We start from the raw sequence: 57671 nt of genomic DNA, 5'->3' as shown, positions 1-57671 counted from the left end.
GATCCGCGATACAAACCACTTGGTTATGAAACCAGGAGGTTATGAGCGGTGGGCACCGAACTGCTGGACGCGACGTTCGCGGCGCTGGCCGATCCGACCCGGCGGGCCATCCTCGCCCGGCTCGCCAGAGGTGCGGCGACCGTGACGGAGCTGGCAGAGCCCTTCGCGATGAGCCAGCCGGCCATCTCCAAGCACCTCAAGGTGCTGGAACGCGCTGGCCTGGTCAGCCGCGGGCGGGACGCCCAGCGCCGGCCGTGCCGACTGGAGGCCCGACCGCTGCGGGAGGCGACGGCCTGGCTCGCCAATTACCGCGACTACTGGGCGGAGAGTTACCAGCGCCTCGATGCCCTGCTCGACGAACTCCAGGCCGTCGAGGAAACCGCCGCCGAGCACCGGCACGCCCAACCGGACGGGACCGACGGATGACGGGCGTCGACGACCCGGTCGTCGTGCACACCCCCGGCGACCGGGAGATCGTGCTGAGTCGGCTGTTCGACGCGCCGGCACACCTGGTGTTCGCCGCCTTCACCCAGCCCACACTGCTGGTTCGGTGGTACGGCGCGCGCGGCTGGCGGCTGGCGGAGTGCGACGTCGACCTGCGGGTCGGCGGGCGGTGGCGGTTCGTGTCACTGGGCCCGCAAGGGGCCCGGATGGTCCAGGCTGGGGTCTACCGGCAGATCGAGCCACCGCACCGGCTGGTCTGCACCGAACTCTTCGACGACCAGTCCTACCCGGGCGAGACGCTGGTCAGCCACGCGTTCACCGAGCTGGCCGGACGGACGACCGTCACCACCACGCTGCGCTACGCCACCCCCGAGGGACGGGACACCGTGCTGCGCTACCCGATGGCCCGAGGCGTCGGGCAGAGCTTCACGCGGCTCGCCGACCTGCTGCGCCTGACAACGACGATGCGAGGAGAGACACCGTGAACTGGACGTTGGAAGTGGTGGTCGTGCCGGTCTCCGATGTGGACCGGGCGAAGACGTTCTACGCCGACCGGCTCGGCTTCGCCGTCGACCACGACACGGTGATCGGCGACGACGTGCGAATCGTCCAGCTGACCCCGCCCGGCTCCGGCTGCTCCGTCGTGATCGGCAAGGGCGCCGTCCCGGACATGCCGCCGGGTTCCCTCAAGGGCCTGCAACTGGTGGTGCCCGACCTGGAGCGGGCCCGCACCGAGCTGGTCGAACGGGGTGTGGAAGTCAGCGAGATCCAGGTGTTGGGCGCCAACCCGAGCCCCACGCCGCACCCGCTGGACAACGTCGGCTTCGTCTTCTTCACCGACCCCGACGGCAACGCCTGGGCCATCCAGCAGATCTCCAGCCGCGCCTGATCCGCCGCACGCCCGCGCTCGCCCGCCAGCCCTGGTTAACAAGGGGCCCTTCCTCTACCGGAGGCGTTAAGAAGGTGCAATTCCTTACAAGCGGCGGGGGCCGGTGTCCGGGCGGGCGGCCACGCCGCCGACCTGCACCTGCGCGTGCAGGACCGAGATGCCGTCCGGGCGGGCGAGCACCGGGTTGAGGGTCAGCGACCGCACCCGGGGCTGCTCGTCGGCGAGCTGACCGACCCGCAGCAGCAGATCCGCCAGGGCCGCCCGGTCGACCGGGGCGGCGCCCCGGTGCCCGCGCAGCAGCGGCGCCGCCCGCGGCTCGTCGACCAGCTCGGCGGCGTCCCGGTCGGTCAACGGCACCGCACGCCAGGCCCGGTCGCCGAGCAACTCGGTGGCGACGCCGCCCAGACCGAAGCCGACAACCGGCCCGAACGCCGGATCCTCCACCAGCTCCACCACGCAGGCCACGCCGGGCGCAACCATCGGCTGCACCAGGACGTCCGCGCCGAAGACGGCCGCCAACTCGGCGTACGCCCGGCCGACCGCCGGCTCGTCGGGCAGGTCCAGCCGGACCGCGCCGAGGTCGAGCCGGTGCCGCAGCCCCGGCGCGGCAGCCTTGAGCGCCACCGGGAAGCCCAACCGCACCGCCGCGTCGACCGCGCCGTCGACCGAGTCGACCGGCACCGACGCCACGACGTCGACGCCGTACGCGGCCAGCAGCGCGATCGGGTCGGTGGCGTCGGCGCGCAGCGCGGCCGGTGCGGCAGCCCGGTCGATCCGGGGCAGCTCGGGTGCCACCCCGGGCTGCCGGCGCAGCCACTCGGCGTACCGGTGCACCCGGGCGAGGGCACGCACCGCCTCCTCCACGCCGCCGTACGCCGGCACCCCCGCCGGCAGCCGGCCGACCAGGACGGTCGCCACGGTCGGCTTGCCCAACGCGAGCACCGCCGGCAGCGCGGCGGTGACGTCGGCGTCCACACCGGTCAGCTGGCCGGGCAGCGGCGGGGCGAAGACGACCACCAGGGCGTCCACCCGGTCGTCGCCGGCCGTCTCGGCCAGCGCGGTCGCGAACTCGGCAGCGCCGGCGTGCGGCCCGACGTCGCGGGGGTACCCGTCGACGACGGTGAGGCCGTGCCCGGCGCAGGCGCTGGCGGCCAGGCCGGTGAGTGCCGAGGAGTTGCCGACCACGCCGACCCGGCCACCGGCGGGCAGCGGCTGGTTGGCCAGCAGCACCCCCACGTCGAGCAGCTCCGGCACCGTGTCCACCCGGATCACCCCGGACTGGGCGAAGAGCGCGGCCACGGCCACCTCGTCCGGGCCGGCGGTGTCGCCCACCCCGACCGGGCGGGCCGGCGAGGCGAGCGCCACGACCGGTTTGGCCCGGCCGATCCGCCGGGCCAGCCGGGCGAACTTACGCGGATTGCCGAACGTCTCCAGGTACAACATGATCACGTCGGTGGCGGGGTCGTCCTGCCAGTACTGCAGCAGGTCGTTGCCGGACACGTCCGCCCGGTTGCCGGCCGAGACGAAGCTGGACAGCCCCAGGCCGCGCCGGTCAGCCTCGGCGAGCAACGCCACCCCGAACGCGCCGGACTGGCTGAAGATGCCGACCCGTCCGGCCGGCGGCAGCGCCGGGGCGAGGGTGGCGTTGAGGCGTACCGCCGGGTCGGTGTTGGCCACGCCGAGACAGTTCGGGCCGACCACCCGCATCCCGGCGGCGTGCGCCGCCCGGACCAGAGCCCGCTGCGCCGCCGCGCCCTCGGCGCCGGCCTCGGCGAAGCCGGCGGAGATGACCACCAGGCCGTGCACCCCGGCGACCGCGGCGTCGGCCACCACCGCGGTCGCCGCCTCCGGCGGCACCGCCACCACCGCCAGGTCCACCGGCACCCCGGCCTCGACCGCCGACGGGTACGCGGGCAGCCCCGCCACGGTCGACGCACTCAGGTGCACCGGCACCACCGCGCCGGTGAAGCCGCCGTCGCGCAGGTGCCCGAGCACCGCCGCGCCGACGCCCTGGCCGGTCGCGCTCGCACCGTAGACGGCGATGCCGCGCGGGGCGAGCAGCCGGGCGATCGAGCGGGCCTCGGTACGGTGCTCCCGGCCGCGCTGCACCTCCAGCGTGGCCTCGGTGGGCGCGATCGGGAAGTTGAGGTGCACCACCCCGTCGGCGAACTCGCGCTGGACCTGGTAACCGAAATCGGCGAAGACCCGCAGCATCTGCCCGTTGGCCGGCAGCACCTCGGCGACGAAGCTCATGATGCCGTTGCGCCGTGCGGCGTCGGCCAGGTGCTCCATCAGCACCGAGCCGATGCCCCGGCCCTGGTGGGCGTCCTCCACCACGAAGGCGACCTCCGCCTCCGGGGCCTGCGGGCCCAGTCGTTCGTAGCGGCCGACCGCGACGATCCGGTCGCCGGCCAGCACCACAAACGCCTCCCGATCGTGGTGGTCGACCGTGACGAAGCGGATCAGATCCCGCTCGGGGATGCGCGGGTACGGCGAGAAGTAGCGCAGGTAGCGGGTGCGTTCGGAGAACCGGCCGTGCATCGCCACGACGGCCGGCGCGTCATCCGGCCTGATTGGTCGCAACTGGACGGTGCTGCCGTCGCTGAGCAGCACGTCCACCGGCTGGTCCACGGTGGTCACCGGCGCGGTCCTCCCCCGGGCCCGGCTCAGTCCCGCGGATCGTACGGGTCGAGCCCGAGCAGCGGGAAGACCGTCTTGCGGGTGGCCGCGATCGCCCGGTCCACCGCGTTCGGCTCGCCGGTCGGCTGCCACGGCTCGTACGACGGGTCCGCGTCGTCGGTCATCCGCAGCGGCACCTCCCGGCCCGGACCACGGGCGGCGGCCAGTGCCCGCCAGGCCGGCGGAGTGAGCGTGGCCGGGTCGAGCGGGTCAGCGGTGGCCACTGCCAGCAGGTGGCTCCAGGCCCGGGGCACCACCTCGACCAACGCGTACCCGCCGCCGCCGGTGGCGACCCAGCGGCCGTCGCACAACTCGTCGGCGAGCGCCCGCAGCGCGACGTAGGTGGCTCGCTGCCCATCCACCGTGAGGTTCAGGTCGGCGAGCGGATCCAGCCGGTGCCCGTCGGCGCCGCACTGGCTGACCAGCACCTGCGGCCGGAACGCACGCAGCACCGACGGCACGATCGCATGGAACGCCCGCTGCCAGCCGGTGTCGTTGACGCCGGGCGGCAGGGGCATGTTGACCGCGGTGCCCTGCGCGCCCGGCCCACCCGTCTCGTCCGGGAAACCGGTGCCCGGGAAGAGCGCGAGCGGGGTCTCGTGCACGCTGACCGTGAGCACCCGAGGGTCGTCCCAGAACATCTGCTGCACCCCGTCGCCGTGGTGCACGTCCACATCCACGTACGCGATCCGCTCGGCGCCCAGGTCGAGCAGGCGGGCGATGGCCACCGCCGGGTCGTTGTAGACGCAGAAACCGGAGGCTCGGGCGGGCATCGCGTGGTGCAGGCCACCGGCCACGCTCACCGCCCGCCGCGCCTCACCGCGCCAGACCGCCTCCGCGGCGGCCACCGTGGCGCCGGCGACCAGCGCGCTGGACTCGTGCATCCCGTCGAAGACCGGGTTGTCGGAGGTGCCCAGCCCGTACCCGGCGAAGAGCGGGTCGCGCGGCGCGGCGCGCACCGCGGCCAGGTAGGCCGGGTGGTGCACCCGGGTGAGCAGGGCGTCGTCGGCGGGCTCCGGCTTGACCAGGCGGACCCCGGGGCGGTCCAGGATGCCCAGCTCACGGGCGAGCGCGACGGTCAGCTCCACCCGGACGGGGTCGAGCGGATGGTCACCCATGTCGTAGGCGAGCAGCGACTCGTCCCACACCACCACAGTGTCGTCGGACATGAGCCCATCGTCGCACGAGGACCGTCGCCGGCCCACCACACGCGCTGCTCAGGGGCCGGGTGTCGGCCCGGAGGCAACCGGCCGGGTCGGGTCGGCCACCCAGTTGCTCCACGATCCGACGTAGAGCGCCGCGTCCGGTCGGCCCGCCAGGTGCAGCGCGAGCACGGCCTGCGCGGCGGTCACCCCGGAGCCGCAGTACGCCCCCACCGACCGCGCCCCGGTCACCCCGGCGGCGGCGAACCGCTCGCGCAGCACGTCGGCGGCCGGGAAACGCCCGTCCGGGTCGACGTACTCTCCGGCGGGCAGGTTCGCCGCGCCCGGGACGTGCCCGGCGACCGGATCGATCGGCTCGACCTCACCCCGGTAGCGGGGCGCGGCCCGCACGTCGAGCAGTACGGCGTCGTCCGCGGCCGCCAGCGCGGCGGCCTGCCCGGCGTCGAGCACCGGAAGATCGCCGGGGCGCACCTCGACGTCGCCGGGGGCCGGGGTGGGCTTCGCGGTGGAGACGGGTCGACCGGCGGCGACCCAGGCCGGGTAGCCACCGTGCAGCACGCGGACGGGGCGGTGCCCGGCCCAGCGCAGCATCCACCAGGCCCGGGCGGCGGCCAGCCCGTCGCCGCCGTCGTACACCACCACGGGGTGACCGGCCCGGACGCCGGCGGCCCGCAGCGCGGCCTGCAACGCGGCCGGGTCGGGCAGCGGGTGCCGGCCGCCCGCACCGGGCGGCCCGCAGAGCGCGGTGTCCAGGTCGACGAAGACCGCGCCGGGCAGGTGACCGGCCAGGTAGTCGTCGCGGCCGGGCGGGCCGGCGAGCCGCCAGCGGACGTCGAGCAGGGTGGGCGGGTCGGCGCGGTCGAGCTCGGCGGCGAGCCGCTCGACCTCGACCAGCGGCTCCTGATTACCGGACATGGCGACCATCCAACACCATGCCGGTCGTCGGTTCGCGGGTCGGCGGCGGTCGATCGCCCGTTCTACTAGGTACAGGGAGTCACGATGAGCAACCTTCCGCAGAGCGTCCGGGACCACTTCCGCAACCTCGGCCGCGAGTACGGCCAGCGACTGGCGGCGCAGGAGAAGCAGAGCGCGCAGGGCAGCCGGGAGCGCCGCTAGCGTTTTCGCTGGCCAGAGGCAGTGGGGCGGGTCACCTACCGTGCATATCCACGCGAGCCGGGCGTATCCTTCCCCGCGTGTGGCAGCTCACGGTAGGTGACCTCGCGTACTGGCTCGACGATGACCGGCACCCTGTCCGGTGCCGCGTCGAGCTGGTGACCGACACGCGCGCCTACCTGCGAGCCACGGCCAGCGAGCACGGCCGGCGCAAGGGCGAGGTCTGGTTCGAGGGGCGGTTCACCCGGCGCGTCGCTCCGCGGCCCGCGCTCTACATCCACGAGGGCAAAGGGCACTTCGACTGGAGTCGGGTCCGCTTCGCCGCCTGACTTTCCAAACGGAAAAAGGGCACCAAAAAGGAGGCCCCAAGCCGCGATGGCCAGGGACCTCCTTCGTCTTGCGCTATTGGGTCTCGTCCGCAGAGTGCCGGCGCGGGTTGGTCCAAGCGATGAACCTGTCGAACAAGTCCTGGGAGTCGGGCGGAGTGTCCGGGTGCAGGCGGATCAGGTCGCCGACCGCGTCGTGTAGGTAGCTGCCCATGTAGATCGACAGGGCGATCATGTTCCGCCGGTATTCCATCAGCATCAGCAGCCGGGACGGCTCGCACGGCCACGGGTCACCGCAGAGACCCTGCACTGCCAGATCGGTCGCTGCGGGATGTGCGGGCGGTTCGGCGCCAGTCGACGCGGGTCGACGTAGGGGCGGACGACTTCCGGCTGGCCGGACATGTAGTGCGAACTTCGGTTGCTCAGCTCCATGCCCTACAGGTTGACAGTCGTCAGTGATGGCCGTCAACAACCGACGGGACAGTCGTCAGTGATGGCCGCCAGCAGTGATCGACGTTGTCTTCACGTAGCACTCCGCACATGTCTACCGTCAATGACGTGGAACTGGTGGGAGTCGCGGAGATCCGCGTGATGTTGGGTGGCGTGTCCCGTCAGCGTGCCCATGTGATCGCCTCCTCGAAGGGGTTCCCTGACCCGATCGCTGAGCTGACCATGGGCAACGTGTGGCGCAAGGCCGACGTGGGGAAGTGGATCAAGGATCACCGGCCGGAGCTGCTGGAAACGCAAGAAGGCCCGACCCCCGAGTAGGGAGCCGGGCCTTCTGGGTAGCGCTATGCGGTGACGCTGATGCTGGCGGGCTCCGCCGGCAGGCGCAGGGTACGGGCCAGCTCGGCGATGCCGGCCGTCCCGATCGCGCGGGCCTCCTCCTCCGACTCAGCGGTCACCGAGGCGGTGATCCGGGTCTTGCTTTCCCCGTCCACCGTCATGCTGGCCAACTCCACGCGCTCGTCGATCCGCCCACCGTCCAGGTGCGGCTCGATGGGCGCCCCTCGGTACTCGACCGCCATCCCCCACGTCTTCATGCCCCGATCCTACTTCTTGGGCTTCGGGCAGGACACGATCTGCGCCTCGGCCTTGTCGTCCGGGCTGAAGGAGAACGGCGTGCCGCTCGGCCCGGTGCCCGTCACCAGCGCCCGCGTGCGCCACTTGCCGGGCGAGCAGAACCAGATGCGGTGGGTGCAGGAGATCCACGCGCCGGCCGGCGGGATCTCCTCGCAGACCCCCGAGGTAACTGCCATCCTTCGATCTATCCGGAAGGCCAGGCTCAGCCGCGAGGAGCGATAACCACCGAGTCAATCGGCGGCCCGTCCACTCCGTTGCTACCGCCCTTCCCTACTGGCTTGACGATGATCCGCTTGACGTACCGACCCAGGATCTCCCTGCGGTGGTGCAACGTCTCCGGGTCATCGTCAAGCCAGTCTTCTAGTTCCTGGTCCTTGTCGACCGGGATCGCCGCAGCCTCCCTGGCCAGCTCCCCCTGCTTGGAGCGCAGCGCTTGGATCTGCTCCCGCATCGGGATGATCTCCTCCAGGGCCTCATCGTCAGTGAAGACGCCCTTGACCAGCGCGCTCCGCACCCGCTTGATCGCCGCCTCCAGCTCCTGAATCTCCGCCTCCAGGACAGGGTTAGGGTCGCCCGCATCCTCGCCTTCAGGGACACTCAGGCGGCCCTCAATGGCGCCGGCCACCCACTCCCTGACCACCAGCTCCAGCCACGGACGCTGACGCGAGACCTGGCCGCACCCGCCCCTCTGCTTGATGCAGATGTAGCGGTTGAAGCTGCCGGTCTTGCCCTCGGGGGCGACGTAGACCTGAGCGGACATCGGGGTGCCGCACATGCAGTACACGAACCCCGGCAGCAGGTACTTCCGAGCCCTCGGGGGTCCGCCCTTGCCCCTGCCGCCCCGAGTGCCCAGAGCCGCGACGATGGCCTCATGGTCCGCGCGGGTGAAGATGGCAGGCCATTTGCCCACCCCGACGATCTCGCCGTCGTGCGACACAAGGCCGGCGATGCGAGGGTTGCGCAGAGTTCGGGCCACGTTGCCGTCGTTATTCCACTCCTTGCCCAGCGGAGTGAGAACGCCCATGCTCTGCCAAAGCTGCCGGACCTTGGACACCTTGCCGGTTTGGAGCAGGACATCCCTGCCGTCCTTGAGGGCCTTCTCGGCAATCGGGTCCTTCTCCCGGCAGTACCCGAGCGGCGAGTCGTGGACGTAGCCGAACGTCCGGGAGCCCCCGTGCAGCTCGCCGGCCTCCCGGCGCCGCCTGGCGGCCCGCTCGACACGCTCTCCGGTCCGCTCGGCCTCCGCGGCGTCAACCGCTGCTTTGATCCGGGCGACCATGCGGCCATCGGCGGTCGACAGGTCGTCGTTGCCGCTCTTGACGGTATAGAGCAGCGTCCCCCTGGCGTCGTGCAGCGTGATCAGCCGCTCAAGCTCCATCGGGCGACGGGTGAACCGGCTGTTGCTCAGCGAGACGAGCACATCGAGCGAGCCGGCCTCGGCCTGCTCCATCATCTCCTCGAACCGCGGCCGGGGCTTCTTGGCCTTGGTGCTGGCCGACAGGTCGTTGTCGACGAAGACTTCAGCCACCTCCCACCCGAACGCCGCCACCAGCTCCCGGCAGTCGGCCTCCTGATCCGTGACGCCCTTCTCCTCGGACTCTCGGTCCGCTGATCCGGCAGTAGATGCCGCACCTCAGCGGTACAGGCTCACCCACGGCTGCCTCCGGGGTGGTGGTGGTCGATCGTCGGTCGATCGTGAGACACTAGAGCCTCCGGTAACGGTCCTCGCTAACAGGTGATGAAGATAAACGCTCACTCGCTCGTCGACACGACCGAAATGTACCTGCGCACCATCCTCGAGTTGGAGGAGGAGGGTGTGCCCCCGCTGCGCGCCCGGATCGCCGAGCGACTGAAGCAGAGCGGTCCCACCGTGAGCCAGACCGTCGCCCGGATGGAGCGCGACGGCCTGCTCACCGTCGAGGGCGACCGGCACCTGATGCTCACCGTCCAGGGTCGCGGCACCGCCGTGTCCGTGATGCGCAAGCACCGCCTCGCCGAGCTGCTGCTGGTCAACGTCATCGGGATGCCCTACGAGGAGGCCCACGAGGAGGCCTGCCGCTGGGAGCACGTGATGAGCGACGCCGTGGAGAAGCGGGTGTACGACCTGCTCAATCGGCCGACCCGCTCCCCGTACGGCAACCCGATCCCGGGCCTGGAGGAGCTGGGCTCGCCGGAGGCGGCGCCCGCCGAGGCCGGCGAGGGTGAGCGCAACCTGGCCTTCCCCGGTCTCTCCGGGCCGGTCGTGGTGCGCCGGATCTGCGAGAGCGTGCAGACCAACGCCGACGTGCTGCGCCAGCTGCACGCCGCCGGCGTCGACCCGGGCGCCACGGTGACCGTGGCCCAGGAGCGCGACGGCGTGTCGATCGACCGCTCCGGGGACCGGGTCCGGCTGCCCCGCGAGGTCGCCTCCCGGGTCTTCGTCGCCGCCAACTGACCAACCGCCGGCCAGGAGGGCGACCCGGGCGTCACAGCGTCCGGGTGTTCACCTTCTTGGCCAGCGCGACCAGGTCACCGGTCAGTTTCTCGGCCGCCGAACGTTGGGCACCGCGCGCCGCCGTCCAGCTCAGCGTTGCCAGCCGCCCCTCGCTGGCCAGCCACCCCACCTCGGCGACCGGCCCGCGCCCGCTCGCCGCCGCGATGGTCCGCCGGTACGCCTGCTGACCCAGCCCGGTCACCTTCGTCGCCTTGTCGGGCACCACGTCCGCACCGAAGGTGGCCTTGTCGATCTTGGTGTCGGTCACGCTCAGCGTCAGCTCCGGCAGCGCCGCGCGCTCGGCCCGGACGACGCAGGTGAACGTGTCGCCCCGTTCGCTGGCGGCCGCCACGTCGAAGCGCACCTTGACCAGCTGCTCGATGACCGTGAAGTCGAGCAGGCGGCAGGCGCCGCCCGACGACGCCGCCGGCACGTCCACCGCGATCGGTGCCGGCGGTGGCACCGCCACCGGCTCGGCCTCGGCGGCGCAGCCGCTCACCAGCAGCGCCGCCAGCCCGGCGACCACGATCCGCCCGCGCACGCTCCACCCTCTCGCCGACCGACGGCGGAAGGTGCCCGCCAGATGTCCGTCGGACACCGTACGGGGTGTCCGGGCCCGGCGGAAGCCCTCGTTCGGCGGGTCCGCCGCGACCTGGCCGGCGCTCATCCGGCCGGCCGGTCGTCCGCGTACGGGCAGTGCCGGCAGCCGCGTCCGCAGCAGGTGCCGCGGCCGGCCAGGAAACCGGCGCTGAGCACGAACAGCCCGGTCGCCGGGTCGAGATAGCCCGCCTCCCCGGCGGCGAGCGCGGCCGTGTGCGCCGCGAGGATCCGGGGCCGGTCGGGGTGCTCGGGCGGCAGCCGGGACGGGTGCGGCTCGGTGAGCGGCCGGTCGGCCAGGGGTCGTCGCTCTCCGGTCACCGCAGCAGTCTAGGGACGCCGTCGGAGCGCCCGGCCCGTGGTCAGCCGTGCCGGGCCAGCGCGGCGGCCACCTCGTCCCGGCCGGCACCGGCGGCGAGCAGCAGGCGCAGCAGCACGCGCGCCTTGTACGGGTCGAGCAACCCGCCGTTGAGCAGCCCACGCCGTTGCAGGTCGGTCTCCGAGCCGACCGCCCCGTACGTGTGCCGCAGCACCGACCCGGCCCCGGATCGGGAGGTGAGCACCACCGGCATCCGGCTGGCGAGGGCACCGAGCACCGGAGCCAGGGTGGCGGGCACGTGCCCCACTCCGAAGCCGGCCACCACCAGGCCCTGGTGGGTGTCGGCCAACCCATCCAGCAGCAGCCCGTCGTCGTCCATCGTCACCACGTACAGGGCCACCCGGGTCGCGTCGAGCCGGTCCGGGTCGACCGGCGGCAGCGGCTCGTGCCGCTGCGGCCGGGTCAGCACCCGTACCTCCCCCTCGATCACCTGGCCGAGCGGGCCGGCGTTGGGCGAGGCGAAGGTGGCGGTGCTGGTGCTGTGCGTCTTGTGCAGCCAGCGGGCGGCGTGCACCTGGTCGTTGACGGCGACGAGCACGCCCAGGTCACGGGCGGCCGGCGCGGCGGCCACCCGCAGTGCCGCGAGCAGGTTCGCCGGCCCGTCGGCGCCGGCCAGGGTGGGGTTGCGCATGGCGCCGGTGAACACCAGCGGGGCGGCGTGCGGCCAGATGAGGTCGGCCAGGAACGCCGTCTCCTCCACCGTGTCGGTGCCCTGGGTGACCACCACGCCGGTCGCGCCGCCGTTCACCGCCTGGGACGCCTCCGCGACCACGTCGAGCAGCTGACGGCCGGTGAGGTGAGCGCTGGGCACCGCGTGGGTGTCGCGCACGTCCACGGGTACGCCCAGCTCGGCGAGGCCGGGCACGGCGGCGGTGAGGTCCGCGCCGGTGAGTCGGGTGACCACGCCCGGGCGGCCGGTGTCGACGCCGCCCATCGCGATCGTGCCGCCGAGGGTGATCAGGGCGATGGACACGGATGCCTCCTTTCGCCGCTGGGGCGTCCCGCGGCCCTGGGACGGTACCTGCCCTGCCCCTGAGCGGGCCGGCGACCCGACCGGGCGGCGCGAAATACGGTGTCGTGTGCGATCGCGGCCCCGGTAGGGTCCCCGGGCAGCCGGCCGGCGGCACGCGTGACCGCACAGACAGGCTGTGATCGTGACCCAGCAGGTGACCCAGGCCCCGGCGAGCGCGACCGGTGCCGTCCCGTCGCTGTGGCGCAGCAGGAGCTTCCTGCTGCTCTGGGGTGGTCAGACGGTCAGCGAGCTGGGCACCCGGATCGCCAACGTTGCGGTGCCGCTGCTCGCCGCCGACACCCTGAACGCCAGCGTCTTCCAGGTCTCCCTGCTGACCGTCCTGGCCTGGCTGCCGTACCTGCTCTTCTCGCTGCCGGCGGGCATCGTCGCCGACCGGCTCGACCAGCGGCGGCTGATGATCGCGTGTGACCTGGGTCGGGCCGCGCTCATGCTGTCGCTGCCGGTGGCCGCTCTGGTCGGCCAACTCACCCTTACCTTCCTGTACGCGGTGGTCGGGCTGGGCGGGGTGCTGACCGTGCTGTTCACGGTGGCGTACAAGACCCTGCTGCCCCGGCTGGTGCCGGCGGACCTGCTGGTGGACGGCAATGCCAAGCTCACCATCAGCGAGGATGCCGCCGAACTGGTCGGCCCGACGGTCAGCGGCGTGCTCATCGGGCTGGTCGGCGCGGCCCGGACCTTCCTGACCAACGGATTCGCCTTCCTGGTCAGCGCGCTGACGCTGATCCTCATCCGCGAGGCGCCGGTACGCCGCGAGCCGGCCCCCCGGGTGCCGCTGCGGGTGGAGCTGACCGACGGGCTGAGCTTCATCCGGCGGCAACCGATCCTCGTCAGCATCCTGGCGTGCACCACCTGGTCGAACTTCTGGGTGATGGCGTCCGGCTCGATCGAGGTCACCTTCCTGGTCCGCGAGCTGCACGCCAACCCGGTGCAGGTGGGGCTGGTCTTCTCGGTCAGCGCGGTCGGCGGGCTGGTGGTGGGGGTGCTGGCCGCCCGGCTGACGGCCTGGCTCGGCTCGGCCCGGGTGATCTGGGTGGCGATGGCCGCACCTGGCCCGTTCTACCTGCTCATGCCGCTCGCGCAGCCCGGCTGGGGGCTGCTGCTCTACGGGGCCGGGCTGGCCGCGTTCTCGGCCAACGCGGTGCTGTTCAACGTGGCGGCGATGTCGTACCGGCAGCGGATCACCCCGCCGGCGATCCTCGGACGGGTCAACGCGGCGTTCCTCTGGATCTGCCTCGGGGTGATCCCGCTCGGGGCGCTGACCGGCGGCGCGCTCGGCACCGCGCTGGGTCTGCGCGCCGCCCTCTGGGTGTGTGTGCTGGGCACCTGGGCCGCGTGCCTGTTCGTGGTCTGCTCCCCGCTGCGCCGGATGCGGGACATGCCGGCGGTGTCGTCGAAGGATCCGACGGTTTCGTCGTAGGGTCCGACGATTCGCCCGGCAGCCGGGTTTTCGGCAACGGCGTCGTCCTGCTGCGCCACGAGCGGGCCGGCTGACCCACATCGCCCGGGCGGTTCCGCACGGGCCAACCGTCCTGGGAGGGCGTACTCATGGCCACCTTCGCCGCGCCCGACGGCACCACACTCGCGCAGTGCCGCGCCCGGCCGGCGGCGGGTCAGTGCAGGCGGCGGGTCAGCGCAGGCGGCGCTCCCGGCCGTCGGCGGCGCCGGCCGGCGCCCAGGCCCGGGTGTGGTCCTTTGCTCTGCTTCAACGGAGGCAACACTTGTCCGTGCTGAGTGTTGCGTGGAGTGAAGCAGAGCAAAGGGCGCGTGGCAGGGTACGGCCGGGGCGTGGTCAGCGGCCGCCGCCGGTGTTGGGTTGAGTCTCCAGTGGGGGGAGACAGCAGGGTGGGGGCATGAACGGGGAAACGCGCTACACGATCGGCGACCTGGCCCGGCGGACCGGCCTGAGCGTCAAGACCATCCGGTACTACGCCGACCGGGGAATCGTGCCGCCCACCGACCGGAGTCCGGCCGGCTACCGCCGCTACGGCCCGGACGCGGTCGCCCGGCTGGAGCTGGTCCGGACGCTGCGCGACCTCGGCGTGGACCTCGCCGCCATCCGTCGGGTGGTCGATCACGAGGTGCCGCTGGCAGAGGTGGCCGCCGCACACGCCGAGGCGTTGGCGGTGCAGATCCGCGTCCTGCGGCTGCGCCACGCGGTGCTCATCGCGGCGACCCGGCGCGGCGGCGGAGCCGACGAGTTGGAGCTGCTGCACACCCTGGCCCGGCTTTCCGGGCATGAGCGTCGCCGGCTGGTCGACGACTTCCTCGACGCCGTCTTCGACGGCCTGGTGACCGTGCCGGCGTACCCGGGGATCATGCGGTCGCTGACCCCGGAGCTGCCTGACGAGCCCAGCGCGGCGCAGATACAGGCGTGGGTGGAGCTGGCCGAGCTGGCCCGGGACCCGGACTTCCGCGCCGGCATGCGGCGACTGGTGCGGCAGTACGCCGCCGACCACGACGTCCCGGGGCTGCCCCGCCCGGATGCTGTCGCGGTGGTCCGGGACGCCGTGGCACCCGCCCTGGCGGCCGGCGTCGACCCGACCTCGCCGGCCGCCGACGCCATCGTGGAGACCGTCACCGGCCGGTACGCGCAGCTCAGCGGCCAGTCCGACGGCGCCGATCTGCGGCGTCGACTGCTGACCCGGCTGGGGACGGCGAACGATCCTCGCCGGGACCGCTACCTCGACCTGCTCGCGGTGGTCAACGGCTGGCCGACGGGCGGGCAGACCGCGCCGGCGCTGGACTGGTTCATCCGGGCCCTGCGCGGTCGGATGTCCGAGCCGCACCCTGCGTAAGCTGCCCCACACCCACACTGAAGGGCCCCTCCTGTGACCACGATCCGTGTTGCCCGCTCCGACGAAATCCCCGGGCTCGTCCAAGACGCGAACGATGCCGGACGCAATGCCGCGACCAGCACCTACCTGACCGACCTACTCACCAAGGGCTGCACGCGGCCGGAGTGGTGCCTGGTGGCCGAGGACGGCGACCGTCTGATCGGCAGCGTCGCCGGGTGGACCATGCCGGGCCACGACATGCCGAGCGATGTCGTGCTCCTGGAAGCCCCCTGGGACGACCCCGACCTGACCGTCGGGCTCGCCCTGCTCGCGGAGATGGCCACCCTGGCCAGGACGCTCGGTGCCACGGAACTGGGGCACGTGGTGGATTCCCCGGCCCAGGCACCACAGTTTCAGCGCCATCCCGAGCGGCGCGGTGAACTGCTGCGCCGGGCCGGATTCACCGTGGCCCGCGACGGCCGGCGCTTCCGCTGGCTGGCCGGCGGGGAACTGCCCGCGCAGGACGAGCGGCTTCGATTCCGATCCCTCGCCGACCTTGGCCCCGAACCCTTCGTCGACCTGCTGGAGGCCCTGCTCGCCGACACCGCCGACGCCCGGCTGTCCGAAGACGTACGCCGTCACGGCCGGCGCAAGGCCGCGGAGCTGCTGTTCGAGGAATCGGCCGAACTCCACCACGAGCCGCAGTGGTGGGAGATCGGGTACGACGCCGACGGCACCCCGGCCGTGATCAGCCTCCCGGCGCACAGCCCCGCCTTTCCCGTGATCGGCTTCGTCGGTGTCGCTCCCGCCCACCGGGGCAAGGGCTACAGCTCGTCGGTCGTGGCACGGAGTACGGCGATCCTGGCGGAGAACGGTGCCACAGAGATCCGCGGCGACTGCGACGTACAGAACATCGCGATGTTCAAGGGCTTTCAGCGTGCGGGTTACGACAACTTCGCCGACCGGATGGAGTTCAGCCGTTCGCTCTGACCCGTATCCGGCATCGACGCCCCGGGGGCGTCAGCCGAACCAGGTCATCGACTGGCCGTGCCCCCGGGTCCACGCCAGCGGCTTCCCATCCAAGGCGAGGACGTTGTGCAGCGCCGCCTCCGGGAGGTCGGGCAACCCGTCGTACGGCAGCACCTCCGGGGCTTCGTTCGCGACCCAGTGCCCGGGCAGGCCACTGACCAGCCGGACGAACGCCTTCCGACGCGGCACGGGCACCTGGTAGAGCACGGAGGTGTGGAAGACCACGAGGGTCGCGCCTGCCGGCGCCCGCGCCGCGAGCGCCGGCAGGTCGTCCACCAGGTCACCGCGGACCAGCAGCGGTGGGTCGGCCGCGGCGACCGCCGCCGCGGCGCGCAGCCGGGCCCGCCGGTGCGCGTGCTCCGGCCAGATCAGGGCGTCCAACCAGGACACGTCGTCGGGGTCGGTCACGTCGAGCGGGTTGAGGTCCAGGCCGGCCCGCCACACCACCTGGGGTACGCGTGCCGGCGGTACCAGTCCGCTGGCCGCGCAGTCCAGGACCGGCTCGCCGGAGCCGACCTGATGCTCGCCGTAGCGGTAGGCGTACCGGTCGGGGTAGAGGCAGAGCCCGGCGGACGCGCCGACCTCCAGTAGAGCGAGCGGCTGCGGCAGCGCGGCGAGCACCGGCAGCAGGACCGCGCACCGCCCGGCCTCGTTCGTCTGGGTGGCCCGAGCCCGCACCTGCGCCTCGATGGCCGACCAGTTCGCCACGGCGTAGTCGTGGAACGCGGCCGGGTCCTCGACCGGGCCGCCGAGCCACCGGACGACACCGAACAACAGGTTCGGCTGCCGTTTGGCCGGCGGAAGCCCGTCGAGCAGGGCGAGCAGCTCGTCGTCGCGGGACACCGCCAGGGACAGCCGCTCGTACGCGGGCGAGACCCCGCGCACCTCGCGGCGGGCAAACCTGGCGTACGCCTCAGCGGTCGTCATGTCCTGATCGTCGCAGCCATCCGCCGGCACGGCACACCCCGTGTCCCCGATGCCAGCCGCCGCCTTCCCCGCCTCGTAGAGTGCGGCGGCGGCCGGACCGTTGAGCAGCAGCTCAGCCGGCCGGAACGGGCAACGGGGAGGTACATGTCGTGCGGGGTGACGGTGTTCGGGTACTGATCGTCGGCGGTGGTGTCGCCGGACTGGCGACGGTGTCCGCGTTGCGGGACTGGGGCGCGACGGCCGACGTGGTTGAGCGGGCACCTGGGCCGGCCGACTCCGGCACCGGCATCTACCTCACCGGCAACGCGACCCGGATGCTCGACGTACTCGGTCTGCGGGAGCCGGTCGCCGACGTCGCCGTGGAGATCACGCGGCAGCGCAGCGCCAACCAGCGCGGACGCCGGCTCTTCGACATCGACGTGGCCGCACTGTGGCAGGGCGTCGGGCCCTGCGCGTCGCTGTCCCGGGCGCAGTTGCACCGGGCCCTGCTCGCCGGCGTCGGCGACGCCCCGATCCGCTGGGGCCGCCAGCCGGTCGCGCTCCGCCGGGAGGGCGACGTGGTCGCCGTCGATTTCGACGACGACAGCAGCGCACGGTACGACCTGGTGATCGGCGCCGACGGGGTGAACTCGACGGTCCGGCGGCTCGCCTTCAACGGTCAGACGGCCCGCGACCTAGGCCAGTACGCGTACCGGTGGGTCGCTCCCCGGATCGACGACGAGCCGGTCTGGTCGGTGCAGTTGGGGCGCGGCAGGCAGTTCCTGACGATCCCGATCAGCGCCGAGCAGACGTACTGCTACTACAACGACGGACCGGTCGCCGACCGACCCGGCTGGCGCGACGAGCTGGGCGCGACGTTCACCGAGCCGGCCGCCACCATGCTCAAGGCCCTCGACTACGACGCCAGCACCCTGCACGCCGGGCCGAACCAGGAGGTCGTCCTCGACTCCTGGTCCCGGGGGCCGGTGCTGCTGATCGGCGACGCCGCTCACGCCACCTCGCCGAACATGGCCCAGGGCGCGGCCATGGCTCTGGAGGACGCCATCGTGCTCGCCGAGTCACTGGCCGCCGCCGGAAGCATCGCCGAGGCGTTGCACGGGTACGAGACGCGCCGCCGCCCGCGTACCGACTGGGTACTCAGCCAGACGCACCGCCGGGACAAGGCCACCGGGCTGTCGCCCGCGCTGCGCGACCTGGTGCTGCGCCGCCTCGGCGAGCAGATGTTCCGGTCGAACTACGGGCCGCTGTTCGCCCGCCCCTGACCCGACGAGCCGCGCTGCTCGCGTGGCTTCGGTCCATCACGATCGACTCGGGTTCCGTGATGTCGGGGTATCCGGGCGAGGATGATGCCCCGATTTCATTGAACCCGAGTCGATCAGGCGGGAATGCCGCGAGCGCGGCAGGTGATCCCTGCCGCGCTCGCGGGTAATACGGTCGATCGCGTACGTCAGCTGCAGCCGCTGGTGGAGCCGCAGCCCTCGCAGACGTAGCAGCTACCGGCCGGGCGCATCTTCGTACCGCAGGTGAAGCAGAGCGGCGCGTCGGCGGCCTTGCCGATCACGGCCTCGAGCAGTTCGGTGCTGGAACCCACGCTCGGAGCCGGCTTGGCGGCGGCCACCTCGACCATCTCCTGCGCCGGCTGCGCGACGGCCTCCGGCTTGGCCGGGGCCTCCACCGGTGCCGAGGACGCCATCGCGGTGAGCTCCGCGCCGGTCACGGCGGCGGCTTCCGCGTCGGCCTCGGCCCGCAGCTGCGCGGCCCGCTCGCTGGCGGTGAAGATGCCCAGCTCGGCGCGGCGCTCGTACGGCAGGAAGTCCAACGCCAGGCGACGGAAGATGTAGTCCATCACCGAGGCCGCCATCCGCACGTCCGGGTCGTCGGTCATCCCGGCCGGCTCGAAGCGCATGTTGGTGAACTTGCTGACGAACGTCTCCAGCGGCACGCCGTACTGCAGACCGATGCTGATGGCCACCGAGAAGGCGTCCATCACCCCGGCCAGGGTCGAGCCCTGCTTGGACATCTTGAGGAAGACCTCGCCGAGGCCGTCGTCCGGGTAGGACGACGCGGTGAGGTAGCCCTCGGCGCCACCGACGGAGAAGCTGACCGTCTCGGACGGGCGCTTCTTCGGCAGGCGCTTACGCACCGGCCGGTACTCGATGACCTTCTCCACCGCGGCCGGCGCGGCGGCTGCGGTCTCGACGGCGGCCGGCTCGGTGGCCTTGTTGGACTTGGCCACCGAAAGCGGCTGGCCGACCTTGCAGTTGTCCCGGTAGATCGCCAGCGCCTTGAGGCCGAGCTTCCAGCCCTCGAAGTAGATCTTCTCGACGTCCTCGACGGTGGCCGCCTCCGGCATGTTGACCGTCTTGGAGATCGCGCCGGAGACGAACGGCTGGATGGCCGCCATCATCCGTACGTGACCCATCGGGGCGATCGTCCGCTCACCCATCGCGCAGTCGAAGACCGGGTAGTGCTCCGGCTTGAGGCCGGGGGCGTCCACCACGTGGCCGTTGTCGGCGATGTGCTCGACGATCGCCTCGACCTGCTCCTCGGGGTAGCCGAGGCTGCGAAGGGCACGCGGAACCGTCTGGTTGACGATCTGCATCGAGCCGCCGCCGACCAGCTTCTTGAACTTGACCAGCGCCAGGTCCGGCTCCACGCCGGTCGTGTCGCAGTCCATCATGAAGCCGATCGTGCCGGTCGGGGCGAGGACGCTCGCCTGCGCGTTGCGCCAGCCGTTCTTGTCGCCGATCTTGTTGCCCTGGGTCCACTGCCTGGTCGCCTCGCGGACGATCGCGGTGGCCACCGGGCTGGTCGGCTTGATCTCGTCGTTGGCCGCCGCGTGCTTGCGCATGACCCGCTTGTGCGGCTCGGCGTTGCGGGCGTAGCCGTCGTACGGGCCGACGACGCCGGCCAACTCGGCCGAGCGGCGGTAGGCGGTGCCGGTCATCAGGGACGTGATCGCCGCGGCGACCGAGCGGCCCTGCTCCGAGTCGTACGGCAGGCCGGTGGCCATCAGCAGGGCGCCCAGGTTGGCGTAGCCGATGCCGAGCTGCCGGTAGGCGCGGGAGGTCTCACCGATCTTCTCGGTCGGGAAGTCCGCGAAGCAGATGGAGATGTCCATCGCGGTGATGACGAACTCGACGGACTTGACGAACTTCTCCACCTCGAAGCCACCGTCGGCGCGGAGGAACTTCATCAGGTTGAGCGAGGCAAGGTTGCACGAGGAGTTGTCCAGGTGCAGGTACTCCGAGCACGGGTTCGACGCGGTGATCCGCCCGGTCTCCGGGCAGGTGTGCCAGTCGTTGATCGTGTCGTCGTACTGCAGGCCCGGGTCGGCGCACTCCCAGGCGGCCTGGGAGATGGCGCGGAACAGCTTCTTGGCGTCGACGGTCTCGATCACCGAGCCGTCCAGCCGGCCGCGCAGGTCGAAGCCGCCGCCGTTCTCCACCGCCGCCATGAACTCGCCGGAGACCCGGACCGAGTTGTTGGCGTTCTGGTACTGCACGCTGACGATGTCGGAGCCGCCGAGGTCCATGTCGAACCCGGCGTCGCGCAGCGCGCGGATCTTGTCCTCCTCGCGCGCCTTCGTGACCACGAACTCCTGGATGTCCGGGTGGTCCACGTCGAGGATGACCATCTTGGCCGCCCGCCGGGTCGCGCCGCCGGACTTGATGGTGCCGGCCGAGGCGTCCGCGCCGCGCATGAAGCTGACCGGGCCGGAGGCGTTGCCGCCGGAGGAGAGCAGCTCACGGGACGAGCGGATCCGCGACAGGTTGACCCCGGAGCCGGAGCCGCCCTTGAAGATCAGCCCCTCCTCCTTGTACCAGTCGAGGATCGAGTCCATCGAGTCGTCGACGGACAGGATGAAGCAGGCGCTGACCTGCTGCGGCGACGGCGTACCGACGTTGAACCAGACCGGCGAGTTGAAGCTGAACACCTGGTTCAGCAGCATCCAGGTCAGCTCGTGCGCGAAGATCTCGGCGTCGGCCGGGCTGGCGAAGTAGCCGTACTCCTCACCCGCGGTGCGGTAGGTGCTGACCACCCGGTCGATCAACTGCTTGAGCGACCACTCCCGCTCCGGGGTCCCCACCGCGCCCCGGAAGTACTTGGTGGTCACGATGTTCGCCGCGTTGACGCTCCACGACTCCGGGAACTCCACCCCGCGCTGCTCGAAGTTGATCGAGCCGTCCCGCCAGTTCGTCATCACGACGTCGCGGCGCTCCCAGGTGACCTCGTCGTACGGGTGGACCCCCTCGGTCGTCCACACCCGCTCGATCTTCACCCCGGCGCTCGCGCTGGCCTTGCTCCGTGACCTGCTTGTCGTCACACCATCCCCCGACATCTCATCCGCCCCCTCGTCCACGCGGCCACCCGCCGCGCTTCCACCTGTCAGCAACACAAACCTCAGTTGGTACGGCCGGCGGTCCCCGCCGCCCCGGCCTGGGCCGCGCCCTCCCGGGCGCGGGCCGCGGCCCGCAATGTCTCGATCTCCTGCTCGAAGTCGGCGAGCGAGTCGAAGGACCGGTAGACGCTGGCGAACCGCAGGTACGCCACCTCGTCCAGGTCCCGCAGAGGGCCCAGGATGGCCAGCCCCACGTCATGGCTGGGGATCTCGGCGGCACCCTTGGCCCGCACGGTCTCCTCGACCTTCTGGGCCAGCAGCGCGATCGAGTCCTCGTCGACGGGCCGGCCCTGGCACGCCTTGAGCACCCCGCCGATGATCTTCGTACGGCTGAACGGCTCGGTCACCCCGCTGCGCTTGACGACCGCGAGGACCGCCTCCTCGACGGTGGTGAACCGCTTGCCGCACTCCGGGCAGGACCGTCGCCGCCGGATGAGCTGACCGTCGTCGGCCTCCCGCGAGTCGACCACCCGGGAGTCGGCGTACCGGCAGTACGGACACCGCATCGCCTACCTCCTAATCATGATCAACCACGGTTGCGCCGGGCACTCCCGGGCACGGCTCGCCACGACGGTGCCGTCCGGAGACGGCGCCCGCCGTGGTCGACGTTACGAGAGTGCGGTCGGCAGTCGGACCCAACCTGTAGGCAACTTACGCCCGTGTCACTACTACATCTAGGGGTTGACCGTATGTCGCTGGCGAACCCGGGTCAAGTTGGCTGGCGTGTCCGGCGCGTCACGGACCATCCGGTCATCCACCCCCAGCGCTCCACCGGAAGACCCAACGCCGGACCCCCGCCGCGGTTACCGGCCAACGGGCCGAAGTAGCCCGCAAAACGACCGAGGATCGAACACCCGTGCTATCCGACGTACCATTTATCAGAACATCCGTACGACAGGAGCGGTTTTTCACCCCGACACGCCGGTGAGAGGTCGTACAGATGTTTGAAAATGACCGATCTCACCTATACGGTCAGGAACAGCCGGGTGCGATGGATCTTCGCCACACGCGGCGACGCACCACCCCCAGCACCGTCGTGGCACCACCGCACGCACCACGAGCCGACGAGGCACCCAGCGCCGACCAGGGAGGACGGACGTGACCGAGGACCGGGCCAGCCGGCCGAAGAGCCCGCAGCAGATCACCGAGGCGGGCCCGCCGGCCACCCGACGCCGCAGCGCCGCGCGCAGCCGGACGGGCCAGCCCGTCGTGCGCCCGGTCACCCCGGTGGTCAGCACCTTCCCCGACCCGGCGACGGTCGACCTGACCGCCCGCCAGCGCCGCATCCTGGAGTTCATCCGCAGCTGGGTGGAGCGCCACGGCTACCCGCCGAGCGTCCGGGAGATCGGCGAGGCGGTCGGCCTCGTGTCGCCGTCCAGCGTCGCCTACCAGCTCAAGGAGCTGGAAAAGAAGGGCTTCCTGCGCCGCGACCCCAACCGGCCGCGCGCGGTGGACGTCCGGGCCCCGAGCGAGGCCATCGACGACGAACTGTCCCGCGCGCAGCGGCCGACCCCGGCATACGTGCCGATGCTCGGCCGGATCGCCGCCGGTGGGCCGATCCTCGCCGAGCAGGCGGTGGAGGACATCTTCCCCCTCCCCCGCGAGCTGGTGGGCGAGGGCGAGGTCTTCATGCTCCAGGTCAAGGGCGACTCGATGCTCGACGCCGCGATCTGTGACGGCGACTGGGTGGTCGTCCGGCAGCAGCCCACCGCCGACTCGGGCGAGATCGTGGCAGCCATGCTCGATGGCGAGGCGACCGTCAAGACCTACCGGCGGCGCGACGGGCACGTCTGGCTGATGCCGCAAAACCCAGCCTTCGACCCGATCCCCGGTGACGACGCCACCATCATGGGCCGGGTCGTGGCGGTGCTGCGCCGGATCTGACCGGTCCGCGGGTGAGTGCCCACGGCACTCACCCGCGCCGCCCAGGGCGGTGCAGTCGTTCAGGGTGCGTCAGGGCACGTGGCCGGGACGCGTCAGTAGCGGTCGCCCCGGTGGCCGCGACCGCCCCCGGGATACTGCCCGTACGGGTCCACGGGCGCGTCCTCTTCACGCCGACGACCGGGCCGCTGGCCCCGGTAGTCCGGCTCCGGCCCACCACGCCGTGGCGGCTCCGCCCGACCGCCGCTGGGCTGGCCACCACCACCGGGCTGGCCTCCGCCGCCGTACACGCCTCCGCCGGAACGGCCACCGCCCGGAGGACGACCGCCGCCACCCGCCGGCCGACCACCGCCGCCCGCCGGGGGACGACCCCCGCCGTAGACGCCGGGCGGGCCGCCCGCCGGGGCAGGGCCGTAGCCACCGTCGGCGGCCGCGGGACGGCCACCGCCGTACACCCCGCCGCCCGCCGGGGCGGGACCACCACGACCCGCGCCGCCGCCGTACGTCCCGCCGCCGGCGCCGTAGACCGCCCCACCGGCCGGCGCGCCACCACCGTAGACGCCACCCGCACGGTCACCGGCCGGGAACCCGTCGTCGGCACGGGCGCCGGGCGGGCCCAGAGGCTCGCCGTCCGGATCCGACCGGTCGGAGCCATCGGCGGTCGGCGGGCGGCGGCGGGCCCGGAGGATGCCGACGATGCCCGCACCAACCAGCAGCAGGCCGATCAGCCCGACCGCGCCGACCAGGTACGTGATGTCGTCGAAGCTCATCCCGTCGATCCAGGACTTGGAGGCGGCCGACTTGGACTCACCGGCATCCTCCGCCAGCGGTTGCGCCGTTGAGGTGGACGGCGTGTAGCTGAGGATGTCGACCGTCTCCTCCTCGGTGAACTGCTGGCCGTCGGAGACGGTGAGGAAGGTCTTGCCGTCCGTGGTGTAGCTGATGGCCTCACCGAACGGGTCCGTGAGCGGCGTCACCCGGGGCTTGCCAGTGGTGAGCGCGCCGACGATGTCGCCGCCGGTCACGTCGAACTCGAAGGCGTCCGCGTAGGTGCGCAGGACCACCCGGGTGCCGTCCGGCGACCGCGCCGCGCCGGTGATCGCGACCCGGCCGAACGTGTTGAGCGGGTTCTCGGTCTCTGTCCTGGGCAGCGCGATGTCGCCGACCTTGCGCATCGGCACCGGGTCGGTGTCGCCGTTCTTCAGCGCCGCCGTGGGGGTGTAGATCTCGGCCTTCCCGCTGGTCACCTTGGTGATGATCAGCGGTTTGCCATCGTTGCCGATGAGCAGCGCCTCGGCGTCGTGGGGCTTGCCCTCGGGGTAGGAGAGCCGGTGCAGCACCGGCTCCTTGCCGCCGGTGACCGGCATCGACCAGAGCGCGACCCGCTTACGGCGCTCCTTGGCGAAGACGTTGTCGCCGGTGTCCGCGATCCAGAGGGTCGCGCCGTTCGGTGAGAGAGCGAGGTCCTCGGTGTCGAACGGGCCATCCCCCGAGTAGCGGACCGGGTCCTTCGAGATCTTGCATTTGCTGTCCAGGAAGAAGACCCGCTTGCGTGCCGAGACCTCGGTGCCGTCGTTGATGACGATGTAGCCGCTCTTGGTCACCACCATCCCGGACAGCTCGCGCAGTCGCTCGTCGGCGATCGTGCACCGCTTCTTACCGGGAGTGACGGCGGGCGCTTCGAGAGATGCGGGGGCGGGAGCGGCGACAGCCACTCCGGCGAGCGCCACGGTTGCCCCGAACAGGCCGAGGGCAACCGTGACCGAGGAAACAACGCGGCGCATTCGGTCAGTGTCGCATGCCGCGCGTTTCCGGGGGATGACGCCGGGGCCGCTCAGCGCCGGCTGCCGGCCGTCTGCCCCTGTCGCTCAACGTCGAACGGCGCCAACTCGGCGGCGAGCGCCTCGCCGACCCGCACGTGCAGCAGGGTGCCTTCCGGCAGGTGCGACGTGCTGAGCACCTCGCCCGTACGGTGCACCCGTGCCACCAGGTCACCCCGGTCGTACGGCAGGACGGCCCGGACCTCCACGGCCGGTCGGGGAAGCCGCTCCTCGATCGCCTCGCGCAGCCCTTCGACGCCCCGCCCGGTGTGCGCGGAGACGAAGATCGCGTCCGGCCAGAGCCGCTTGAGCCGCAGCAGCGTGTCCTCGTCGGCCGTGTCGGTCTTGTTGACCACCAGCAGCTCGGGGAGCCGGTCGGCGCCCACCTCGGCGAGCACCTCGTGGACCGCCCGTACCTGCTCCTCCGGGTCCGGGTGGGCGCCGTCGACGACGTGCACCACCAGATCCGCCTCGGCGACCTCCTCCAGCGTCGAGCGGAACGCCTCGACGATCTGGTGCGGCAGGTGCCGGACGAAGCCGACCGTGTCCGAGAGGGTGTAGAGGCGCCCGTCGGCGGCGGTGGCCTTACGGGTGGTCGGGTCCAACGTCGCGAAGAGCGCGTTCTCCACCAGCACACCCGCGCCGGTCAGCCGGTTGAGCAGGCTGGACTTGCCGGCGTTGGTGTAGCCGGCGATGGCCACCGCGGGGACGGCGTTACGGGTGCGCCGTGCGCGCTTGGTCACGCGTACCGTCTTCATGCTCTTGATCTCGCGGCGCAGCCGGGAGATGCGGTGCCGGATGCGCCGCCGGTCGGTCTCCAGCTTGGTCTCACCGGGGCCACGCACACCCACGCCGCCGCCGGCGCCGCCGCCGCGACCGCTACCACCGGTCTGCCGCGAGAGCGTCTCGCCCCAACCGCGCAGCCGCGGCAGGAGGTATTCCAGCTGGGCCAGCTCGACCTGCGCCTTGCCCTCCTTGCTCTTGGCGTGCTGGGCGAAGATGTCGAGGATCAGCGCCGTCCGGTCGACCACCTTGACCTTGGTGCGCTGCTCCAGGTTGCGCAGCTGGGACGGGGACAGCTCACCGTCACAGATCACCGTGTCGGCGCCCGTGGAGAGCACCACAGCGCCGAGGTCGTCGACCTTGCCGCGGCCGATGTAGGTGGCCGGGTCGGGTCGCGTACGGCGCTGAATCAGCCCCTCGAGCACCTGCGAGCCGGCGGTCTCGGCGAGCGCGGCCAGCTCGGTCAGCGAGTTCTCCGCATCGGTCACCGTGCCCTCGGTCCAGACCCCCACCAGGACGACCCGTTCCAGCCGCAGCTGCCGGTATTCCACCTCGGTGACGTCGGTGAGCTCGGTGGAGAGGCCCGGTACGCGTCGTAGCGACTGCCGCTCCGACAGCTCCATCTCGCCGGTGGTGACGTCGTCGAGCTCGTCCTCGACGGGGACAAAGCTCTCCTGGTCTCGCAAGCGGTTCTCCTGTCCGTTTTGATAAGTAGAACGTAATCCTGACATGTGTCAACGCCGAGCGCACCTGCTATATGCCCGTGCCGAAGGTCGCCAAAAGCGGGGGCGAATGCCGGTCGACCTCGACAACCCGGTAGAAATGCTGGGCGGCGGCCGAGCGGCCGCACAGCTGTGACGGAGGGACCCCGTGGCCATCACCCGACTGCCGAGCGCCGGATTCTCGATCACCATCCGGATCGCCGTGACCGCGGACGCCTCCTCGATCGGCCGGCTCACCACCTCGGTCGGCGAGGCGGGGGCGATCGTCACGGCGCTGGACGTGGTGGACTCCGACCCGACCCACGTGATCGTCGACCTGACCTGCGACACCGCCGACGCCGGCCATGCCGACCAGGTGGTGGACGCGCTGACCGCGCTGGACGGCGTGGACGTGCGCAAGGTGTCGGACCGGACGTTCCTGCTGCACCTCGGCGGCAAGATCGAGGTGACCTCGAAGGTCGCGCTGCGCAACCGCGACGAGCTGTCCCGGGCGTACACCCCCGGGGTGGCCCGGGTCTGCATGGCGATCGCCGAGAACCCGGCGGACGCCCGCCGGCTGACCATCAAGCGCAACACCGTCGCGGTGGTCAGCGACGGCTCGGCGGTGCTCGGCCTGGGCAACCTGGGCCCGGCCGCGTCGCTGCCGGTGATGGAGGGCAAGGCGGCGCTGTTCAAGCGCTTCGGCGGGGTGGACGCCTGGCCGGTGGTCCTGGACACCCAGGACACCGACGAGATCGTGGCCATCGTCAAGGCGATCGCGCCGGCGTACGGCGGGATCAACCTGGAGGACATCGCCGCGCCGCGCTGCTTCGAGATCGAGGCCCGACTGCGTGAGCTGCTGGACATCCCGGTCTTCCACGACGATCAGCACGGCACCGCGATCTGCGTGCTGGCCGCGCTGACCAACGCGCTGCGGGTCGTGGGCAAGCAGCTCGCGGACGTGCGGGTGGTGGTCTCCGGCGCCGGCGCGGCCGGCACGGCGATCATGAAGCTGCTGCTGCGCCAGGGCGTCGGCGACATCATCGCGTACGACCGGGAGGGCGCCCTGCACCGTGGGCTGACCGGGCTCAACTCGGCGTGGCAGTGGCTGGCGGACAACACCAACAAGGAGAACTACTCCGGCGACCTGCCGGGTGCGATCCGGGGCGCGGACGTCTTCATCGGGGTCAGCGCGCCGAACCTGCTCACCGGCGACGACATCGCCCAGATGGCCAAGGACTCGATCGTCTTCGCGCTGGCCAACCCGGACCCGGAGGTCGACCCGCGGGAGGCACGCAAGCACGCCGCCGTGGTGGCCACCGGCCGCTCGGACCAGCCGAACCAGATCAACAACGTGCTCGCCTTCCCCGGGGTGTTCCGCGGCATGCTGGACGCGCACGCCGAGGAGTTCACCGAGGAGATGGCGCTCGCCGCCGCCCAGGCCATCGCCGACGTGGTCGGCGAAGACAAGATCAACCCGACGGTGATCGTGCCCAGCGTCTTCGACTCCCGGGTCGCCCCGGCGGTCGCCGCCGCGGTCCGCGCCGCCGCCCACAACCCCAGCCCGCTGCCGGCCGCCGACCCGGGCCCCGCCGACCTCCCCGAGATCGCCGCCAACGCCAGCGCCACCCCCTGACGGACTGATCGACGCGGAGCCGGCCCGGCACACGCCGGTATCGACGTGAGCGGGGGAGACGACCGGTTGGTGGTCGTCTCCCCCGCTTTGCTCTGCTTCAACCACCGCAACGGTCGGTGTCCGATTACCGGACATCAACCGTTGCGTGGGGTGAAGCAGAGCAAAGGCTTCGCGGTGACCGACCGCGGTCGAGCGCGGCACACGGGCGACCAGCAGACGCGGCACACGGGCGACCAGCAGACGCGGCACGCGGGCGGCAGAGGACCGGACGGGCCAGCGCCGCCGGGCGTCAGGCCGAGGCGGGCAGCGCAGCGAGGTCGACCTCGCCGCTGGCCACCAGGAGGGCGGGGCCGGACAGCCAGCAGGAGTCCTCGGTGACGGTCACCGTGACCCGGCCGCCGGGAACGTCGACGGCGACGCTGCCGGTGTCCCGGGCCGCGTCGCGCAGGGCCACCGCGGCCACCGCGCAGGCGCCCGTGCCGCAGGAGAGGGTCTCCGCGCTGCCGCGCTCGTACACCCGCATCAGGGTGTGCTCGTCGGTGCCGTCGACCGGCTCGCCCGGCACGATGAACTCCACGTTCACGCCGCTCGGGAAGAGCGCCGGGTCGAATCCGGGCGCGGTGGCGAGATTCAGCGTGGACAGCTCCAGACCGGCCGGCAGGACGCAGACCAGGTGGGGGTTGCCGACGTCCACGGCGGTGCCGGGCAGGGTCAGCCCGCCGAGCGTGGCGGTCGAGTCGGCGTGCAGCCGGGGGCGGCGCATCTCGACGGCGATGACGTCCCCCTCGACCCGCGCGCGCACGACGCCTGCCCTCGTGGCCACCGGCAGCGCCACACCGGCCGGCATGGCCAGCCCGGTGTCGACCAGGTAGCGGACGAAGACCCGGGCGCCGTTGCCGCACATCTCGGCCAACGAGCCGTCGGAATTCCAGTAGTCCATGAACCACTCGGCCTCACCGGCCTGCCCGGCACCCTCCGGATGCTTGGCCGCGCGGACCACTCGCAGCACCCCGTCCGCGCCGATGCCCCGCCGCCGGTCGCAGAGCGCCGCGACCAGCTCCGGGGTCAGATCGAGCTGACCGTCCGGGTCGGGGAGAACGACGAAGTCGTTGCCGGTGCCATGGCCCTTGGTGAACTCCACGCCCCCATCATCGCGCAGGAGCGGGCACCAGACGCAGGGCGGCCTCGATCACGTCCGGCGCGGCCGAATCCAGCCAGTGGATCCGCGGGTCGCGCCGGAACCAGGACCGCTGCCGGCGGACGAACCGCCGGGTGGCCCGGACCGTCTCGTCGTGCGCCTTCGTCTCGGTCAACTCACCGGCGAAGAACCGCAGCACCTGCTGGTAGCCGAGCGCCCGGCTGGCCGTCCGCCCCTCGGGCAACCCCCGCCCGACCAGCTCGCGGGTCTCGGCCAGCAGGCCGTCGGCCCACATCCGGTCGACCCGCAGCGCGATCCGCTCGTCCAGCAGCCCGGTGTCAAGGTCGACTCCGAGCTGCACCGACGGGTAGTACGGGGCCGGCTCCGGCAACGACGCCGTGAACGGGGCACCGGTGAGCTCGATCACCTCCAGGGCCCGGACGATCCGCCGGCCGTTTCCGGGCAGGATGCCCTCGGCGGCGGCCGGGTCGGCCGCGCGCAGCCGCGCGTACAGCGGCGCCGGGCCGACCTCGGCCAGCTCCCGTTCCAGCCGCTCGCGCAGCTCCGGGTCGGTGCCGGGGAAGTCGAAGCGCTCCAGGACCGCCCGCACGTACAGCCCTGAGCCGCCGACCAGCAGCGGCACCCGCCCCCGGGACAGGATGTCGTCCACCGCCGCGCGGGCCAGACGCTGGTATTCCGCGACGCTGGCCGGCTCGGTGACCTCCCAGATGTCCAGCAGGTGGTGCGGCACCCCGTCCCGCTCGGCGGGGGTCAGCTTGGCGGTGCCGATGTCCATGCCACGGTAGAGCTGCATCGAGTCGGCGTTGACCACCTCCCCGTCCAGGGCATGCGCCAACGCGATGCTCAACGCCGACTTGCCCGCCGCGGTCGGGCCGACCACCGCGACGACGGTGCCGATCGGGCGGCCCCCGTCGCCACTCACGCCGGCACCCAGGACGCCACGAAGTAGGCGACGCCGTACGGGGCCGAGTCGTGCAGCAGCTCGCCGCGCCACCCGCCGCCGGTCGACCGGGCCACGCCGGCGAGCACCTGCCAGGGCGCCCGGCCGGCGGCCTTCAGCTCGGCGGACACAACCGGGTCGAGATCGAGCAGGACATCCACGTCCGCCTCGGCCAGGGCGGTCGCCACCCGCTGGTCGTACGCGTTGGCGCGCGGGTCGTCGTACCCCGGGGACTTCTCCCCCCGACAGGCCGACCCGTCCCCGAGCACCAGCAGTGCCACCCGGGCACCCACAGCGCCGACCTCGTCGGCGAGCGCGGCCAGCTCGGCGGGGGCGGCGTCGGCGGCCACCTGCACGGCGGTCACCGGCAGCCGCACGGCGTGCCGGGCCAGCAGCCACGCACCGATGGTCAGGCTCAGCGGCAGCACCGCGCCCCGGTCCGGCTGGCCGGGGGCGAGCGGCACGTCCAGGTCGACGCCCCAGGGCTGCAGGGAGCCGGTGGCCGGAGGCGGGACCGGGCCGGTCACCGGGCCGGCGCCGAGCAGCACCACGGTGGACGGGTCGGCGGCCAGCAGCCCGCGTACGGCGGTGTCGCAGGCCGCCCGCAAATCGTCCAACTCGGGCGCGGCGGCGCCCGCCACCTCAGGCACGAGCAGGGGCGGATGCGGGCAGACGGCGGCGGCGACCAGTGGCACCCGTTTACCGTAGCGGGAATCCCCGGTGCGTCTCCGCGCTGATCCGGTCAATCGGGCCCTAGGACACCGTATGGTCACGGTCGGCGATAGGCGCTCGACGCGGACCGGGTCGGACCTGTGACAATGCCGGAAGCAACTTGGCTGCGCCGTGGCGGCGACGGGGGACGGTTCCCTCGACGCCGGGAGAACGAGGATGGGCACATGAGCGACTGGACTGCCTTCGGACGGGTGGACGCGGACGGCACCGTGTACGTCAAGACCACCGAGGGCGAGCGGGTGGTCGGATCCTGGCAGGCGGGAGCACCGGAGGAGGGCCTCGCGCACTTCGCACGGCGCTTCGCCGATCTGGTGACCGAGGTGGACCTGACCGAAGCGCGGCTCAACTCGGGTGCGGCGGACGCCGGGCACTCGCTGAGCACGATTCGGCGGATCCGCGCCTCGCTGCCCGAGGCCCACGTGGTCGGCGACATCGACGCGCTGGCCGCGCGGCTGGACAAGCTGGCCACCCTCGCCGAGGAGAAGGCCGGCGAGGCGCGTGCCGCCCGGGACGCCGCTCGCGGCGAAGCCCTGGCCCGCAAGACCGCGCTGGTCGAGGAGGCCGAGAAGCTCGCCGCCGAGTCAACCGGCTGGAAGACCGCCGGCGACCGGCTCAAGGAGATCCTCGACGAGTGGAAGACCATCCGCGGAGTCGACAAGAAGGCCGATGGTGAGCTGTGGAAGCGGTTCGCCGCCGCCCGGGACGGCTTCACCCGGCGCCGGGGCGCCCACTTCGCCTCCCTGGACGCGCAGCGCAAGCAGGCGCAGACCGCCAAGGAGGAGCTGGTCGCCGAGGCGGAGACGCTCAAGGACTCCACCGACTGGGCGGCCACCGCCAACCAGCTCAAGGAGCTGATGACCCAGTGGAAGGCCGCGCCGCGCGCCTCCAAGGAGGCCGAGCAGAAGCTCTGGGAACGGTTCCGGGCCGCGCAGGACGCCTTCTTCAGCCGGCGCAGCGAGGTCTTCTCCGCCCGCGACAACGAGCAGCGCGCCAACCTGGAGCGCAAGCAGGCTCTGCTGGCCGAGGCCGAGGCACTGGACATCGACGCCGACCCGAAGGGCGCCCAGGCCAAGCTGCGGGACATCCAGGCCCAGTGGCACGAGGCCGGCCGGGTGCCCCGGGAGGCCGCCGCCGGGCTGGAGCGCCGGCTGCGCGTCATCGACGACAAGGTCCGCGAGGTGATGGATTCGGCCTGGCGCCGGACCACCAAGGAGGACAACCCGCTGCTCGCCCAGATGCGGTCGCAGGTGGCGGAGGCCGAGGACCGGCTGGCCCGGGCGCAGAGCGCCGGGGACGCTCGCCGGATCAAGGAGGCCGAGCAGGCCCTCGCCGCCAAGCGGCAGTTCCTCCAGCTCGCCGAGCAGGCCGGCTGACCTGACCTGAGCCTTCCGGAGCCCCGGTCCCGCACGGGACCGGGGCTCCGGCGTATCCGCACCCCGCACGCCGCCCCAAGGTCGCACTGGATCCTGGTTGTAGTGGCATCCACCCCAGGGTGAGACCACTACCTCCAGGATCGAGCACGATCATGCGGGGTGGGAGCGGCAGCCGGGGCCTTGTTGACGCATCGAGCTGGGCTGATGAGAATGGGCGCCGGAGCCAGGTTGGGTCACCGGCACGAGGGCGACGACGGCGGGACACCGCCGTCGGGGGTCGTCGGTGAGCCTCCGCGAGTGTCCCCGTCCGCGTGACCTCGGCCGTCGCGCACTGTCCGCGTACCCCCAAAGGGACCGTGGCGTGCGGACGGCCGCCCGCCCGCGCCGCCCACGGCGGGCGCCGGGCCTCCGAAGTGGAGCTCGCATGTTCCGTCCCACCGCACTTGGCGGCGCGCTGACCGCGCTCGTCACCGCCGCGGCCGGCGTGTTCATCGCCGCCGTCAGCACCAGCCCGGCCGCCGCAGCTGGAACCGGCACCGGGTACCTGCACACCAGCGGCAACCAGATCGTGGACAGCACCGGCACCACGGTCCGGCTGACCGGCATCAACTGGTTCGGCATGGAGACCGACAACAAGACCTTCCACGGGCTCTGGTCGAGCAACCCGTGGCGGGGGCAGCTCGACACGATGACCCGGCTCGGCTACAACACGCTGCGCGTGCCGTACTCGAACGACGCGCTGAAGCCGGGCGCGACCGCCAGCGGGATCAACGACTTCGTCAACCCGGACCTGGTCGGGCTCTCCCCGTTGCAGATCCTGGACAAGGTGATCGAGTACGCCGGGAGCAAGGGGATGCGGGTCATCCTGGACCGGCACCGGCCGACGTCGGCGGGGCAGTCGCCGCTCTGGTACACCTCGACCGTCTCCGAGGCAACCTGGATCAACGACTGGAAGATGCTCGCCCAGCGGTACGCGGGCAACCCCACGGTGATCGGCGCGGACCTGCACAACGAGCCGCACGCCGAGGGCACCAACCCGGCGGCCATCGGCGCCTGCTGGGGCTGTGGCGACCCGGCCCGGGACTGGCGGCTCGCCGCCGAGCGGGCCGGCAACGCGATCCTCGGCGGCCAGCCCAACTGGTTGATCTTCGTGGAGGGGGTGAGCTGCCCGAGTGGCGGCCTCTCCAACGTCTGGGATAACGACCCGAGCAACGACGAGGATTGCGGCTGGTGGGGTGGCAACCTGTCCAAGGCCGGCCAGTTCCCGGTACGGCTGGACGTGGCCAATCGACTCGTCTACTCACCGCACGAGTACGCCACGTCGGTCTACCGGCAGAGTTGGTTCGACGCGCCGGACTATCCGGCGAACATGCCAGCCATCTGGGACCGGTACTGGGGTTACCTCCACAAGCAGAACATCGCGCCGATCATGATGGGTGAGTTCGGCAGCACGCTGGCCGACCCGAAGGACCGGGTATGGCTGGAGAAGCTGATGGCCTACACCGGCACCGCGGTCACCGGGATGTCCTTCACCTACTGGTCGTGGAACCCCAACTCCGGCGACACCGGCGGCATCGCGCTGGACGACTGGACCAGCATCAACACCACGAAGCAGGCGATCCTCCAGCCGTACCTGATCGCGCCGTCCGGCGGCACCGGCCCGACGCCACCCACCGGCGGGCCGAGCAACCCGCCGACCGGCGCCTGCTCGGCCACCTACCGGCAGGTCAATGCCTGGCAGGGCGGCTTCCAGGGCGAGTTGACCGTGCGGAACGCCGGGTCGGCCGCGGTGAACCCGTGGTCGGTGACCTGGAGCTGGCCGTCCGGGGTGACGCTGGGGAGTGGCTGGAACGCCACCGTCACGCAGTCCGGTACGACTGTCACGGCCGCGGCCCCGAGCCACGCTCCGTCCCTGTCGGCGGGCGGGTCGGTCACCGTGGGCTTCACCGCCAACGGCACCGCGAGCGCCCCGGGCACGGTGCGGCTCAACGGCACCGGCTGCTGAGCTGCCGGGACTGCCCGGATCGCGATCTGACCGGCGCACAGTGAAAGGAAGGGCCCCTTGTTATCGCCGGGCGATAACAAGGGGCCCTTCCTTTCACTCAGTGGGCGGCGCAGCCGCTGGTGGGCGCGGCCGCGACCGCCGGGGCGCCGATCGTGGGCAGGCCGAGCAACACCCCGCGGGTACGCGGGGAGCGGCCCGCCTCGGCGGCGTCGCCGGCCCGGGTCCGCCGGTGCGCCAGCGGCGCGCCGTCGGCGTTGAGGTGATGCGGGGCGGCGTACGTCACCGCGGTGTGCACGATGTCCCCGGGCCGGATCTGATCGGCCAGCGACACACCATCGGACGCCGTGGTCGCGAAGTGCACCAGCCGACCGTCGCGGGCTCGGCCGGACATCCGGCCGGTCCGCTCGTCCTTGCGACCCTCGCCGACCGCGACCAGCACCTCGACGGTCTCCCCCACCAGGTGCTTGTTCTCCGCCCAGGTGATCTCCTCCACGGTGGCGACCAGCCGCTCGTAGCGCTCCTGCACGACCTGCTTGGGCAGCTGATCGTCCATCGTCGCCGCCGGGGTGCCGGGGCGCTTCGAGTACTGGAAGGTGAAGGCCGAGGAGAACCGGGCCTCGCGAACCACGTCCAGCGTCCGCTGGAAGTCGGCCTCGGTCTCGCCGGGGAAGCCCACGATGATGTCGGTGGTGATCGCCGCGTCCGGCATCGCCGCCCGGACCTTCTCGATGATCCCCAGGTAGCGGTCGGACCGGTAGGACCGGCGCATCGCCCGGAGCACTGCGTCGGAGCCGGACTGCAACGGCATGTGCAGCGAGTGGCAGACGTTCGGCGTCTCGGCCATCGCGGCGATCACGTCGTCGGTGAAGTCCTTCGGGTGCGGGCTGGTGAACCGGACCCGCTCCAGCCCGTCGATGTCGCCGCAGGCGCGCAGCAGCTTGCCGAACGCGTACCGGTCGCCGAACTCGACACCGTAGGAGTTGACGTTCTGCCCGAGCAGGGTCACCTCCAGTACGCCCTCGTCGACCAGAGCGCGCACCTCGGAGAGGATGTCGCCGGGGCGGCGGTCCTTCTCCTTGCCGCGCAGGGCGGGCACGATGCAGAACGTGCAGGTGTTGTTGCAGCCCACCGAGATGGAGACCCAGCCGGCGTACGTGGATTCACGCCGGGTGGGCAGCGTGGACGGGAAGACGTCCAGCGACTCCAGGATCTCCACCTCGGCGGCGGCGTTGTGCCGGGCTCGCTCCAGCAGCACCGGCAGCGCACCGATGTTGTGCGTGCCGAAGACCACGTCCACCCAGGGCGCCTTGCGGACGATCTCGCCACGGTCCTTCTGGGCCAGGCAGCCGCCGACCGCGATCTGCATCCCGGGGTGCTTGTCCTTCACCGGGCGCAGACGACCGAGGTTGCCGTAGAGCCGGTTGTCGGCGTTCTCCCGCACCGCGCAGGTGTTGAAGACGACGATGTCGGGGGTGTCGTCGGCCGGCGCCGCGCGTACGTAGCCGGCCTGTTCGAGCAGGCCGGAAATGCGCTCGGAATCGTGCACGTTCATCTGGCAGCCGTACGTCACGACGTTGTAGGTCCTAGCCACCCTCTTGGTGCCCCTTCCCCTCGAGCTACCAGGGTAGCGGCCCCGCCGGCGGGCCCGGCCGACCGGCATTGACCCGGTGACCCATGGCGGGGGCCCACGACGGGCAGTACGCTGCACAACAAGAATGTGTTCTGGGCGATTTCGGGGGCTTTGCACTCGGCGCCGCCGATGCGCGGCTCCGCACTCGGGGGAGCACATGACGACCCGCGGGAGGCAACCGTGACGCGACAACATGCGGCACAGCGCTCCGTCGCCACTCCGGACGGCCGGCACCTCGCGGTGGAGACCTCCGGCTCGCCGGACGGGCCCGCGGTCTTCCTGCTGCACGGTACGCCGGGCAGCCGCAGCGGTCCCCGCCCGCGCGGCATCGTCCTCTACCGCCTCGGCGTGCAACTCGTCTGCTACGACCGGCCCGGTTACGGCGACTCCTGCCGGCATGAGGGTCGACGGGTGGCCGACGCGGCGGCCGACGTGGCGGCCATCGCCGATGACCTCGGCATCGAGCGGTTCGCCGTGGTGGGCCGCTCCGGCGGCGGGCCGCACGCCCTGGCCTGCGCCGCGCTGCTGCCGGACCGGGTCACCCGGGCCGCCGTGCTGGTGGGGCTCGCCCCGGCCGGCGCACCCGACCTGGACTGGTACGCCGGCATGTCGGAGAACAACGTCGAGGACTACGGGCAGGCCGACGAGGACCTGGCCGAGCTCACGCTCAGTTTGCAGGTCCGCGCGGAACAGGCCCGGCGGGATCCGATGACGCTGCTGGAATTCCTCCGCCCCCAGCTGCCCGAGGCGGACATCCGGGTGGTCGACGACATCGCGATCCGCCGGCTGCTGACCGACATGTACGCCGAAGCGCTGCGGCACGGCCCCGAGGGCTGGATCGACGACGTGCTGGCGATACGACGGGGCTGGGGGTTCGACCTCGGCGCCATCCGCGCGCCGGTCCGGTTGTGGCACGGCGAGCAGGACCGGTTCTCCCCGGTGGAGCACTCCCGGTGGCTCGCCGCGCGGATCCCGCACGCCGAGGTCCAGGTGCAGGCCGGCGCCGCGCACTTCGGCGCGGTGGAGATCCTGCCGCAGACCCTGGCCTGGTTGGCCACGCCGGAACTCGCGGCCAGCCCGCAGCTGTAAGCCCGAGCCGCACCACGGCCACGGCGGCCCGGACGGCTGGACCGCCCGCCGAGCCGCCTCCCGCCGTCGGTCAGAACGGGTGCGGGTCGATCACCCGGACGACGAACCGCCGCTCACGCAGGGTCTGCACGGTCGGATGCTCCTGGCCGAGCACCTCGGCCAACCGGTCGGCCACTGCGGTAACGGCCTCGGCGGGAGCGCCGTCGCCGGCGTGCCTCGACACCAGGGCGAGATCACCGAGGCAGCGCAGCGTGTCGGGGTGATCCGCGCCGATCACCCCGGACAGCCGGTCGGCGGTCTCCCGCAGCCGGTCCCGCGCCGGCACCCACTCTCCCTCCTCGGCGGAGCACACCGCCTGGTTCACCTCGGCCGCCAGGGTGTGCGGGTGTTCGGGGCCGAGCACCTTGCGCAGCTCGCCGACCGCACGCGTGGCCGACGCGAGGGCCGCCGACCGACGGCCGACCGCACGTTCGGCGGCGGAGATGTTGCTCAACGTCGCCAGGGTGTGCGGATGGGTGGGGCCCAGGCGCAGCTCCTCCTCGTACGCCTGGCTGACCGCGATCATCTCGGTCAGTGCCCGGACCGCGTCGCCGACGGACAGCAGGTTCGCAGCCCGGCTCGACCGGCACGCCACCGTGTCCGGATTATCCGGGCCGAAGCGCTCTTCGAGCTTCCGGTAGGCCGACTCGAACATCGGCGCGGCCTCGCCGGCCCGCCCGGCACTGCGCAGGGACACCGCCAGGTTGACCTGGGCGCCGAGGGAGAGGCCGTCGTCGGGCCCGAGCACCTCGCAGTACGCGTCGTGGACGGTGCGCAGCAGGGTGGCCGACCGCTCGTACTCGCCGGCCTCGCGCAGGTCGCTGCCGAGGCGGACAGCAGAGATCAGCGTGTAGGGGTTGGTGGGGCCGAGCACCAGCCGCCGCCGCTGGTGCACCTCGTCGTCCCATCGGCGGGCCGACCGGTAGTCGCCGACCAGCCGGTACGAGACGGCGAGGTTGTTGGCCGCGCTCAGCGTCCGGGGATGATCCTCGCCGAACACCTGGAGCCAGGAGGCGTAGGTGGACCGGTCCCGTTCCAGCGCCTCGGCGTACCGGCCGAGCGCCCGCAGGTCACCCGCGAGGCTGCCGGCGGTCATCAGACTGTGCGGGTGCAGATTGCCCAGCAGCCGGCGCTGCTCGGCCAGCACCGCCTCGTCCAGGTCGCGGGATTCGTCGAACCGACCCAGGCTGCGCAGGATGTTCGCCCGGTTGAACCGCAGGTGCAGCAGCTGTCGACCCAGCGCCGTGGCCTCGCCCTCGTCGTCCAGACCCGCCAGCCGGGCAGACCAGGTGTCGTCCACCAGCCGGCTGAACCCGTCAGCCTGCTCCAGGCCGCCGCGCTGCCACAGGTAGCGGACCCGGTCGATCAGCAGCTGACACACCGACTCGTCGGGGCAGGTCACCGCCTCGGAGACCTCCAGGTGTGGCCAGAGCATGCGCAGCCGGGGCCAGGTGGTCGGGTCGTCGACGTCGCCGCGGGGTCGGGACGCGGCGAGCACCAGGTGCGCCTGATGCCGGGCGGTGACGATCTCGTCGTCGGTCATCCGGTCCCGAACCACCGCCTGCAGAAGCCGGTGCACCTGGACCCGACCGCCCTGGACATCCAGTTTGAGCAGCGCCAACCGGTTGATCTGCTGGATCAGTGCGCCGCGCACGAGCCGCTCCGACACCGACGGGTCGAACGGCACGAGGGCCGCCGCCATCTCGTCGCTGTAGATCAGGTCGAGGGCGATCTCCGGAGCCAGCACCGAGCAGAGCTGCAACAGCCGGTACGCGGCGGGCGCCTGATCGTGCAGCCGGTTCAACGACAGGTCCCAGGTGGCCTCCACGGAGAGCGCGCTGGGCCCGTGCCGCTCGATCTGCCGCAGGTAGTCCGCGACCGACGTGCCGGTGTCGGCGAGCCACGCGCCGGCGGCGGCCACGGCGATCGGCAGGTCGCCGAGCGCCTCAGCCACCCGATCGGCCTCCTCGGCGCTGATCGTGGGCACCCGCTGAGCGAGGTGGGCGACGCTCTCCGTCCGGTCGAAGACGTCGACCTGGATGGGGTTCGCCCGATCGCCCCAGGCGCGGTTGCGGGAGGTCAGCAGGACGTGCCCGGGCCCCTGTGGCAGGAACGGCTCGATCTGGTCGAGTTCCTCCGCGTTGTCGAGCACGACGAGCCACCGCTCGTACGGCTCGCCCCGGCCCAACACCTGGAGCACCGACCGGACGGTGTCGGGCAGGGTGGGCCCGGCGGCGATGCCGAGCCGACCGGCGAGGTCGGCCAGCGCGGTGTCGACGAACTGCGGCGGGTCCGCAACGATCCACCAGACCACGTCGTAGGCGGCCTTGAACCGGTGCACGTACTCCAGGGCGACCTGGGTCTTGCCGACGCCGCCCATGCCCTGCAGAGCGACCGGCAGCACCACCGCGCTGCCCCCGCTCTGCAACTGCCTGCGCAGTTGCGCCAGGTCGTCCTCACGGCCAGTGAACCGGGCGTTCCGGTTGGGCGCGTTGAAGATCAACGGCTCGGCGCCGGGATAGCGGGCGCCGCCGCCCGCCGGGCCGTCCGCTGCTGCGGGCACCGGCCGGCCGACCAGCCGCAACACCCGCTCCACAGCCGTCGCGACGCTCACGTTGACCAGGTTGGTCGAGCTCTGGGCCGGGAACTCCGCCAGCGGGCGCAGATCGGCAACGTACACGGCGAGTGCCGTCGAACCGGTGCTGGTGTCGCGGGCCGGCAGGCCACCGGACGGCGTCGCCACGTAGGCCGGCGAGACCACCGTCAGCGTGCGCGGGGCGGGCGTGCCGGCGGACCCGACGGCGGACGCGGCGTCCACCACCCGCATCCCGGCCGCGCTGAGCACCCGCTCCAGCCACTCGGCCCAGATGGCGTCCTCCGGGGCGCAGCGGAGCACGATCTGGTCGTCGATCGCCTCGGTACGCCGGCGGAAGCGGGCCTTGCCCCGTTCCCGCACCGACTCGTCCATCACCGGCAGCGCGGTCACCGCGCCGTCGGTGAGGATCCCGGTCAACGTCTCGAACGCGGCCAGCAACGACGTCGGCGAGCCGGGCGGGTCGCCGAACGTCGCCAGCGTCTCCTCGTACGCGTAGAACGGCCGGTACGGGACCTCCACCGCCGCCCAGTACCGGCGCCGCTCCGCCTCCGTCATGCCCGTTGGCAGCCCCGCGAACCGGCGCATGGCCAGCAGGCGGCCGGCCTCGGCGCGCTCCTTCTCGGCCTGGTCCACCCGCATCGGCACCGGCAGGACCCGGATGTCCCGCCGCCGGTACCGGTCCCGCACCGAGTGCGCGACCCGGGCCGCACCGTCGATGCCCTGGTCGCTGAGGGTGAAGCAGTCGACCAGGGTGTCCGGCAGGTGCAGGGTGCAGATGTCGGCGACGTCGCTCAGCCCCGTCCGGCTGTCGATCAGGGTGAAGTCGTACTGCCGCTTCATGTCCGCCCGCAGCGCCTCGAAGAACTGCGCCCCGCCCAGCCGGTTGTAGAAGTTGTCCCAGTCCAGCCCGCTGACCGAGACGGCGTAGTCGCTGTTCTGCCGGCCGGCGGAGAGGAAGTCGAGGCCGCCGCCGTCGGGAAAGTTCCAGCGCAGCGAGAACGCGTGGCGGCCGACCCGGGCGTACTGCTCCATCCACCGCTCGGGGCGGTCGTCGGCCCGGGTGGTCTCCCACTCGTAGTCGCGGATGAGGTCGATGACGCCGCTGGTGCCCTGGATCGCCTCGGCGTCGAGGAACGGGTGAAAGAAGCGGTGCAGGCCGGGTGACTCGAGGTCCCAGTCCGCGACCAGGACCCGCCGTCCGCTGGCCGCCAGGATCCAGGCCACGTTGGCCAGCGCCATCGTCCGGCCCGTTCCACCCTTGAACGAGTAGAAGGTGACGACCTGGCCTTCGCGATCGTTGCTCATGGGGTCTCTCCGTGGGGACGCGGTGTCGCCGGATCATCGGGCGGGGACGCAGGGTCGGGCAGAGTCGCCGGGCCGGGGTTGGGCGGCACGTCGCGCAGGCTGGGCACCGGCTCCGGCGGGGGGAAGGCGACGACCGGGGCGTGCTTGAGGAACTGGCGGCGGGCCTCGGTCACCAGCGCCGGCATCAGGTCGACGAACTCCCGCATGGTGCACGCCCGCTTCACCTGGGGCAGGCCGGCGTCGTGCAGCAGCTCGGTCACCTCGGTGGCCCATCGGGCGGTGTCCTGCGCATCGTCGTCGTCGGTGACCACCAGCGGGACGACCCACTCCCGCAGGCCGTGCAGCAGGCCTTCGACGGTGCCGAGCGCATCCGGTGCCGTCACGATCCACGGGTCGACCAGCAGCACGGCCGGTCTGCGATCGAGCAGCCCGGCGGCCTGCGCGAAGTCCGCCGTACGCGCCGACAGCCCGAGCCGCTCGGCCGTGCTGGCCGCGTATTCGGCGGCGGGTAGTTCCTGACGGCTGCCGTACGGCCGCCAGAGCCGGCCGCTGGCCGCGTAGCCGGCGGGATCACGGTCGGCCGGCAGGCGGTCCCGGGTGGGTGCGAGGACGGCGACGACGAAGTCCGGGTCGGCCGGTGCCGGGCGGGTGACCTCGTCCAGGCCGGGTGCCCGGGACGGGCCGAGCGGCCGCCGCTCGGCGGTGTGCACGACCCGGCCGGCCAACCGGCTCAGCAGGAGTTCGTACTGTGTCCGGTAGGAGGCCAGCATGCAGAGCGCGCGCAGGCCGTTCTCGGCGTACTCCGGGACGTCCCGGCCCAGGTCGAGAGCGCCGTCCAGCTCCGGATGGGTCTCCCACGGTGGGAAGGGGATCCACAGCACCGGGGTGAGGTGGCCGGCGGCCGCCCGGGCCGGCCCGGCGGCGGCCAGCCGGGCCCGGAAGGACTCCTGTTCCCCCAGCGCCCACGGGCGGCTGAAATAGCCGGGCGAGTAGAGCGGGACGAACACCTCCGCGGCACCGAGCGCCTCCGCGAGGGCCGCCTTCCAGTCGGCGCCCAACGGGATGTGCTGGTCGAAGAACCCGATCCGCATCCCGGCCACCGGCTTCGCCTGGCGGGTCACCTCGTCGGTCAGGTCGGCGAAGAACTTGCCGACCCACACGTCGGTGTCGGCCTGGGCGCCCTGCGGCGGAGCGGAGTGGGCATAGCTGAGGAAGAAGTACGTCCCCAGATCCGCCGCCTTGCGTCGGCCCGCCGGCGGGCTCATCCGGGCTCCTCAACGAACCGGTTGCACAGCTCGTCCACGCTCGCCGGCACCCAGGGCTCCACCAGGTACGACCGGTGGATGGCCACGATCCGCTGGGCGAGCCGCCAGACCACCGCCCGGTAGGCGTTCTCCCACTGCATGGTCAGCAATCCGTAGACCCCATCCCGCTGGTAGTGCACCGCGATGTCCGGGTCCGGCATCGCGGTCGGGGAGAACCGTTGGATGTCGCGGAGCACCCGGGGCAGTGGCGTGCCGTCCGTCGGCGACCAGGTGACCGGCACGATCGCCGTCTCGTGCGCCGAGGAGGCACCGGGTCGCGGGACGATCCGCCGGCGGGCGAAGGCGTCCCACTCCCGGCCACACCAGTCGCTGCCGAGCAGCGCGCTGGACACCAGCGGAACGAAGACCTGGCAGGTGCCGGCGGCCTGGAGCAGCTCGGGGCTCCAGCGTTCCCCGCCGGCGATGGAGCTGTCCAGGAAGCCGGGATCCACTCCGGTCACCGGGCCGACCAGCTCGCTGACGTGGACCGACAGGTCCTTGTAGAAGCGGGAGATGTTCTCGGCGGGGTTGCCGGTGACCCAGTGGATCGGCGGCAGGGAATAGCTGAGAAAAAACAGCGGGGCGCGCGCGCCAGAGCGTGGGTCCACTGTGCTCACCGCAGTCCCTCCGCCCTCCCCACGCGGCCGGAACATCAGCGTAGTCCCCACGTCAACGCCGCACCGTCAAGCGGTTCGCGGCAAACCAACCGACCGCGAAGTCCACAGTGGCGCGAAGTGGCAGCAGGCGGGCGCTCGCCCGGCCGACCGTCCCGTGCCGGACGAACGGCTCGGCGTCGAGCGCCGCCCCCACCCTCGGAAAGTCGGTGTCGTCCAGGTCGAGGGCGTGGAAGTCGAGGCGGACCCGACGCCCGTCGACGAGACGGAAGCAGCGGTAATCCCGCCCCGGCGGCGGCACCGGCAGACGGTACTCGGCCAGGTGCAGCGCGCTGCACGCCTCGTAGCCGAGGCCGAGCAGCAGGATCTGCCCGTCCGCCGCGCACAGGGCGCCCACCGGTGAGCGTTCGCCCAGGTGGCAGTCGAGGTCGTGGCCGTCGGTGAGCTGCCGCGCCCGGGGACCGAGCGCGGCGAACGAGGTCTGCGGATGGTCGCTGCGTGCCGCGCCGGGGGCACACCGGACGTACTCGGCGAGCACCCCCATCCGTTGCGAGGGGGTGGTCCGGCGGTCCCAGCCCGGCAGGGCCACCTCGTATCGCGCGAGCTGCGCCGCGTCCATGCCGGCGGTGGCCGCGAGGTACGTCCGGGAGGTGGTCGAGTTGCCGTCGGTCTGGGTGGGCACCAGCAGCGTGCCGGCCGGGCCGAGGACGTCGCGCAGCGCTCCGACGAGCGTCCCCGGGCCGTGCTCCAGCGGGCCCACCCGACGTAGGCCACAGTGCACGAGCAGGCACGCACCCGCACGGACGCCCAGCGCCCGCAGGTCCGCGGCGAGGCCGTCGCGACCCAGCGCGGGCAGGTGTCGTGGCTCATCCGGGCCCGACACGGGTCTCCTCCAGGGCGTGCCGCATCCGCCCCACGAACCGCTCCCCCGCCGGGGTGAGCGTGCGGCTGGCCAACAGCGCGTCGGCGCCGTCCCGGGTCCACGACAGGTAACGGGCCGCGTGCGCCAGCGCGTCCCGATGCTCGGGCCGGTCGGCATCCGCCCGGGAACGCCACACCCGGGTGACCGCCAGGTGCGCGTACACCCCCTGGAGCACCCCCTCGGGCGGCCGGAGGTCCGGTCGCCAGGCCACCCGGATCCGGGTGGCCGAGCTCGGCTCGACGAGGTCGCACAGGTCGAGCACCGCGCCGAGCTTCGCGTGCTGCCACTCGTGCACGAGCAGCACCGCCAGCGCCTCCGGGTCCGCAACGGGGGTGACGGCGACCGCACCGAACGCGTCCCGGGCGGTGGCGCTCCGCAGCGGTCCCGCCGGGTCGGAGGCCAGCGGCACGACGACGCGCAGACCGGCGTCGAGCGCCGCCGCGTGAGCCGGCACGTCACGGTGCACGACACGCCAGGCGTCAGCCAGGGTACGGCCCAACGCGCGCGCCCCCGCGTCGTCCAGGCGGGAGGCGACCGGCTGGCCGTAGCAGTCCCGGTACGGGTCGCCGTCCTCGACGAGCAGGTGGTGGCCGGGCACCGGCACGCGGCGCGTGGGTCGCCAGCCGGCCGGCGGCGGCTCGCCCGGATCGAGGGACACCACCTGCTCCGCCCGCCCGCCACGGACCCGGAACCCGCCCGGGAGCACGGTCACCTCGGCGGTCTCCCCGCCACCGCTGGGCAACACCAGGCTGCCGAGCGTGGGCAGCGTGATGGCGCCGGCCCGCACCGGGACGTTCAGCGCAGTCGGGACGCCCGCGCTCAGGGCGGCGACGATGGCGAGGGCCGGTAACGGGTCACCCGCCCGGGTCGGCCCGGACCGGGTCGACGGCCTGAGAAGGTGCACCAGCCACGGGCGGACGAAGGAGTGCGCCAGGACCGCCCGGACCGCGTCCGGTGCCGTGCCGTCGAGGTGTGCGAGCAACTCCCAGGCGGCGCTGGGGCCGGTCTTCTCCCGCCAGGCCACCAGCAGTGCCCGGGTGATGGAGAGCTGGGTGGCGGCGAGCAGACCGAGGGTGCCCTCCGACTCGTGCCCGGTCGCCAGCTCGTCCAGCAGTTCGTCGACGGGCGAGTCGTCGCGATCGGGGTGGGCGGCGTGGCCCGGCGCCGGGTACGCGGCCACCGTGTCGATGAGGCGGCGCAGGTCGGCGCAGTACACCGAGGGGTTGTCGAACCCGGAGCCGGTGCGCCAACGATGGGCGTACAGCCCGCCGCCGCACCGGTCGACGACCGGGCAGGCTCGGCAGGTGGCGCTGAGCCCGGCCACGCCGGCCTGCCTGACGGCGACCCCCGGGTGCCGGGCCGCCTCGTCCACCGACTGACCGAACACGTCGAATCCGGTGCCGGCCGCGCCGTGGTACGCCGTCTTCAGCGAATCCACCTGTTCCCAGGTGCCGTCCGCCTCGACCACGAGCACGTCGGCCGGGGCGAGGCCGAACGCCTCGGTGCCGCCTCCACCCGGACGCAGCGCCTCGAACAGCCGGATCGACACGGGCCGCCCGTCGTCCACCCACCGCCGGTAGATCCGCCCCAGCCAGTCCGCGTACGGGGTGGCCGTGACGCCGGGGCGGTCGGGAGGGCGGTCCCAGGTGGCGTGCGGCAGCAACAGGTCGACCCGCGGCGGGTGTTCGGCCAGCAGCGCCTCGTACACCCGGTCGGGATCGTTGCGGACGTCGACGGTGCAGAGGATGCCGGCGTAGCTGGCCCGATGAGCCGGTTGACGGAGCAGGGCCAGAGCCCGCCGAACGTGGTCGTGACTGCTGCCGCCGTGGGCGAACACGCGGTGCCGGTCGTTGGCGGCGCGGTCGCCGTCGAACGACACGCCGACCTTCACGTCGTGGTCGACCAGCACGCCGCACAGCTCCTCGTCGAGCAGCACGCCGTTGGTCTGCATGCGCAGGTCGAGCTGGGTCCAGGGCGTGATCGCCGCCCGCAGCTCGGCCACCACCTCGCGTAGCCCGGCCGCGCCGAGCAACAGCGGCTCGCCGCCGTGCAGCACCACGTGCACGACCGGCAGTTCGTGCTCGCGCGCGTGCTCGGCGATCCGCTTCGCGGCAGCCCGGACGGTGGCCGGTGCCATCCGGACCGGTCGGCCACGCCAGGTCTGGTCGGCGTGCTGGTAGACGTAGCAGTGGTCGCAGCTGAGGTCACACCTGCTGTGCACCTTCAGCACGAACTGGCTGACCCGCCGGCAGGATCCGCCCGATCCGGACGAGCCGCACCGGCAGACCATCGATCAGATGGACGAGTTGAAGGCGGCGACGGGAACGGCGCCCGAGGGCATCGACTCACCGGCAAGGACGCGCTGCCGAACCGTCGCGACCAGGTCGGCATGCTCGACGGCGATCCGTTCCAGCGGGGTGTGCAGGCTACGCGTCAGATCGTCGAGCGCTGGACGGGATGGGCGGGTGGGGGCATGGTCCACAATGAGTCTCCGGGGGCCCGGGGCGCGGGAGCGCGAGCGGCGACAATGGCTCGAAAGGCTCTGGTCCGTGACCAGGATAGACAAATATCGACTCAATGTCACCGTCGGTGCGGCCGCCGGCACCGCCGGTGGCAGCCGGGGTGTCGACAGCGACAGATGAGGAGTGTCACATGTGCCGGAGCATCAAGACCCTGCGTGAGCCGTTCACCCCGCAGGTGACCGACGCGGACATCGAGGCGGCGGCGTTGCAGTACGTCCGGAAGATCTCGGGCTTCCGGGCGCCCGCCGCGCACAACGCCGCCGCGTTCGACGCCGCGGTGGCCGCCGTCACCGAGGCCACCCGCACCCTGCTCGACCAGCTCGTGGTCCGGGGAGCCGGGCCCGCCGCCGCCGACCGGACGGCCACCACCTCCAGCTGATCGGCGCGGCACCGCGGACCGGGCCAGCCGGGCCGACCGGGGTCAGGCCGCGGCGAGGGCCGGAGCGACCGTGTCGGGCGCCCAGCGTGAGCGGTGGCACTGCGACCAACCCCGGCAGCCCGGGTCGGCCAACGTGCAGAGCCGCTGCCTGCTGAGCACCTCGCCGTCGTCGGTGTCCCGGATGTCGAAGTGCACCGGGCGGACCGTGCCGTCCGGTGTGACGAGCAGATGCCGGCCGGCGTCGAGCGTGTCGTCGCGCAGCAGGCAGTTGCGGTCGAGCAGTCGGGCCAAGGCGGCGATGCTGGCGTGCTCGGGAAGCCGCTCGGGCACCCCGTAGCAGTCCACGATCGTCGCGAACTCCCCCGGCGCCTGCCAGACGTCGCAGACCACCGCGTACGCCGGCAGCCGGGCCGGGTCGGCCACCGCCAGCGGCATCACCACACGGCCGAGCGCCTCGGCCAGCGCCGGGTAGACCTCCACGGGTCGTACCCGGTCGATTCTCCAGTTCCACAGCTCGGTCATTCCGCCTCCTCGCTGCGTTCGTCCCACCGGCCTCCGGATCGGGCCTTACTGACGATGGTGGGGGGCATATGACCTCAGCCGGGGGCAAGTTACCGGTCTGTGACCATTCCGGGCAAAATTTCCCTGACCGCCAATGCTCAGAGTGGCGGGAAGGTGACAGTTTATCGGGTATGGTGCCCCGCCCACACGACCGGCGGCGCGCGTTCCGAACCGGCGACCGCGCACCGGCAGCCGGTCAGCGCAGGACGACCAGGTGCTCGCCGCGCGGCAGCAACTCGCCCACCACGGGCGCCCCCGGCAGCTCACCGGCGACCAGCAGGCCGCCGGAGGTCTGCGCGTCGGCCAGCAGCAGCGGCTCGTCCTCGCCTACGGCGCCGAAGTCGGTCCACGGGGTGACCCAGTCCAGGTTGCGCCGGCTGCCGCCGCTGACGTACCCGTCGCGCAGCGCCTCCCGCGCACCGGGCAGGTAGGGCACCCGCGCGGTGTCGATCGCCACCGTCAGCCGGCTGGCACGGGCCAGCTTCGAGGCGTGCCCGAGCAGGCCGAACCCGGTCACGTCGGTGCCACACCGGATGCCGGCGGCGACCGCCGCCCGGGCGGCGTCCCGGTTGAGCGCGCTCATCGTGGCCACCGCCTCCGGGAAGATCTCGCCGGTGGCCTTGTGCCGGGTGTTCAGCACACCCACCCCGAGTGGCTTGGTCAGCGACAGCGGCACCCCGGCGCGGCCCGCGTCGAGGGTGATCAGCTCCTCCGGCCGGACGGTGCCGGTGACCGCGAGGCCGTACTTCGGGCCGTCGTCGTCCACGCTGTGCCCGCCGGCCAGGTGGCAGCCGGCCTCCCGGGCCACGTCCTGACCGCCCCGCAGCACCTCGCGGGCCAGCTCCAGCGGCAGCACGTCGCGCGGCCAGCAGAGCAGGTTGAGCGCGACCAGCGGGACGCCGCCCATCGCGTACACGTCGGAGAGCGCGTTGGCCGCGGCGATCCGACCCCAGTCGTACGCGTCGTCGACGACCGGCGTGAAGAAGTCGGCGGTGCTCACCAGGCCGGTCCGCTCATCCAGACGGACCACCGCCGCGTCGTCACCGTGGTCCAACCCGACCAGCAGCTCCGCGGTGCCGGTGGCCGGCCCGAGACCGGCCACCATGATCTCCAGCTCGCCCGGGGGGATCTTGCAGGCGCAGCCGCCGCCGCGGGCGTACCGGGTCAGGCGTACCGGTTCAGTCATCCCCCCATGGTCTCGGTAACCCGCCGTCGACGCCACCGATGGGGCTCGCACGGTGACCGGAATCGGACTCGTCGCGACGAACCCGACCGGTGTTACCGCTCCGTGACCCGCCAGGTTGCGTTCCGCCACATCACGCCGCCTACAGTGGCCGCACCGGGGGTCAACCGACCCCTATCGGGGAGACGACAGGGACGGTGGACGACGTGACGACGGGCGAACCGCTCATCGTGCTGGACGCGGTCAACAAGTGGTTCGGGCCGCTGCACGTGCTGGACGACGTCTCGCTGTCGGTGGGCCGGGGCGAGGTGGTCGTGGTGATCGGCCCGTCCGGCTCCGGCAAGTCGACGCTGTGCCGCGCCATCAACCGACTGGAACCAATCAACTCCGGCACCATCACGTTCGACGGCCAGCCGCTGCCGGCCGAGGGCAAGCCCCTCGCCAAGCTGCGCAGTGAGGTCGGGATGGTCTTCCAGTCCTTCAACCTCTTCGCCCACAAGACCATCCTGGAGAACGTCACCCTCGGCCCGGTCAAGGTCCGCAAGGAGAAGCCGGCCGCTGCCCGCGAGCGCGGCCTGGCTCTGCTCGACCGGGTCGGCATCGCCAACCAGGCGGACAAGTTCCCAGCCCAGCTCTCCGGCGGCCAGCAGCAGCGGGTGGCCATCGCCCGGGCACTGGCCATGCAGCCCAAAGCGATGCTCTTCGACGAGCCGACCAGCGCCCTGGACCCGGAGATGGTCGGCGAGGTGCTGGACGTGATGACCTCGCTGGCCCGCGACGGCATGACGATGGTCGTGGTCACCCACGAGATGGGCTTCGCGCGGCACGCCGCGAACCGGGTCATCTTCATGGCCGACGGCCAACTGGTCGAGGACGCCCCACCGGCGGAGTTCTTCGCCAACCCGCGCAGCGAGCGCGCCCGGGACTTCCTCTCCAAGATCCTCACGCACTAGGCGTCCGTAGTGGAGCACGCCGGCCACCGGCGGGCCCCGTTGAAGAAGGAGAAGTGTATGCGTATCACGCGCGTTGCGGCAGTTGCCGCGGTCGCCGCTCTGGCGCTCGGCCTGACCGCCTGTGGCGGCGACGACGGCGGGGAAGGCACCGGCGCCGGCAGCAAGTCCTTCGCCGCCGGCAGCACCATGGAGAAGCTGAACAAGGCCCAGAAGATCAAGGTCGGCACCAAGTTCGACCAGCCGGGCTTCGGTCAGAAGGGCCTGTCGGGCAAGCCGGAGGGCTTCGACGTCGAGGTCGCGAAGATCATCGTCAAGGAGCTCGGCATCCCCGAGGACAAGATCGAGTGGGTCGAGGCCCCCTCGAAGGTCCGCGAGGACGTGATCGTCAACGGCACGGTCGACCTGGTCGCCGCGACCTACACGATCAACGACAAGCGCAAGGAGCGCATTGCCTTCGCCGGGCCGTACTACGAGGCCGGCCAGAACATCATGGTGAAGAAGGCCGACACGACGATCACCGGTCCGGACTCGTTCAAGGACGGCACCAAGAAGGTCTGCTCGGTCACCGGCTCCACCCCGGCCGAGGAGATCAAGAAGCACGTCAAGGACGTCGGCACCCAGCTGGTGCTCTTCGACACCTACGACAAGTGCCGTGACGCCCTCAAGGGCGGCCAGGTCGACGCCGTGACCACGGACAACGTGATCCTGCTCGGCTACATCGCCAAGGACGAGGCGTCCTTCAAGCTGGCCGGCTCCAACTTCACCAAGGAGCCGTACGGCATCGGCGTGAAGAAGGACGACGCGGACTTCCGCAGCTTCATCAACGACACGCTGGACAAGGCGGTCGCCGACGGTAGCTGGAAGAAGGCCTGGGACGACACCGCCGGCAAGTTCGGCGCGGAACTGGGCTCGGCGCCCACCATCAACCGCTACTGATCTGAACCTTCGATCTGGAGGGTGGAAGGAACACCGACCCGTGAACGTACTCATCGACAAGTTCGACGTCTTTGCGGGTGGTTTCTGGCTCACCCTCCAGATCTGCATACTCGCCGCGATCGGCGCCCTCATCCTGGGTGCCATCGTGGCGGTGCTCCGCATCTCGCCGGTGCCGCCGCTACGCGCGGTGGGCACCAGCTACGTCAACGTCTTCCGCAACATGCCGTTGACCGTGGTGATGTTCTTCGCCGCGTTCGGTCTGCCGGCGCTCGGATCCAACGCGGACTTCCTCCGCATCCCGGTGATCGACTCGTTGTTCACCCGGCTCGGCACGGACCTGCCGTACTTCCGGTTCGCGCTGATCGCTCTGGTGCTGTACACGGCCGCGTTCGTCTGTGAGGCGCTGCGGTCCGGGGTCAACGCGGTGCCCGCCGGCCAGGCGGAGGCGGCGCGATCGCTGGGTCTGACCTTCGGGCAGAACCTGCGCTACGTGGTGCTGCCGCAGTCCTGGCAGGCCTCGGTGGTGCCGCTCGGCTCGGTGATCATCGCGATGATCAAGAACTCGGCGCTGGCCGGCTTCTTCGGGGTGGTCGGCGACCTGTCGGCCACGGCCGACCAGCTCACCGGGGCCGAGGGCTACGCCTTCGTCCCGGTCGCCATCGGCATCTCGATCGGTTACCTGATCATGACCGTGCCGCTCGGCACCCTGCTGGACCGGATCGAGAAGCGACAGGCGGTGGCCCGATGAGTCAGCAGACCAGCGTCCTCTACGACGTCCCCGGGCCCCGGCAGCGGCGGATCACGCTGATCAGCAGCATCGTCGCCGGGCTGGTCCTGCTCGTCGGGGCGTACTTCCTGATCTACCGGCCCCTGGACGAAAAGGGCCAGTTGTCGATGGAGTTGTGGGGTCCGCTGGTCGACCCCTCCAACGAGAACTTCTCCCTGGTATGGGAGCGGATCGGCCTCGGCTTCAAGAACACCCTGATGGCGGCGGCGATGGCCATCGTGGCCTCGCTGGTGGTCGGCACGCTGCTGGCGGTGCTGCGGATCCAGCTCAAGAGCCTGACCCGTCGCAAGTTCACCGGGCTCGCCACGCCGCTGGCGTACCTGCTGCGGGGGCTGAGCACGCTGCTGTCGGCGATCACCCGGGTCTGCGTCGAAGTGTTCCGCGGCCTGCCGGTCGTGATCACCATCTTCTTCGTGGCCCGTGGCTTTCCCGAGTTCGGCATCGCCTTCGACAACCTCTGGTATCTGGTCATTGGCCTGACCATCTACAACTCGGTGGTGATCGCCGAGATCCTCCGCTCCGGCATGGAGGGACTACCTGGCGGCCAGGCGGAGGCCGCCGCCGCCATCGGGCTGTCCCCGGCACAGACCACCCGGATGATCCTTCTGCCGCAGGCATTCCGGATCATGCTGCCGGCGCTGATCAGTCAGCTGGTGGTAGTGCTCAAGGACACCTCACTCGGCTTCATCATCAGCTACGAGGAGACCCTGAACATCGGCAAGCAGATCATCGGCGCACTGGGTAACCCCATCCAGGTCTACGTCGTGATCGCCGTTCTCTTCATCGTGGTGAACTACTCGCTGTCGAAGCTCGCGCAGTACGTCCAGCGCCGGCTCGCCCAGGGCCGCAAGACCGCGAACACCCCGGCACAGAATCCGCCGCCCGCGGCACTGATGTCCCAGGCCGAGGGCGGCGGGGGCATCTGAGACTCAGCTCACCGTGAGAGGGCCAGCCCGGAGTCCGGGTTGGCCCTCTCACTTCGCTCCGTGAACAGGGCAAACTCTCACCAATGAACACCGTCGCCCAGTTCGTCGTCGGGACAGTGGTGGCGCCGGCCGGCGCCGTCATCGTCTACCTGCACGGAGTGTGGGCGGGCCACTTCATCGACCTCCGGGCCACCAGCGAGTACTGCTCCGCGAAGCCGTTGGCGTCGACGCCGACCAGCACCGACTGGCTGCCGCTGAGACACCTTTGTCGCTACAACGACGGCACCACGGCGGATCTCGTTCCCTCGAACGTCAACCCGATCGCGTTCCTCTGCCTGGCCGTCGCGGTGGTCTGCACCGCACTCGCCGTACGATCCGCCCGCGGAGCAGGCCGAGCTGCCGGTGTCGCGGACTAGCGGGCGATCTCGGTGACCCGGGACTCGCGGACCACGGTGACCCGGATCTGACCCGGGTAGGTCAGCTCCTCCTCGATCTGCTTGGCCACGTCCCGGGCCAGCACAGCCGCCCCGATGTCGTCCACGTCGTCCGGCTTGACCATCACCCGGATCTCCCGGCCGGCCTGCATGGCGAAGACCTTGTCGACGCCGAGCTTGCTGGCCGCGATCTCCTCGATCCGCTCGAGCCGCTTGACGTACGCCTCCAGGCTCTCCCGGCGCGCGCCCGGCCGACCGCCGGAGCAGGCGTCGGAGGCCTGGGTGAGGACGGCCTCGATGGTCTGCGGGGGCACCTCGTTGTGGTGCGCCTCGATGGCGTGCACCACGTCCTCGTGCTCGCCGTACTTGCGGGCCAGGTCGGCGCCGATGATGGCGTGGCTGCCCTCCACCTCGTGGGTGAGCGCCTTGCCGATGTCGTGCAGGAACGCCGACCGTTTGATGGTGGGCACGTCCAGCCGCAGCTCGGCGGCCATGAGGCCGGCGATGTGCGCGGTCTCGACGAGGTGCTTGAGCACGTTCTGCCCGTACGAGGTGCGGTAGCGCAGCCGGCCCAGCAGGGTGACCAGCTCGGGGTGGATCTCGGTGATGCCGACCTCGACAAGGGCGTCCTCGGCGGCCCGGTGGCAGAGCTCCTCCACCTCGTGCCGGGCCAGGTCGTAGACCTCCTCGATCCGGTGCGGGTGGATCCGCCCGTCCAGCACCAGCTTCTCCAGGGTTAGCCGGCCGACCTCCCGGCGTACCGGGTCGAAGCAGGAGAGCAGCACCGCCTCCGGGGTGTCGTCGATGATCAGGTTGACCCCGGTCACCGACTCGAAGGCGCGGATGTTGCGCCCCTCCCGGCCGATGATGCGCCCCTTCATCTCGTCGCCGGGCAGGTGCAGGACGCTGACCACGCTCTCCGCGGTCTGCTCACTCGCCACCCGCTGGATCGCGTCGACCACGATGTGCCGGGCCCGCTGCTCGGCGGTGCTGCGGGCGTCGGACTCGATGTCCCGCACCAGCAGCGCCGCCTCCCGCTTGGCCTGCGTCTCGATCGCCTCGATCAGCTCCAGCCGGGCCGCCTCGGCGGTGAGCCCGGCCACCCGCTCCAGCTCCCGGCGGCGCAGCTCCTCCGCCTCGGTGAGCTCGGCTTCCCGTCGGGTGAGCTCGGCCTCCCGGGCGGCCAGTGCGGCGCGGGCCCCGGTGAGCTGCCGCTCCCGCTCGGCGAACCGCTCCACCTCCTCGGTGTGCAGCCGCTCGCGCTCGTCCATCCGGGCCGCCCGGCGCTCCACCTCGGCCGCCTGCTCCCGGGTGGTGGCGGCGAGCACCGCCACCTCCCGCTCGCCGCTCCGACGGGCCGTGGTGCGCAACTGCTCAGCGTCCGCCTCGGCCTGCTTGTGCGCCCGCTCCAGCACCGTGTCGGCCTCCGCGCGGGCGTCGTCGAGCACCCGGCGGGCCTCGGCCCGGGCCGCCTTCGCCTCTGCCTTCGCCGCCGCGGCCTCGGCCCGGGCGGCCGACGCCGCGGACTTCGCCACGTCGATCGTGCTGTTGGCGTGGTCGGCCGCGCTGCGCAGGGCGGCCAGCGACTGCTCCTGGCGGTCCTTCTCGGCGATGAACGCCGGATCCTCCGGCACCGGGGCCGCGCCGACCCGGCGCAGCGTCCGGACGCCGAAGAGCACCGCGCCGACCACCACCACGGTCAGGACCAGTACGGCGGCGAGGAGCGCCATGTCGAAGGTGCTCATGCCGGGACCTCGTGCGGACCGCCGGTGAACTTGTGCCGCCCCGCCATGGCCGCCTCCCCCTGGATACGTCGGCGCCGCAGCGACCGTGCCGAGGGCACGCTCCTGCGGCTCTGGACGCCCGACCGGAGCGACTGGCCGTGGGTAGCTCTCTCCGCCGGCGGTGCCCGCGGGCATCGTCGGCGGCCGGGTGCAGTTGTCGCGCCGGCTCCGGACCGGCCTGCCCGGAGCTGCGATGAATGGCCGGTTGCGCTGGCCAAAGTGATGCTGTTCTGTTACGCGATCTATGTTGTGCGCTTAGCCTGCGCTTGGTCGGGCAATGTGAGCCTGTATGGCGAGGCTAGGTCTCCGGAGGCGGTCTGGTCAAGAACTCATGATCAAACCCCCCGAACGGAGAGAAGCCGCCACATCACCACGTGCTGATGTCGAGCCGGACACGGGCGGACAAACTCCGTGAGTGGGCTCGGTCAGTGAGCGTGTCCGCCCTGCTCAACCCGGCCCAAGCGCCCACTGGATGACACTCGGCCGTCCAGGCCGGCCCGGCGGTGTGACCCATCCGTCCAATTGCGGACATCCGCCGAGTGGCGCGGCGGGTCGGCCCCGGGCATCCACCCGGCCGCTCACCCGCCCGGGTGGTTGTCCCGCTCCAACTCGCCCTCAGCGTCGGCGAGCGCGTCGGCGTCGATCTGCTCGGCGAACTCGGCCGCCTCGGCGCTCTGCGCGGCGATCGCGTCCTTCACCGCCCGGATCGCCACGCCCGGCGGGTAACCCTTGCGGGCCAACATGCCCACCAGCCGCCGGAAGACCGCGTCGGGCTCACCACGGGCGGTGCGCAGCTTCCGCTCCACCAGCGCGCGGGCGGTCTCCGCCTCGGTCTCCTCGTCCAACTCGCCAAGCGCCTCGGTGGCCACCTCGCCGTCCACGCCCTTCTGGCGCAGCTCGTTGGCGAGCGCCCGCCGGGCCAGACCCCGCCCGGAGTGCCGACTGGAGACCCAGGCCCGTGCGAACGCGGCGTCGTCGATGATGCCGACCTCGTCGTACCGGTCGAGCACCTCGGCCGAGACCTGCTCGGAGATGCCCCGCTTGGCCAGCGCCCCGGCCAGCTCGGCCCGGGTGCGTGGCCGGACGGCGAGCTGGCGCAGGCAGATCTCGCGGGCCACCTCCGACTCGTCGCGAGGTGGTGACGGGGACTCGGCCGCGTCGGCCTCCCCGGACCGGCCACGGCGACCCCGCCGGGGACGGGGTGGATCGCTGGCGTCGCCCGTACGGGGCGGACTGGCATCCCAGCCCCGCCCCGTACGAGCGCGTCGTCCTGCCACGGGTCAGCGACCGGTCAGAAGTCGACCGGCGGCAGCTCCGGGCCACCGGCGGCGTCACTCGCGCCGACCCCGACGCCGAGCTTCTCCAGGATCTTCTTCTCGATCTCGGCTGCCACGTCCGGGTTTTCCTTCAGGAACTCCCGGGCCTTCTCCTTGCCCTGGCCGAGCTGGTCGCCGTCGTACGTGTACCAGGCGCCGGACTTGCGGATGATCGCCTGCTCCACGCCGACGTCGATCAGCGAGCCCTCGCGCGAGATGCCCTTGCCGTACATGATGTCGAACTCGGCCTGCTTGAACGGCGCGGCGACCTTGTTCTTCACGACCTTGACCCGGGTGCGGTTACCGACCACGTCGGTGCCGTCCTTGAGGCTCTCGATGCGGCGCACGTCGAGCCGGACCGACGCGTAGAACTTCAGCGCCCGGCCACCGGTCGTGGTCTCCGGGCTGCCGAACATCACGCCGATCTTTTCCCGGAGCTGGTTGATGAAGATCGCCGTGGTGCCGGTGTTGCTGAGCACACCGGTGATCTTCCGCAGCGCCTGGCTCATCAGCCGTGCCTGGAGACCCACGTGGCTGTCGCCCATCTCGCCCTCGATCTCGGCGCGCGGCACCAGGGCCGCCACCGAGTCGATCACGATGACGTCGATCGCGCCGGAGCGGATCAGCATGTCCGCGATCTCCAGCGCCTGCTCGCCGGTGTCCGGCTGGGAGACGAGCATCGCGTCGGTGTCGACCCCGAGGGCCTTCGCGTACTCCGGGTCGAGCGCGTGCTCCGCGTCGATGAAGGCCGCGATGCCGCCAGCCCGCTGGGCACTGGCCACCGCGTGCAGCGCCACCGTGGTCTTACCGCTGGACTCGGGACCGTAGATCTCGACCACTCGGCCACGTGGCAGACCACCCACACCGAGTGCCACGTCGAGCGCGATGGAACCGGTCGGGATCACGGCGGTCTGGATGACGGGCCGCTCCCCCAGCCGCATCACCGAGCCCTTGCCGAATTGCTTGTCGATCTGAGCGAGAGCAAGGTCGAGTGCCTTCTCCCGGTCAGGCCCTGCTGCCATGGTTGCCACCCCTGCCTTCGCCGGCGTCTTTGCTGAGCTTCGCGTCACGCGGACACGCTAGGCGCTGGGTCCGACAGAAAACCAGCCGACGGGCCGCGAGCTGTGGACGAGCACCCCGCTGTGGACAATAGCCGAACAGGTGTACGACTCGACAAGCGACACGCGGAAGCCGCGAAAAGGCTGCTCAGCGTAGTCGCGCGGGCACGCGGTCGGGATACGCGGCGCAGACCGCCCGCCACACCACGTGCGTCTGCTCCCCCGACGCCAGCGCCTGCTCGATGGTGCGTCCATCGAGCTGGGACAGCACCTGGTCGCGGGCGATGCTGGCCGCGTAGCCGGGGCCGAAGGCCTCCTCCAGCCGCGCCCAGAAGTCGGTCAGCCGCACGTGATCAGCCCTCCTCGTCCGGTGCCCCGGTCGGCACCGGCCGCAACGCTAGCGCCACCAGGGGCACCGTCGCGACCGCCGCGAGCAGGGTGAGCACCGGATAGCCGGCCACCTGCATGACAAACCCGCTGACCATGGCGGCGCCGGCCCCGGCCAGCCCCATGGTCAGGTCGGACAGCCCCTGGACGCTCGGCCGCACGCCGCCCGGCACCGACTCGGAGAGCAGCGTCGAGCCGGCCACCATCGTCCCCGACCAACCCAGCCCGAGCAGGACCAGCCCCACCGAGAGCCGGGGCGTGTGGTGCCCGGCGGTGCCGGCAACCGCGCACGCGGCCAGCAGCAGCGCCACCCCGCCGAGGATCACCACCCGCCGGCCGAGCCGGTCGGTGAGCCAGCCGACCAGCGGGGAGAACGCGTACATGCCGGCGATGTGCAGGCTCAGCACGATGCCGACGAGCCGCAGCACGTCGGCGTCGGCGTGCGACTCACCGAGCCGGACCGGGGTCATCGACATCACCGCCACCATCACCAGGTGGCCGACCGCCACCGCCGCGATGCCGAGCCGGGCGGCGGGCCGTCCGCGTACCACCGACCAGGCCGCCCGCATCCCGGCGCCGCGCGGCGCGCGCACCCCGACCGGCGC

Annotated in this window: 53 protein-coding genes and 1 pseudogene; 21 read left to right on the top strand and 33 right to left on the bottom strand. The window is 72.0% G+C overall.

Annotated elements, in window-relative coordinates:
* Positions 1-48: 48 nt before the first annotated feature.
* Genes ACWD6N_RS24205 through ACWD6N_RS24195 form a run of 3 tightly spaced genes read left to right on the top strand, consistent with a single transcriptional unit; the run spans position 49 to position 1333 of the window.
* The gene (locus tag ACWD6N_RS24205; protein WP_354963136.1) at positions 49-426 is read left to right on the top strand and encodes an ArsR/SmtB family transcription factor; all 378 of its coding nucleotides are present in this window, start codon (positions 49-51) and stop codon (positions 424-426) included.
* Positions 423-929, top strand: coding sequence for an SRPBCC family protein (locus ACWD6N_RS24200; protein WP_354963137.1), 507 nt, complete (start codon positions 423-425; stop codon positions 927-929). Before ACWD6N_RS24205 ends, ACWD6N_RS24200 begins: the two co-directional genes overlap by 4 nt.
* Positions 926-1333 carry a VOC family protein gene (locus tag ACWD6N_RS24195; protein WP_354963138.1) on the top strand — a complete coding sequence of 136 codons (408 nt, stop codon included), beginning with the start codon at positions 926-928 and terminating at the stop codon, positions 1331-1333. Before ACWD6N_RS24200 ends, ACWD6N_RS24195 begins: the two co-directional genes overlap by 4 nt.
* Before the next feature lie 84 nt (positions 1334-1417).
* Here ACWD6N_RS24195 and ACWD6N_RS24190 read toward each other — a convergent pair whose 3' ends face one another.
* The 3 genes from ACWD6N_RS24190 to ACWD6N_RS24180 are packed head-to-tail and all read right to left on the bottom strand — an operon-like array spanning position 1418 to position 6090.
* Positions 1418-3973 (bottom strand): bifunctional acetate--CoA ligase family protein/GNAT family N-acetyltransferase, encoded by a 2556-nt coding sequence (locus tag ACWD6N_RS24190; RefSeq protein ID WP_354963139.1) that lies wholly within the window; start codon positions 3971-3973, stop codon positions 1418-1420.
* 26 nt (positions 3974-3999) lie between these two features.
* Entirely contained in the window at positions 4000-5181 is a 1182-nt protein-coding gene (locus ACWD6N_RS24185) for an acetoin utilization protein AcuC (protein ID WP_354963140.1), read from the bottom strand.
* 48 nt (positions 5182-5229) lie between these two features.
* Positions 5230-6090: a sulfurtransferase gene (locus ACWD6N_RS24180; RefSeq protein WP_354963141.1), complete on the bottom strand. Its 861-nt coding sequence runs from the start codon at positions 6088-6090 to the stop codon at positions 5230-5232.
* A 278-nt stretch (positions 6091-6368) separates the two neighbouring features.
* Here ACWD6N_RS24180 and ACWD6N_RS24175 point away from each other — a divergent pair, with 278 nt between their 5' ends.
* A complete protein-coding gene (locus ACWD6N_RS24175) occupies positions 6369-6617 on the top strand; it encodes a hypothetical protein (protein ID WP_354963142.1) in 249 nt (82 codons plus the stop codon).
* Positions 6618-6690: 73 nt separating this feature from the next.
* Here ACWD6N_RS24175 and ACWD6N_RS24170 read toward each other — a convergent pair whose 3' ends face one another.
* Positions 6691-6924, bottom strand: a complete 234-nt coding sequence (locus ACWD6N_RS24170; protein ID WP_354963143.1) for a hypothetical protein — start codon at positions 6922-6924, stop codon at positions 6691-6693.
* 248 nt (positions 6925-7172) lie between these two features.
* On the opposite strand from ACWD6N_RS24170, the gene ACWD6N_RS24165 reads away from it, so the two are divergent.
* Positions 7173-7382, top strand: coding sequence for a hypothetical protein (locus ACWD6N_RS24165; protein WP_354963144.1), 210 nt, complete (start codon positions 7173-7175; stop codon positions 7380-7382).
* Positions 7383-7405: 23 nt separating this feature from the next.
* Here the strand turns inward: ACWD6N_RS24165 and ACWD6N_RS24160 are convergent, their stop codons facing one another.
* From ACWD6N_RS24160 to ACWD6N_RS24145, 4 genes and pseudogenes are all read right to left on the bottom strand, one after another.
* Positions 7406-7657: a hypothetical protein gene (locus tag ACWD6N_RS24160; protein ID WP_354963145.1), complete on the bottom strand. Its 252-nt coding sequence runs from the start codon at positions 7655-7657 to the stop codon at positions 7406-7408.
* Between the two features lie 9 nt (positions 7658-7666).
* Positions 7667-7873: a hypothetical protein gene (locus ACWD6N_RS24155; RefSeq protein WP_354963146.1), complete on the bottom strand. Its 207-nt coding sequence runs from the start codon at positions 7871-7873 to the stop codon at positions 7667-7669.
* 26 nt (positions 7874-7899) lie between these two features.
* Entirely contained in the window at positions 7900-8769 is an 870-nt protein-coding gene (locus ACWD6N_RS24150; protein ID WP_450005180.1) for a PspA/IM30 family protein, read from the bottom strand.
* Positions 8770-8889: 120 nt separating this feature from the next.
* A pseudogene (locus ACWD6N_RS24145) lies at positions 8890-9279 on the bottom strand (recombinase family protein); the annotation flags it as partial.
* 153 nt (positions 9280-9432) lie between these two features.
* On the opposite strand from ACWD6N_RS24145, the gene ACWD6N_RS24140 reads away from it, so the two are divergent.
* Positions 9433-10131: a metal-dependent transcriptional regulator gene (locus tag ACWD6N_RS24140; protein WP_354963148.1), complete on the top strand. Its 699-nt coding sequence runs from the start codon at positions 9433-9435 to the stop codon at positions 10129-10131.
* A gap of 31 nt (positions 10132-10162) precedes the next feature.
* Here ACWD6N_RS24140 and ACWD6N_RS24135 read toward each other — a convergent pair whose 3' ends face one another.
* Genes ACWD6N_RS24135 through ACWD6N_RS24125 form a run of 3 tightly spaced genes read right to left on the bottom strand, consistent with a single transcriptional unit; the run spans position 10163 to position 12119 of the window.
* The gene (locus ACWD6N_RS24135; protein ID WP_354963149.1) at positions 10163-10837 is read right to left on the bottom strand and encodes a hypothetical protein; all 675 of its coding nucleotides are present in this window, start codon (positions 10835-10837) and stop codon (positions 10163-10165) included.
* On the bottom strand, positions 10834-11088 hold the full coding sequence (locus ACWD6N_RS24130; RefSeq protein ID WP_354963150.1) for a DUF5522 domain-containing protein: 255 nt from the start codon (positions 11086-11088) through the stop codon (positions 10834-10836). Before ACWD6N_RS24130 ends, ACWD6N_RS24135 begins: the two co-directional genes overlap by 4 nt.
* A 41-nt stretch (positions 11089-11129) precedes the next feature.
* Complete coding sequence (locus ACWD6N_RS24125) at positions 11130-12119, bottom strand: asparaginase (RefSeq protein ID WP_354963151.1); 990 nt, start codon at positions 12117-12119, stop codon at positions 11130-11132.
* Positions 12120-12300: 181 nt separating this feature from the next.
* Here ACWD6N_RS24125 and ACWD6N_RS24120 point away from each other — a divergent pair, with 181 nt between their 5' ends.
* From ACWD6N_RS24120 to ACWD6N_RS24110, 3 genes are all read left to right on the top strand, one after another.
* Positions 12301-13596 carry an MFS transporter gene (locus tag ACWD6N_RS24120; RefSeq protein WP_354963152.1) on the top strand — a complete coding sequence of 432 codons (1296 nt, stop codon included), beginning with the start codon at positions 12301-12303 and terminating at the stop codon, positions 13594-13596.
* A gap of 433 nt (positions 13597-14029) precedes the next feature.
* Positions 14030-14974 carry a MerR family transcriptional regulator gene (locus tag ACWD6N_RS24115; RefSeq protein ID WP_387325336.1) on the top strand — a complete coding sequence of 315 codons (945 nt, stop codon included), beginning with the start codon at positions 14030-14032 and terminating at the stop codon, positions 14972-14974.
* Positions 14975-15007: 33 nt separating this feature from the next.
* A complete protein-coding gene (locus ACWD6N_RS24110; RefSeq protein WP_450005179.1) occupies positions 15008-15943 on the top strand; it encodes a GNAT family N-acetyltransferase in 936 nt (311 codons plus the stop codon).
* 30 nt (positions 15944-15973) lie between these two features.
* Here ACWD6N_RS24110 and ACWD6N_RS24105 read toward each other — a convergent pair whose 3' ends face one another.
* Complete coding sequence (locus ACWD6N_RS24105; RefSeq protein ID WP_354963155.1) at positions 15974-16909, bottom strand: DUF2332 domain-containing protein; 936 nt, start codon at positions 16907-16909, stop codon at positions 15974-15976.
* Positions 16910-17058: 149 nt separating this feature from the next.
* Between ACWD6N_RS24105 and ACWD6N_RS24100 the strand changes: the two genes are divergently transcribed.
* Positions 17059-18171, top strand: a complete 1113-nt coding sequence (locus ACWD6N_RS24100) for an FAD-dependent monooxygenase (protein WP_354963156.1) — start codon at positions 17059-17061, stop codon at positions 18169-18171.
* Positions 18172-18356: 185 nt separating this feature from the next.
* On the opposite strand, the gene ACWD6N_RS24095 is transcribed toward ACWD6N_RS24100, so the two are convergent.
* Both ACWD6N_RS24095 and nrdR read right to left on the bottom strand, forming a co-directional pair.
* Positions 18357-21251, bottom strand: coding sequence for a vitamin B12-dependent ribonucleotide reductase (locus ACWD6N_RS24095; protein WP_354963157.1), 2895 nt, complete (start codon positions 21249-21251; stop codon positions 18357-18359).
* 62 nt (positions 21252-21313) lie between these two features.
* Positions 21314-21817 (bottom strand): transcriptional regulator NrdR, encoded by a 504-nt coding sequence (gene nrdR, locus ACWD6N_RS24090; RefSeq protein WP_354963158.1) that lies wholly within the window; start codon positions 21815-21817, stop codon positions 21314-21316.
* A 592-nt stretch (positions 21818-22409) separates the two neighbouring features.
* Between nrdR and lexA the strand changes: the two genes are divergently transcribed.
* Positions 22410-23195, top strand: coding sequence for a transcriptional repressor LexA (gene lexA, locus ACWD6N_RS24085; protein WP_354963159.1), 786 nt, complete (start codon positions 22410-22412; stop codon positions 23193-23195).
* A 92-nt stretch (positions 23196-23287) separates the two neighbouring features.
* Here the strand turns inward: lexA and ACWD6N_RS24080 are convergent, their stop codons facing one another.
* The gene (locus tag ACWD6N_RS24080) at positions 23288-24976 is read right to left on the bottom strand and encodes a hypothetical protein (protein ID WP_450005178.1); all 1689 of its coding nucleotides are present in this window, start codon (positions 24974-24976) and stop codon (positions 23288-23290) included.
* A gap of 50 nt (positions 24977-25026) precedes the next feature.
* On the bottom strand, positions 25027-26481 hold the full coding sequence (gene hflX, locus ACWD6N_RS24075; protein ID WP_354963161.1) for a GTPase HflX: 1455 nt from the start codon (positions 26479-26481) through the stop codon (positions 25027-25029).
* Between the two features lie 184 nt (positions 26482-26665).
* Between hflX and ACWD6N_RS24070 the strand changes: the two genes are divergently transcribed.
* Complete coding sequence (locus ACWD6N_RS24070) at positions 26666-28132, top strand: NAD-dependent malic enzyme (protein WP_354963162.1); 1467 nt, start codon at positions 26666-26668, stop codon at positions 28130-28132.
* 289 nt (positions 28133-28421) lie between these two features.
* Here ACWD6N_RS24070 and dapF read toward each other — a convergent pair whose 3' ends face one another.
* Genes dapF through ACWD6N_RS24055 form a run of 3 tightly spaced genes read right to left on the bottom strand, consistent with a single transcriptional unit; the run spans position 28422 to position 30926 of the window.
* Positions 28422-29273: a diaminopimelate epimerase gene (dapF, locus tag ACWD6N_RS24065; protein ID WP_354963163.1), complete on the bottom strand. Its 852-nt coding sequence runs from the start codon at positions 29271-29273 to the stop codon at positions 28422-28424.
* A gap of 7 nt (positions 29274-29280) precedes the next feature.
* Positions 29281-30213 carry a tRNA (adenosine(37)-N6)-dimethylallyltransferase MiaA gene (gene miaA, locus ACWD6N_RS24060; RefSeq protein ID WP_354963164.1) on the bottom strand — a complete coding sequence of 311 codons (933 nt, stop codon included), beginning with the start codon at positions 30211-30213 and terminating at the stop codon, positions 29281-29283.
* Entirely contained in the window at positions 30210-30926 is a 717-nt protein-coding gene (locus ACWD6N_RS24055; RefSeq protein ID WP_354963165.1) for a class III extradiol dioxygenase subunit B-like domain-containing protein, read from the bottom strand. The genes miaA and ACWD6N_RS24055 overlap by 4 nt, the downstream gene beginning before the upstream one ends.
* A gap of 201 nt (positions 30927-31127) precedes the next feature.
* Between ACWD6N_RS24055 and ACWD6N_RS24050 the strand changes: the two genes are divergently transcribed.
* Positions 31128-32336: a DUF349 domain-containing protein gene (locus ACWD6N_RS24050; RefSeq protein WP_354963166.1), complete on the top strand. Its 1209-nt coding sequence runs from the start codon at positions 31128-31130 to the stop codon at positions 32334-32336.
* 424 nt (positions 32337-32760) lie between these two features.
* Complete coding sequence (locus ACWD6N_RS24045) at positions 32761-34341, top strand: cellulase family glycosylhydrolase (protein WP_450005177.1); 1581 nt, start codon at positions 32761-32763, stop codon at positions 34339-34341.
* 97 nt (positions 34342-34438) lie between these two features.
* Here the strand turns inward: ACWD6N_RS24045 and miaB are convergent, their stop codons facing one another.
* Positions 34439-35932 carry a tRNA (N6-isopentenyl adenosine(37)-C2)-methylthiotransferase MiaB gene (miaB, locus tag ACWD6N_RS24040; protein ID WP_387325344.1) on the bottom strand — a complete coding sequence of 498 codons (1494 nt, stop codon included), beginning with the start codon at positions 35930-35932 and terminating at the stop codon, positions 34439-34441.
* Positions 35933-36151: 219 nt separating this feature from the next.
* Here miaB and ACWD6N_RS24035 point away from each other — a divergent pair, with 219 nt between their 5' ends.
* On the top strand, positions 36152-37060 hold the full coding sequence (locus tag ACWD6N_RS24035) for an alpha/beta fold hydrolase (protein WP_354963169.1): 909 nt from the start codon (positions 36152-36154) through the stop codon (positions 37058-37060).
* A gap of 70 nt (positions 37061-37130) precedes the next feature.
* On the opposite strand, the gene fxsT is transcribed toward ACWD6N_RS24035, so the two are convergent.
* The 6 genes from fxsT to ACWD6N_RS24005 form a co-directional block, all read right to left on the bottom strand.
* Positions 37131-41000: an FxSxx-COOH system tetratricopeptide repeat protein gene (gene fxsT / locus ACWD6N_RS24030; RefSeq protein WP_354963170.1), complete on the bottom strand. Its 3870-nt coding sequence runs from the start codon at positions 40998-41000 to the stop codon at positions 37131-37133.
* Positions 40997-42265: a TIR-like protein FxsC gene (locus tag ACWD6N_RS24025; protein WP_387325348.1), complete on the bottom strand. Its 1269-nt coding sequence runs from the start codon at positions 42263-42265 to the stop codon at positions 40997-40999. Before ACWD6N_RS24025 ends, fxsT begins: the two co-directional genes overlap by 4 nt.
* Complete coding sequence (locus ACWD6N_RS24020; RefSeq protein WP_354963172.1) at positions 42262-42921, bottom strand: TIR-like protein FxsC; 660 nt, start codon at positions 42919-42921, stop codon at positions 42262-42264. Before ACWD6N_RS24020 ends, ACWD6N_RS24025 begins: the two co-directional genes overlap by 4 nt.
* Positions 42922-42973: 52 nt before the next feature.
* The gene (locus tag ACWD6N_RS24015) at positions 42974-43801 is read right to left on the bottom strand and encodes an aminoglycoside N(3)-acetyltransferase (protein ID WP_354963173.1); all 828 of its coding nucleotides are present in this window, start codon (positions 43799-43801) and stop codon (positions 42974-42976) included.
* A complete protein-coding gene (locus ACWD6N_RS24010) occupies positions 43785-46070 on the bottom strand; it encodes an FxsB family cyclophane-forming radical SAM/SPASM peptide maturase (RefSeq protein WP_354963174.1) in 2286 nt (761 codons plus the stop codon). Before ACWD6N_RS24010 ends, ACWD6N_RS24015 begins: the two co-directional genes overlap by 17 nt.
* A gap of 63 nt (positions 46071-46133) precedes the next feature.
* The gene (locus tag ACWD6N_RS24005) at positions 46134-46322 is read right to left on the bottom strand and encodes a hypothetical protein (RefSeq protein WP_354963175.1); all 189 of its coding nucleotides are present in this window, start codon (positions 46320-46322) and stop codon (positions 46134-46136) included.
* Positions 46323-46492: 170 nt separating this feature from the next.
* On the opposite strand from ACWD6N_RS24005, the gene ACWD6N_RS24000 reads away from it, so the two are divergent.
* Positions 46493-46741 (top strand): DUF2277 family protein, encoded by a 249-nt coding sequence (locus ACWD6N_RS24000; RefSeq protein WP_354963176.1) that lies wholly within the window; start codon positions 46493-46495, stop codon positions 46739-46741.
* Positions 46742-46783: 42 nt separating this feature from the next.
* On the opposite strand, the gene ACWD6N_RS23995 is transcribed toward ACWD6N_RS24000, so the two are convergent.
* Together ACWD6N_RS23995 and selD are read right to left on the bottom strand one after the other, a co-directional pair.
* Positions 46784-47263, bottom strand: coding sequence for a hypothetical protein (locus tag ACWD6N_RS23995; RefSeq protein WP_354963177.1), 480 nt, complete (start codon positions 47261-47263; stop codon positions 46784-46786).
* A 235-nt stretch (positions 47264-47498) separates the two neighbouring features.
* Complete coding sequence (selD, locus tag ACWD6N_RS23990; RefSeq protein WP_354963178.1) at positions 47499-48488, bottom strand: selenide, water dikinase SelD; 990 nt, start codon at positions 48486-48488, stop codon at positions 47499-47501.
* A gap of 194 nt (positions 48489-48682) precedes the next feature.
* Here selD and ACWD6N_RS23985 point away from each other — a divergent pair, with 194 nt between their 5' ends.
* The 5 genes from ACWD6N_RS23985 to ACWD6N_RS23965 all read left to right on the top strand — a co-directional run bounded on the left by ACWD6N_RS23985 (position 48683) and on the right by ACWD6N_RS23965 (position 52503).
* Positions 48683-49438, top strand: a complete 756-nt coding sequence (locus ACWD6N_RS23985) for an amino acid ABC transporter ATP-binding protein (protein ID WP_354963179.1) — start codon at positions 48683-48685, stop codon at positions 49436-49438.
* A 57-nt stretch (positions 49439-49495) separates the two neighbouring features.
* Positions 49496-50374 carry a glutamate ABC transporter substrate-binding protein gene (locus tag ACWD6N_RS23980; protein ID WP_354963180.1) on the top strand — a complete coding sequence of 293 codons (879 nt, stop codon included), beginning with the start codon at positions 49496-49498 and terminating at the stop codon, positions 50372-50374.
* A gap of 40 nt (positions 50375-50414) precedes the next feature.
* Positions 50415-51122: an amino acid ABC transporter permease gene (locus tag ACWD6N_RS23975; RefSeq protein WP_354963181.1), complete on the top strand. Its 708-nt coding sequence runs from the start codon at positions 50415-50417 to the stop codon at positions 51120-51122.
* Positions 51119-52087, top strand: coding sequence for an amino acid ABC transporter permease (locus tag ACWD6N_RS23970; RefSeq protein WP_354963182.1), 969 nt, complete (start codon positions 51119-51121; stop codon positions 52085-52087). The genes ACWD6N_RS23975 and ACWD6N_RS23970 overlap by 4 nt, the downstream gene beginning before the upstream one ends.
* A gap of 83 nt (positions 52088-52170) precedes the next feature.
* Positions 52171-52503, top strand: a complete 333-nt coding sequence (locus ACWD6N_RS23965; protein ID WP_354963183.1) for a hypothetical protein — start codon at positions 52171-52173, stop codon at positions 52501-52503.
* Here ACWD6N_RS23965 and rny read toward each other — a convergent pair.
* The 5 genes from rny to ACWD6N_RS23940 all read right to left on the bottom strand — a co-directional run.
* The gene (rny, locus tag ACWD6N_RS23960) at positions 52500-54266 is read right to left on the bottom strand and encodes a ribonuclease Y (RefSeq protein ID WP_354963184.1); all 1767 of its coding nucleotides are present in this window, start codon (positions 54264-54266) and stop codon (positions 52500-52502) included. The two genes, ACWD6N_RS23965 and rny, sit on opposite strands and share 4 nt — an antisense overlap.
* A gap of 617 nt (positions 54267-54883) precedes the next feature.
* Positions 54884-55582 (bottom strand): regulatory protein RecX, encoded by a 699-nt coding sequence (locus tag ACWD6N_RS23955; RefSeq protein ID WP_354963185.1) that lies wholly within the window; start codon positions 55580-55582, stop codon positions 54884-54886.
* 14 nt (positions 55583-55596) lie between these two features.
* Positions 55597-56643 (bottom strand): recombinase RecA, encoded by a 1047-nt coding sequence (recA, locus tag ACWD6N_RS23950; protein WP_354963186.1) that lies wholly within the window; start codon positions 56641-56643, stop codon positions 55597-55599.
* 184 nt (positions 56644-56827) lie between these two features.
* Entirely contained in the window at positions 56828-57028 is a 201-nt protein-coding gene (locus tag ACWD6N_RS23945; protein ID WP_074318010.1) for a DUF3046 domain-containing protein, read from the bottom strand.
* 4 nt (positions 57029-57032) lie between these two features.
* Positions 57033-57671: MFS transporter (locus ACWD6N_RS23940; protein ID WP_450005176.1), on the bottom strand; the 639-nt coding region annotated here is incomplete at its 5' end.

Source organism: Micromonospora sp. NPDC005163, from assembly GCF_053599835.1.
This window is presented reverse-complemented; position numbering and strand designations above follow the sequence as displayed.

Coding starts and splice junctions, on each gene's coding strand:
- ACWD6N_RS24200 (WP_354963137.1), top strand. CDS start 423: ATGACGGGCGTCGACGACCCGGTCGTCGTGCACACCCCCGGCGACCGG.
- ACWD6N_RS24185 (WP_354963140.1), bottom strand. CDS start 5,181: ATGTCCGACGACACTGTGGTGGTGTGGGACGAGTCGCTGCTCGCCTAC.
- ACWD6N_RS24180 (WP_354963141.1), bottom strand. CDS start 6,090: ATGTCCGGTAATCAGGAGCCGCTGGTCGAGGTCGAGCGGCTCGCCGCC.
- ACWD6N_RS24160 (WP_354963145.1), bottom strand. CDS start 7,657: ATGAAGACGTGGGGGATGGCGGTCGAGTACCGAGGGGCGCCCATCGAG.
- ACWD6N_RS24155 (WP_354963146.1), bottom strand. CDS start 7,873: ATGGCAGTTACCTCGGGGGTCTGCGAGGAGATCCCGCCGGCCGGCGCG.
- ACWD6N_RS24135 (WP_354963149.1), bottom strand. CDS start 10,837: ATGAGCGCCGGCCAGGTCGCGGCGGACCCGCCGAACGAGGGCTTCCGC.
- ACWD6N_RS24115 (WP_387325336.1), top strand. CDS start 14,030: ATGAACGGGGAAACGCGCTACACGATCGGCGACCTGGCCCGGCGGACC.
- ACWD6N_RS24105 (WP_354963155.1), bottom strand. CDS start 16,909: ATGACGACCGCTGAGGCGTACGCCAGGTTTGCCCGCCGCGAGGTGCGC.
- ACWD6N_RS24095 (WP_354963157.1), bottom strand. CDS start 21,251: ATGTCGGGGGATGGTGTGACGACAAGCAGGTCACGGAGCAAGGCCAGC.
- nrdR (WP_354963158.1), bottom strand. CDS start 21,817: ATGCGGTGTCCGTACTGCCGGTACGCCGACTCCCGGGTGGTCGACTCG.
- ACWD6N_RS24080 (WP_450005178.1), bottom strand. CDS start 24,976: ATGCGCCGCGTTGTTTCCTCGGTCACGGTTGCCCTCGGCCTGTTCGGG.
- ACWD6N_RS24050 (WP_354963166.1), top strand. CDS start 31,128: ATGAGCGACTGGACTGCCTTCGGACGGGTGGACGCGGACGGCACCGTG.
- ACWD6N_RS24045 (WP_450005177.1), top strand. CDS start 32,761: ATGTTCCGTCCCACCGCACTTGGCGGCGCGCTGACCGCGCTCGTCACC.
- fxsT (WP_354963170.1), bottom strand. CDS start 41,000: ATGAGCAACGATCGCGAAGGCCAGGTCGTCACCTTCTACTCGTTCAAG.
- ACWD6N_RS24025 (WP_387325348.1), bottom strand. CDS start 42,265: ATGAGCCCGCCGGCGGGCCGACGCAAGGCGGCGGATCTGGGGACGTAC.
- ACWD6N_RS24000 (WP_354963176.1), top strand. CDS start 46,493: ATGTGCCGGAGCATCAAGACCCTGCGTGAGCCGTTCACCCCGCAGGTG.
- ACWD6N_RS23995 (WP_354963177.1), bottom strand. CDS start 47,263: ATGACCGAGCTGTGGAACTGGAGAATCGACCGGGTACGACCCGTGGAG.
- selD (WP_354963178.1), bottom strand. CDS start 48,488: ATGACTGAACCGGTACGCCTGACCCGGTACGCCCGCGGCGGCGGCTGC.
- ACWD6N_RS23980 (WP_354963180.1), top strand. CDS start 49,496: ATGCGTATCACGCGCGTTGCGGCAGTTGCCGCGGTCGCCGCTCTGGCG.
- ACWD6N_RS23970 (WP_354963182.1), top strand. CDS start 51,119: ATGAGTCAGCAGACCAGCGTCCTCTACGACGTCCCCGGGCCCCGGCAG.
- ACWD6N_RS23965 (WP_354963183.1), top strand. CDS start 52,171: ATGAACACCGTCGCCCAGTTCGTCGTCGGGACAGTGGTGGCGCCGGCC.
- rny (WP_354963184.1), bottom strand. CDS start 54,266: ATGAGCACCTTCGACATGGCGCTCCTCGCCGCCGTACTGGTCCTGACC.
- recA (WP_354963186.1), bottom strand. CDS start 56,643: ATGGCAGCAGGGCCTGACCGGGAGAAGGCACTCGACCTTGCTCTCGCT.